Below are 55,694 nucleotides of genomic sequence, written 5' to 3' on the forward strand. Positions count from 1 at the left end.
CCCGGCAGAGCACCGCTACTTCCGGGGAGGCCACGAGATCGAAGTGAAGGATGCTTTCCGAGCCGAGATTTTCGCGGCGCCGGAACCTGCACGTGGCGGCGCACGGTCCGCCTCCGATCCGCATCGCGTCCGGACGCACGCCGACCGTCAGTTCCGGCGTCGGCGCGTTGCGAACATCGATCGGCAGCGTCCGGCCGAGCAGCTCGACGTGACCGCTGGGCCCCACATGGGCCGGAAATAGATTGATCGCCGGACTGCCAATGAACTGCGCGACCGCGGTCGTGGCGGGCCGTTCATAGACCTCGGCGGGGGTGCCGAGCTGGAGTATGTTGCCGTGATCCATCACGGCAAGGCGATCGGACATCGTCATCGCCTCGATCTGGTCGTGTGTCACGTAGATCATCGTGGCGCCGAGACGCGCGTGCAGCTCGGTCAGCTCGCCACGCATGTGCACACGCAGCTTGGCGTCGAGGTTCGACAATGGCTCGTCCATCAGGAAAGCCTGCGGATGACGCACCATTGCGCGGCCGAGCGCGACGCGCTGCCGTTGCCCGCCCGAAAGCTGTCCGGGGCGGCGGTGAAAGAAGGATTCGATGCGAAGCTGCTCCGCGACGGCCCGCACCTCACGCGCGATCTCGTCCATGATGCGCCTGCGGCGAGGCGACAGATGACGCATCAAGGGCAGGCGCTCGAACAGGTTGAGGCGCGTCATGGTGAGGGGCAGCGCGATGTTGTCGAACACCGACATGTGGGGATAGAGCGCGTAATTCTGGAACACCATGGCGATCCTGCGCTCGTGAGGCCGCATATGGTCGACCGACGTCCCGCCGATCGACACCGAGCCGCGGTCCTGAGGTTCGAGGCCGGCGATGATGCGCAGGAGCGTCGACTTGCCACAGCCGGAGGGGCCAACCAACGTCAGAAATTCGCCGTCCGCAATATCGAGGTCGATGTCGTTGAGGACGGATGTGTCGCCGAAAGCTTTATGGATGCCGCGCAATGTGAGGCCGGCCATCGCAGATCACGCCCCAGCTTCGCGCGGTGGATAGACTTCGTGCACGACGTCGTCGATCCAGTAATCGGTGAGGCCGGGCACCGGACGAATGCTCACGTCGATATTTTCGCCGTCGATGTCGTAGACCACCGCCCCAAGCCGGGCAGCGCCGCCCATCGGCGGCGCCAGTTTCTCACCGACCAGAAAGCCGGCTGCCGGCCCCCAAATGTAGTGCGTGCCGTTCAGCCGGATTTCGTGCCAGCGATGCAGATGTCCACTGGCCACGATCTCCACCTGGTAGCGTTGCAGCAGATCGAGGAGGGCGCGGCGCGGCTCCGGCTTGACCGACCAGTAACCGGTGTCGGCCTCGGTCGGTGACTCGATGAACAGCGGCCGGTGCGTGAACCAGGCAAGGCGACGCCCCGCAGCATCGGCCATCGCGGCCTCGAGCCATTCGGTCTGCCGCGCCTCTTCGGGGCCGCCGCCGAAGATCATCGAATTGAGGCCTATCAGGCGCCAACCGTCCACATCGCGTAGCCAGCGGTCGTCGCCGAAGTGGCGGCGAAAGCGATCGAGCCGCTCGCCATTTACCGGCTGATGCGGATTGCCGACCTCGCCGACGTCATGATTTCCCGGAACCGCCACGACAGGGACGCCGAGCGAGGCCAGTTGGGTCGCGCAATATGCTGCGTCGGTTTCCTGATCGGCTGCATCGACCGTCACGTCGCCGGTATGTATGACGAGATCTGGCTTATGCTGCGCGATCCAACGGGCAAGTGGCGCCCAGTTCGCGTCGAAGTGCTGCTTGCTCGGGCTGAGATGCGTATCGGAAATCTGAATAACTCGGACCATGACGCCTCTGCTTTGGGTCGCGTGTCATGCCGTGCGTTGGGCGCGCAGCGGTCTGTCGCTCGAATCGAATGCGCTGCCCCGCGCCGCGCGGAGTGGTCATTGTAGTCGTGAAATCTGAAGCTTCCGGCGCTCTCCCTGGCTGACGATGCCGCTTAAGCGGCTTGTGTCATTTCAATCAACTATACATATGACCTGTCATTGTGACAAATGTAATTCACTACAAGACAAGCGGATCATGCGCGGACGTGAGCAACCGGGTGTGTCGTCTGACTAGGGCCGGAAATTTCGGTCTGCGCGGTCGCGATTGAATGGGCTCAGCGTCTGCGCAACCTGGATTCACATTGCCGACCGAATATGATCGAAGCCGATATCTCCCAGCTGAGTGCTCGAGGCCCTTTGCTGCGTGTCCTATGAGTGGCGTGTGCCCTCTCGCTGAGCGTTTGCGTGACGCGTGCACCGGGACTCCGAAGACGCGATTTCCACTTCCAATTCGTGCATATATGGTTCTAGAAGAGCCAGGTGGCGGAAGCCTCGTCACACCAGATTTCTCATCGGTCCAATCACATCAAGGGCCGGGCAGAGACGGAATATCTCAGTAGAATGAACGGGTTAGATCGGAAGTTTTCCATAGCTCCGATGATGGATTGGAGCGACCGGCACTGCCGGGTGTTCCACCGCCACCTGACGCGGCGGGCGCTGCTCTATACGGAAATGGTGACGACGGGCGCTGTGATTCATGGCGACCGTGAGCGGCTGCTCGGGTTCGATGCGAGCGAGCATCCGGTGGCGCTTCAGCTTGGCGGCTCGGATCCGCGCGAACTGGCGCAAGCTGCGCGGATCGGCGAGACGTTCGGCTACGACGAGATCAACCTCAATGTCGGCTGCCCGTCGGACCGCGTGAAGGATGGCCGCTTCGGCGCCTGCCTCATGGCGGAGCCGGAACTCGTGGCGAGGTGCGTCGAGGCGATGAAACGCGCTGTCGCGGTTCCCGTCACGGTGAAGTGCCGCATCGGCATCGACGACCAGGATCCGGAAGTCGCCCTTGATGCGCTTGCGCGCGCGGTGGTCGCCTCCGGCTGCGACGCACTGATCGTGCATGCCCGCAAGGCCTGGCTCAACGGGTTGTCTCCGAAGGAGAACCGCGACATCCCGCCGCTCGACTATGAGCGCGTCTATCGGCTCAAGCGCGCAATGCCTGACGTGCCTGTCATCATCAACGGCGGCATTCGAGGCCTCGACGAAGCGAGAGCGCATCTCGAACATGTCGATGGCGTGATGCTCGGCCGCGCCGCCTATCAGGACCCGTGGCGGCTGCTCGGCGTCGATCACGAAATCTTCGGCGAGGCGACGTCGCACGCGACCATGCAGGGCGCGCTCGAGGCGATGATGCCCTATATCGAGCAGCAGCTTGCGCGCGGCACGCGGCTGCATGCGATCACACGGCATTTCGTCGGCGCATTCCATGCCGTGCCCGGCGCGCGTGCCTTCCGCCGACATCTGGCCGAGCAGGGGGTGAAAGCAGGCGCCGGTCCCGAGGTGCTGCGCGATGCGATCGCGCGCGTCGGTGCGCGTGCTCCTGCGGAGGAAGCCGCGGCCTAGCCGCATTCCTGCGGGCCGATGCGATGTTTCAGAGGCCGATGAGTTGACGCACCACCGCTTGACGGACGGCCGGACCGACTCTGGCGGATTGCGCGATGTTGCCCTTCTGCCGGTGTTTTGCCCGACGTGTCACCAATATCCTTGCCCCGACGCATCCAATAACTCCGGGGAGGCGCCCATCGTTGTCCCGCGTAAGTCCTTGATCGGACAAGCATCGGCTACTGTGCATGGGGTTGTTTTCGCGTTTTCTGTTCGCCGCACCAACCGGCATCACGCACCGCGCAGGGATTAGGTCACGGCCCGTGTGAAGCGAGGTCGTTGGCGCCTGCGCGACGGTTCTTGCGGATGGTCTAGTCGAGCGCCGTACGCGAGCGGCGATGGCTGCTCTGAAGCTCGGGATAGCCGGTCAGCATCAGCTTGTCGGCGCGAACCCCCCAGCTCTCCAGGCGGTCGAGGAAGCTCATGCCAAGCAGATTGGTCTTCATCTGCCCGCGCTGGACGACGAGGGCCGGCACCGATTTTTCGACGAGATGGCCGACGGAGAGACGGTCGAGCGTGAGGCGGGCTGCCTTGGTATGGCCGCCCGCGGTTTCGAGGTCGACATCGTATTCGAGCATCTCGAGCGGCAGCCCGATGGCTTTCGCGGTTTCCCAGGTCAGCACCACCGAGGTTGCGCCGGTATCGATCACCATCGGCGCGGCGATGCCGTTGATCTTCGCACGCAGCGCGAATTCGCCGCCCTGGCCGCGCGGGATCTGCACGGCAGGCGCGGGCGTTGCCGTCTGCGCGCGAAAGATGTGGGAGACCTTGTGGCTGGCACGCGCGATCTGATCGGGATCGCCATAGGCGACGACCGCGCCTGCCGTGCCGGCAAGCATGACGAGAACGAGCAGGAAGCGGATCATCGCACGCCTCCGCAGGCGGGCAGGCCGGTCAGGTGCGTTTCGGCGACGCCGCGATCGGCGCCAGTCCGGCTTCCGTCATGCGTGCGGGCAACAGCGCCATGACCGCGAGCCGGTCCGCGCTTTCCATGGCGTGCCAGCGCGCGATCTCGGGCAAGGTCCGGCCGCAGCCGAAGCACAGCTTGGTCCTGGGATCGATCATGCAGACGGCGACGCACGGCGTTTCTTTGCTCATTCGGACATTGTGGGGGATTGTCGGGCATGTCTGCAAGCATCTGGTTTAAGAGCCCGTGCCTGCGCTCATGATCGGCTTGTGGCGCGGCCGGCGCTTCTCCTCGGGCAGTACGGAACTCTCGGGCTGGAGCGGCGGGGAATCATCCGACAGCGGCGCCAGCGCGCTCATCACGCGCTCCGGCGGGAAGGTGACGATCACCTCGGTGCCGATGCGCAACTTCGATTTCAGCGTGAACGTGCCGCCATGGAGGTCGATCAGATTCTTGGCGATCGGCAGGCCGAGACCGGCGCCCTGTTCGGCGGACTTGATCGAGTTGGAGCCCTGGCCGAACGAGGCGAGCACGACCGGGATCTCGTCCTCGGGAATGCCGGACCCGGAATCCCGCACCGAGAGATATTGTCCGCCCGAGGCGGTCCATCCGGCCTTGAGCCAGATCTCGCCGCCTTGCGGGGTGAACTTGATCGAGTTGGAGAGCAGGTTGAGCACGACCTGGCGGATCGCTCGCTCGTCGGCCCACAGCCGCGGCATGGCCTGCTCGAACACTTCGTGGATGGTGATGCCGCGGCTGGAGGCGCGCAGCTTCATCAGGTGATGGCAGTCGGCGACGATGCCGACCAGCGACACCGCTTCCTCGTTGAGCTCGTAGCGGCCGGCCTCGATCCGCGACAAGTCGAGGATCTCGTTGATGAGGTTGAGCAGGTGCACGCCGGAATTATGGATGTCCGCCGAGTACTCCTTGTAGACCGGCACGGCATGGGCGCCAAAAATCTCGCTCTTCATCACCTCGGAGAAGCCGAGGATGGCATTCAGCGGCGTGCGCAGCTCGTGGCTCATCTGCGCAAGGAAGCGCGACTTGGCGACGTTGGCGGATTCGGCGCGGTGGCGCGCCTCGTCCGAGATCGCCTTGGCCTGTTCGAGCTCGCCGATCAGCGCGTCCTTCTCGGCGCGCGCTTCCAGCGTGGCGAAGGTGGAGGAGTGCAGGCGGTGCGCCAGCAGCACGAAATAGCCTTCGGCGGCGAGCGCAAGCGCGGCCAGAATGTAATTGTCCAGCGAGCCGGTCATCACGAAGCTCAGCGCCATGGCGACGGCGACCGGTGCGGTGGCGGCGAGGGCTGCGATCGGCAGATTGGCGGCGAGCATACTCGACACTGCGATCACCAGCAGCATCAGGAACATCATCAGCGTTTCCGTGACCATGTCGAGCACGGGATGGATCAGGATCGCCATCCAGCACAGGCCATAGAGCAGGTCGAGCACGACGAAGCGCGTCCGCCAGGCGCGCGTCGCCGCGGGCGAGGCGGGCTCGGTCAGGAAGCGCCGGCAACTGCGGGTCATGGCGCTGTGGATGCAGAGCATGCCGGCGGTCCAGGCCGCGGCCGGGATCGGCTGCATCCACAGGCCGAACAGCACGCCGGTCGCGACCACCAGCAGCATCACGACATAGGAAGCCGACAGCCGCGTCTGAGCGTATTGACGCAGCATCTCGGCGTCGAAGGCCGGCCGGGTTCCGCTGGTCGACGTTAACTTGTCCCGCGCCTCGCGCACCCGCTGCGCCGCAGCCCTTCGGCTGCTCGCCGATGGAGCGCTCACCGGCTCGGCCGGAAGCTGCACAACCTCAGGCTTTTCAGCGGGGTTACTCATCAAGCAACAACGATTCCTGCCCACGCCGGACGCGGGCCTTCTGCATTGTCTATCTCTGGCAAGAAATCCTTAAGAGGTGACTTAAGGAGCTAAAGAATTACGTTAACCCGGTGTTAATTTTGGATCTCGCCTGCGCCGTCAATGCAGCGCCGCGTACTGCGCGATGTAGACCATCGCGCCCGCCAGATACCCCACCAGCGCGGGCCCTGCGATGCGGCGGGCGTACCAGAAGAATTCGATCTTCTCGAGTCCCATGGCGGCAACGCCCGCGGCCGAACCGATGATCAGGATCGAGCCGCCGGTGCCGGCGCAATAGGCGATGAACTCCCAGAGGAAGCTGTCGGGCGGATGTTGCACCAGACTGTACATGCCCATCGTGGCCGCGACGAGCGGTACGTTGTCGATGATGGCGCTCAAGAGGCCGAGCAGGATGACGATGATGTCGAGACGACCGACCGTGGCGTCGAGCCATTTGGCGAGCAGCTCGAGGACGCGGGCGTGCTCCAGGCACGCGACGGCCATGAGGATACCGACGAAGAACACAATGGAACTCATGTCGATGCGCGCCAGCGCGTGGACGAGGGTGAGGGGACGGCGCGCATCCTCGTCCTTGTGGCGGTGAACGATCTCGCCGACCAGCCAGAGGATGCCCAGCCCGAAAAGAATACCCATGAAAGGCGCAAGGTGCGTCACGGCCTTGAAAACCGGAACGGCAACCAGGGTGCCGAGGCCGAGGTAGAACATCAAGTTGCGCTCGAACACCTCGACCCTGAGGACCTGTGCTTGGCCTTGCAGCGGAGGGACGATCTCCTTTCCCTTGAGCGAATAGCCGATGATGAGCAGCGGTATCAGCAAGTTGAGCAGTGAGGGCAGGAACACCGACTTCATGATGTTGACGGGAGAGATCTGCCCTCCGATCCAGAGCATCGTCGTGGTGACGTCGCCGATCACCGTCCAGGCGCCGCCGGCATTGGCCGCGATGACGATGATGGAGGCGAACAGCAGGCGATCGCTCTTGTTGCCGATCAGCTTCTGGATCAGCGAGATCATCACGATGGTGGTGGTGAGATTATCGAGGATCGCGCTCAGGAAGAACGTCACGAAGCCGATGATCCACATCAGCGTGGTCTGCTTCGTGGTGCGGATGACCGAGGTGATGACTTCGAAGCCGTTATGGGCGTCGATCACCTCGACGATCGTCATGGCACCGATCAGGAAGAAGACGATCTGCGCGGTCGAGGCGACGGATTCGTCGAGCTGGTGGTTGACGAGCGAGGGGTCGCCGACGGACAGCGCGTAGATGGTCCAGAGCAGGCCGGCTCCCAGGAGAGCCGAAGCGCTTTTGTTGACGCCGAGCGGGTGTTCGAGCGCGATGGCAGCATACGCAACGATGAAAACGGCGGCTATCACGCTCAGCAAGTCAATTCCCCCCGGAATCCGTTCTTCGGCTCAATGCGAGCCTCGTCGCGACGGGCGCCGCGTCGAGACCCGCGAGGGCCGCAGCTGCCCCGGCTGCGGCCGTCAATGCGTTCCTCAGCGTTGCAGGCGCGCGAGCAGGCTCGACGTATCCCAGCGCTTGCCGCCCATCTTCTCGACCTCGGAATAGAACTGATCGACCAGCGCGGTGACCGGCAGGTTGGCGCCGTTGCGGCGGGCTTCAGCCAGCGAGATCGAGAGGTCCTTGCGCATCCATTCGACCGCGAAGCCGAAATCGTACTTGTCCTCGTTCATGGTCTTGTAGCGATTTTCCATCTGCCAGGACTGCGCCGCGCCCTTGGAGATGGTCTCGATCACTGCGGCGACGTCGAGGCCGCTCTTCTTGGCGAAGTGGATCCCCTCGGAGAGACCCTGCACCAGACCGGCGATGCAGATCTGGTTGACCATCTTCGTCAGCTGGCCGCTGCCGGCGGGCCCGAGCAGTTTGCACATCCGCGCATAGGCGCCTGTGATGATCGGCTCGGCGCCGGAATAGGCGTCCTGCGCGCCGCCGCACATCACCGTCAGAACGCCGTTCTCGGCGCCGGCCTGGCCGCCGGAGACCGGGCCGTCGATGAACTTGAAGCCGGCCTTGGTCGCGGCCGCATCCAGCTCACGTGCGACTTCGGCGGAGGCGGTGGTGTGGTCGACGAAGGTCGCACCCTTCTTCATGCCGGCGAAGGCGCCATCGGGGCCGATCGTGACCGCGCGCAGATCATTGTCGTTGCCGACGCAGCACATCACGAAATCCTGACCTTCGGCGGCCGCCTTCGGGGTCGGTGCGGTCTTGCCGCCAAACTTGTCCGCCCATTCCTTCGCCTTGGCCGCGGTGCGGTTGTAGACGGTGACCTCATGGCCCCCTTTTTTCACGAGGTGGCCGGCCATGGGGTAGCCCATGACGCCGAGACCGAGGAAAGCGACTTTAGCCATGTGTGGTACCTTGTCCGTAGCTTGAGTTTTACGGTTGCAGCCGGGCGAGGGCGCCAGGGCGGCGTCCTCGAGGTTCCGCCGCGAGGGCGGATCGGAGGCGCACCATAAACCGTTAAGGGCGGAGGGCAACGGCTTCGTTTGGCGGTCCCCTGTGCTAGGATGGCGGACCTAAGGACTTCAAAAAAGGGAGCGAAAGCATGGGCGGCGTGAGCGTTGGCGTCCTCGATCATTTCAACATCCGGACCCGGAATCTGGCCGAGACCGTCCGCTTCTACGAGGATGTGCTGGGCCTGGAAAAAGGCGCCCGGCCGAATTTCGCCTTCCCCGGCGCCTGGATGTACAGCGAGGGCAAGGCGGTGGTGCACCTCGTCGATATTTCTGCGACGGCCGAGCCACAAAAGCCGGATTCCGGCGTTGTCCATCATGTCGCCTTCGCCAGTCGCGGCTTCGCCGGCATGAAGCAGCGGCTGGCATCCAAGGACATGAAGTTCGAGTCCCGCCAGGTGCCCGGCGGCGACCTGTGGCAGATCTTCGTCAACGACCCCAACGGGGTCATGATCGAGCTGAATTACGAGGCCGCCAGGGAGCAGGGGGCGGCGCCTGCCGAGAAGGCTGACGATATCGGCAGGCAGTAGCCTTTTGGGCGTTTCCGCTCTAATGGGGCATCCTAAAGTCTCGAGCATGACTTTGCCGGAAAGCCGCGCCACGCTTGGCGCTGGTGCCGTCCTCCAGGTCCGGATCATGCTCCGTTCAGGAGATGCGCTTTGAGCGTGACGCAGCAACAGGTTCTCGACAGCCTCGCCCGGATCAAATCCCCCCGCGGGGTCGCGCTCACCAATGCCAATGTGCTGAGCCCGATCAGCGCGTCCGACGGCAAGGTGTTCTTCTCGATCAATGTCGATGCCGCCGAGGCGAGGGCCTGGGAGTCCATCCGGGCCGAAGCAGAGGCCGCTGTGCGCACCATTCCCGGCGTCACCACCGTCATGGTGGCGCTGACCGCCGAGCGCAAGCCGGGCTCCGCGCCGCCGCCACCCCCGCAGCCCAGCCGCGGCGCGCCGGGCGTGCAGCCCGTCCATGCCCACAAGCCGCCGCCGCAGGGTGGCGCCCAATCGCCCATGGCGCGGCAGTCGGAAATTCCAGGCGTTGCCGCCGTGATCGCGGTCGCCTCCGGCAAGGGCGGCGTCGGCAAGTCGACCACCGCGCTGAACTTGGCGCTGGGCCTGCGCGACCTCGGCCTCAGGGTCGGGCTGCTCGATGCCGACATCTACGGCCCCTCGGTGCCGCGGCTGACCGGCCTGCACGACAAGCCGGAGCTGAACGACGAGCGAAAAATGATTCCGCTTCGGCGCTTCGGTCTCGCCATCATGTCGATCGGCTTCCTGGTCGAGGAAGAGACCGCGATGATCTGGCGCGGTCCCATGGTGATGTCGGCGGTGACGCAGATGCTGCGCGACGTCGAATGGGGCAAGCTCGACGTGCTGGTCGTCGACATGCCGCCGGGCACCGGCGATGCCCAGCTCACGCTGGCGCAGAACGTGCCGCTGAAGGGCGCCGTGATCGTCTCGACCCCGCAGGATCTGTCCCTGATCGACGCGCGGCGGGGGCTTGCCATGTTCAAGAAGGTCAACGTGCCCATGCTCGGCATCGTCGAGAACATGAGCTACTTCCAGTGCCCGCATTGCGGCACGCGGTCGGACATTTTCGGCCATGGCGGGGCACGGCACGAGGCCGAGAAGCTCGAGGTACCCTTCCTCGGCGAGATCCCGCTGCACATGGCGATTCGGGCCAGCTCGGATGCCGGCAATCCCGTCGTCGACAGCGAGCCGGACGGTCCTCATGCGGCGATCTACCGCGCCATTGCAGGGCAGGTGCGCGACCAGCTCAAGGGCGTCATCGCGGCCGCCTGAGCCGGCCGCCCCGCGGCCCGCCTTCTCGTCCTTTTGGGGGACATGCGACTTTCGTAGAGCCCCGTCATGCCATTGTCGCGTTCCGCAAGCGGGGCTTCCGTGGTAAAGGCCCACGGCAGTCAAGCCCCTTCGGTTCGACGCGGCCCTAACGCGTCGCCGGAATGAGCGGCGGCAAGAAGAGAAGTTAAGGGGAAACGCCCCAGCAAGGAGAGACCTGAAGATGAAGCGTCGTGATTTTCTGAAAGTGTCGGCAGCAGGCGCGGCGGCAACCGCTGTGGCCTCGCCGGCGATCGCGCAGTCCTCGCCCGAGGTGAAGTGGCGCTTGACTTCGAGCTTCCCGAAGTCGCTCGATACCATCTATGGCGGTGCCGAGCAGCTGGCGAAGTACGTCGCCGAGATGACCGACAACAAATTCCAGATCCAGGTGTTCGCCGCCGGTGAACTCGTTCCCGGCCTGCAGGCGCTCGATGCGACCTCCAGCGGCACCGTCGAGATGTGCCACACGGTGTCCTATTACTACGTCGGCAAGGATCCGACCTTCGCGATCTTCGCCTCGGTGCCGTTCGGCCTCAATGCGCGCCAGCAGAATTCGTGGCTCTATCAGGGCGGCGGCAACGAGCTCGCCAACGAGTTCTTCAAGAAGTCGAACGTCGTCGGCTTCCCGTGCGGCAATACCGGCACCCAGATGGGCGGCTGGTTCCGCAAGGAGATCAAGACCGTTGCCGACCTCTCCGGCCTGAAGATGCGCATCGGCGGCATTGCCGGCCAGGTGCTCCAGAAGGTCGGCGTGGTGCCGCAGCAGCTCGCCGGCGGCGACATCTATCCGGCGCTGGAGAAGGGCACCATCGACGCCGCCGAGTGGGTCGGGCCTTACGATGACGAGAAGCTCGGCTTCGCCAAGGTCGCCAAGTACTACTACTACCCGGGCTTCTGGGAAGGTGGTCCGACCGTCCATGCCTTCACCAACCTGGAGAAGTGGAATGCGCTGCCGAAGAACTACCAGGCGATCCTCACCAACGCGACGGCCAACGCCAACGCCTGGATGGCCGCACGCTACGACATGCAGAACCCGGCGGCGCTGAAGCGCCTGGTTGCCGGCGGCACCCAGCTTCGTCCCTTCACCAACGAGGTGCTGGAAGCCTGCCTCAAGGCGACCAACGAGCTCTGGGCGGAGATCTCGGCCAAGAACCCCGACTTCAAAAAGTCGATCGACGCCATGCAGGCCTACCGCTCCGACGAATATCTGTGGTGGCAGGTGGCCGAATATACCTACGACAGCTTCATGATCCGCTCGCGCACGCGCGGCTGATCGCCTAGGCCTAAAGTCGCAAGACCGGAAAGCCCGGCCTCCAGTGGAGGCCGGGCTTTTTCTTTGCCGCAGTGCGATCGGGATGGAATTAGGCGGCGGCTTGCGTCATGGTGGTGCCAAGCCTCGGCAAGAAGGCCCACAATCACTGGTACATCAGGGCAGGAAATCATGAAGAGAAGAGACTTCATCAAGGTCACAGGACTTGGCGCGGCCGGCGCCGCCACGCTCGCGGCTCCCGCGATCGCGCAGTCGATGCCGGAAATCAAATGGCGCATGCCGACGAGCTGGCCGAAGTCGCTCGACACGCTGTTTGGCGGCGCCGAGATGATGTGCAAGATGGTCGCCGAGGCGACCGACAACAAATTCCAGATCCAGATCTTCGCGGCCGGCGAGATCGTGCCGGGCCTCCAGGTGCTCGACGCCGTCCAGAACGGTACCTGCGAAATCGGTCATACCGCGTCCTACTATTATTTCGGCAAGGATCCGACCTTCACCTTCGGTTCGGCCGTGCCGTTCGGCCCCAACATGCGCATCAACCAGGCCTGGTACATGCAGGGCGGCGGGCGCGATGTCCTCAACGAGTTCTACAAGAGCTACAACGTCACCTCGCTGCTCGCGGGCAACACCGGCTGCCAGATGGGCGGCTGGTTCAGGAAGGAGGTCAACACGCCCGACGATCTCAAGGGCATGAAATTCCGCATCGGCGGCTTCACCGGTCGCGTGCTCCAGAAGCTCGCCGTGGTGCCGCAGCAGCTCGCCGGCGGCGACATCTATCCCGCGCTGGAGAAGGGCACCATCGATGCGGCCGAATGGGTCGGCCCCTATGACGACGAGAAGCTCGGCTTCTACAAGATCGCGCCGCACTACTACTATCCCGGTTGGTGGGAAGGCGGGCCGATGCTGCTGGCCTTCGTCAACCTCGACAAGTGGAACGCGCTGCCGAAATATTACCAGAGCGTGCTGGAGCAGGCCGGCCACTACGCCAACAACTACATGATGGCGCGCTACGACACCGCCAATCCGCTGGCGCTGAAGAAGCTGCTCGCGGGCGGCACCAAGCTGCACGCCTTCTCGCCGTCGATCATGGATGCCTGCTACAAGGCCGCCAAGGAGCTGCATGCCGAAGTCGGCGCGACCAACGCCAATTTCAAGAAGGTGCACGACTCCCTCGCCAAGTTCACGAGCGACGGCTACGCCTGGTTCCAGGTCGCAGAGGTCGGCTACGACATCTTCATGGCGCGGCGCTCGCAGAGCTGAGTTCATCACCGGTTGGGTGCAGCGCCCCGGAGCGAAAGCTCCGGGGCGTTTTCTTGCGTCCTGGCCGGAGCCCGACTCAAAATTGAAAAACAACCCCATGCACAGTAGCCAGCGGCTTGAAGCAGTGGCAAAATGTAAAAATCGAATAAACCGAAATATAGCCGGCAGCCATTGGACGTGACGATGAGTTTCGATCCCGAGTCCGTTCAAAGCGCGCTGCTCAAGGCGTGGTCGCGGTCGACCGCGAGCCAATGGACGGCTGACAATCCGGCCGCAGGACAATGCAACGTCACGTCGCTGCTCGTTCATGAACTCTTCGGCGGCGACCTGCTGAAGACGCCACTGCCGGCCGGCGACCATTTTTACAATCGGATCGAAGGCAAGAGGTACGACTTCACGGCGAGCCAGTTCGACCGGCCGATCGCTTATGCGGACTTGCCTGCAGATGGGGCCGACGCGTTGCTGGGAGCAACGAGCGATCAATTAGCCGAACTCAGGGCAGCATTTCAGCAGAGCCATACCAAGTCAGGCTAGCGCCACCAGGTGGAAGACGAATGCGAGTCTGACAACGTGCATGCGTTGCCTTCCGTTGAGATTTGCCGGAGGTGTCTGTTCGGAGCGTTCAATCCATAAGGCGGTTCTTCGCTGCGCTCTCTCCATCCTTCACGCTGAAGCGCCATTGCTTACACGAACCTGACAAGCGCGCCCTTCTCTGATGCCTGCTCACCAGCGGTGCGCCGGGAGAGACCATCGCGTTCGGACGCGAGAGATTTCGTGTCATTCAACGCCCACGCGCTGCGTAGTTTTTCGGTGTTCCTTTTACGGAACGGTCGAGTTATCGGAATCCGGCAATCGGGCTGAAGTCGCGGCGTGTCATCACGCCGGTCGCGCTTCACGGTACGGTATACCGGACTCAACCAGTCCCGACGGGAATACAGCATTCACCGAATACGGCGGTTCTCGATCGTTGATCGAGATGCAAGGGCGGCCGTTTCCCGTGGGACTTCTCAAATGAAACTGGCAATTGAAATTCTACAGCTCCTGGTCCAGTCGGCCGACAGCTGGCTTTTTGAAGGGAGCCTTGCGGGGCTGAGCGATCGGGAATGGATGGCCTTGCGCTTTCTCGCCCGCGCTAACAGGTTCTCGCGGACGCCCACGGCTCTTGCCAGCTTTCTGGGCACGACCCGCAGCGTCGCATCGCAGATCGCCGCCGTGCTCGAGAGCAAGGGGTTGATGGTTCGCAAGCCATCTGCAGAAGACAAGCGCTCGATTGCACTCTGCATCACGGGCGAAGGCGAGAAGTTCCTCGAGCGCGATCCAATTAACGTCCTTCGAGATCAGCTCGTGACACTTGAGCTCCCCGATCGATCTCAGCTGCGCGATACGCTTCGCCGCGTCCTCGATGGGCTCGATGTTGCCAAGCGCCGTCACAACGCCGACGTCTGCGGCAGATGCATGTTCCTGATCGAGAGCGGAGAGGGGAAGGATCGTCACTTCAAGTGCCGCCTGTTCCGGAAATCCTTAGCTCCAAAGGATACGACCCTGCTTTGCGCCTATTTCGAGGGACGAGGCTAGGATAGCTGCTACGAACGTCCGCAGGCCCCTACCTTTGGGTCACCTTTGGGGGCACACCTGGTCGGCTTACACAAACCTGACAAACGACTGGTTCGGCCGGACGCTTTTTCGCTGGCCGAGGCGTCCGGAATGATGGAAGACAGCGAAGATGCCGCGCCAGGCGCGCGGTGACCTGAGTATCCGGCGGATATGCGATGCGCCTTCTGATCGTCGAGGACAATGCCGAGCTGTCGCGCCTCGTCGCTGGCGGGCTGGCGGCGGCTGGCTATCAGAGCGACATCGTCGGCAGCGCGGCCGAGGCGCGCGAGGCGGTGAGCAGCGTCAGCTATGCCGCGATGATCCTCGATCTCGGGCTGCCCGACGGCGACGGCCTGTCGGTGCTGCGCGAGTTGCGCGTCAAGATGGAACCGCTCCCCGTGCTGGTGCTGACCGCACGCGGCGGCCTGCAGGACCGCGTCAGCGGCCTGCGCAGCGGCGCCGACGACTATCTCGCCAAGCCGTTCGCGATGGAGGAACTGGTGGCGCGGCTGGAGGCGATCCTGCGCCGGCCGGGCCAGCTGCTCGGCCGCTCGCTCAGTCTCGCCAACCTCGTCTACGACACCGAGAGCCGCCAGATCTTCGTCGACGACCAGCCGCGGATCATCTCCGCGCGCGAGACCTCGGTGCTGGAGATTTTGCTGCGCCGGCAGGGGCGGGTGGTGCCGAAGAAGAACGTCGAGGACCACATCTTCGGGCTGGACGGCGAGGTCGCCTCCAACGCGGTCGAGGTCTATGTCTCGCGGCTGCGCAAGCAGCTCGCCGAACACGGCGCCAAGGTCGTGATCCATACGATCCGCGGCGTCGGCTATCTCATGGACGTGGAGAAATAGCGTGGCCCAGCCCGGATCCAACGTCGGATCCTATGCCGGGTCCTATGGCAGGTCTCCGACGTTCAAATCGCTGATCTGGCGCATCGTGTTCCTGCACATCCTGGCGGTCGCGGTGGTCGCGATCTTCCTGCCGCTGGTGCTGTTCTGGCTGCTCAATTCCGAGATCGACCAGCTGCATCGCGATGCCATGCGCGCCCAAGCCGAGGTGCTGGCGGAGCGCATCGTTGTTCAGCCGGGCGGCCTGCTGACGTTCAATCTGCCGGACAGTCTCAAGGGCCTCTATTCTGAAGCGTATGGCCGCTATCAGTACGACATTCGCGATGCCGAGGGCCGGCTGCTGTTCTCCTCGCATCGGCGCTCTGCCGCCACCGCGGCACCGCGCTCGTCGGAGAGCATTTCCGGCGCCGCCGTCACCCGCGACCTCGACGGCAAGACGGTGCGCATCCAGGTCGCCGAGGACCTTGCGCACCGTGACGTCATCATCGACGACATCGTGTCGAATTTCTTCCGGCGCGTGGGATGGATCACCATCCCGATTCTGCTGGTCCTGCTCGCCACCGACATCATCATCTTCCGCCGCGCGATCGCGCCGCTGTGGAAGGCCTCCGAGGAAGCCAGCAATATCGGGCCGGCGCGCACCGACATCCGCCTGCCGACGGAGCAGATCCCGCGCGAGATCTTGCCGCTCGTCACCGCCGTCAACCAGGCGCTCGACCGCCTCGAAGGCGGCTTTCGGGTGCAGCGGCAGTTCACGGCGGATGCCGCGCATCAATTGCGCACGCCGCTCGCGATCCTGCGCACGCGGATCGAGACGCTCGACGATCGTGCGGCACGGCAGGCGCTGCATGCCGACATCGAAACCATGAGCCGCCTCGTCGCGCAATTGCTGGAGATCGCCGAGCTCGACACCCTGGTGCTCGATCCCGGCGAGACTGCGGATTTGCGCGCTGTCTGCGCCGAAGTGGTCGCCTCGATCGCCCCGTTCGCGATCGCGCAGCACAAGGACATCGCGCTCCGGGGTACCGACGCGCCTGTCAGGATCCACGGCAATTCGGAGATGCTGCAGCGCGCTGTCTTCAACCTCGCGGAAAACGCCATCAAGTTCACGGCAAAGGACACCACCGTCGATGTCGAGGTGCGCGAGGACGGTTCGGTGCGCGTGCGCGATAGCGGCCCGGGGATCGCGGAGGCCGAGCGCGAGCTGATCTTCCAGCGCTTCTGGCGCGCCGACCGCCGCCGCAGCGACGGCGCGGGACTGGGGCTTTCCATCGTGCGCGCGGTGGCGGACGACCACGCCGCCACGGTCGCGGTGGAGAACCTTCCGGGGGGCGGGGCCGAGTTCACGCTGCGGTTTCGGCTGGCGGAGGAGGCTGCTTCTTTCCCCTCTCCCCTCATGTCCGCCGAAGCCTTGGCGAAGGCGGATGTGGGAGAGGATGGCTCGCCGCGATAAGCGGCGAGACGGGTGAGGGGTTCTCTCCACGAGTCCCACTCTCAATCGCGCGCGTGGAGAGAACCCCTCATCCGGCACCGTAGCCGACGCTGCGCGTCGGCGTATGCTTAAGACGGCGGCCGTAGGCCGCCTATGCCGCCTTCTCCCACATCCGCCTTCGCCAAGGCTCGGCGGACATGAGGGGAGAAGGAAGAAAGCGCGCCCCTATTTCAGCTTGCCCGTGGACAGGTCCATGATCATGCGTGTGGCGAGATACAGCCGCGGCACGATGCTGCCCACCTGCACATATTCGGCGTCGTTGGAGTGCGCACCGAAGCCCGACAGGCCCATGCCCTCCACCACGGCTCCGCTGGTCTTCAGCGCGGCAAATGCCGCGTCGGTGCCGCCGCCGGTCGCCTTCTCGTCGACCTTGAGGGATAGGCCGATCTCCCCATAGATCGTCTTGCCGTAGGCGGCCACGCGGCGCGAGGCCTCATTCGCCTCTAACGGCGGGCGACGCACCTCGAACTTGAGGGCGACCTTGGAGTCCGGCAGCAGGCGATTCTTGATCTTGTCCTGCAGCGCCTTCTCCAACTCGTCGAAGTCGGACACCTTGAGCGCACGCGCATCGGCCTGGGCGGTGGCGTCGGCAGGGATCACGTTGCGGTTGGTGCCGGATTTGGAGACCGTCCAGTTCAGCTTCAGGCCCTGCTCCGGCTTCGACAGGTCCTTCATCTGCAGAACCTGGTGCGAGAGCTCGTACAGCGCATTCACGCCGCCCTCGGGCCTTGCGCCGGCATGTGACGACTTGCCTTGCACGCTGAGATAGGCCGAGCCGATGCCGCTGGTGGCGAGGCGCAGCGTGCCGTCCATTCCGCCGCCTTCGAACGAGAATACCGCGTCCTGATCCGAGGCGAATTTGGTGATGGTGCTGCGCCAGCCCGGCGAGGAGATCTCCTCGTCGCCGTTCGTGAGCACTGTGAGCGTGCCGTAATCCCTGAAGCTCAGCTTTTGCAGTAGCGCCACGGTATGGAGGATGAGCGCGACGCCCTGCTTGTCGTCGGCGATGCCGAGGCCGTAAGCCTTGTCGCCGTCGATGCGGAACGGCTGATCCTTCAGCATGCCCTTCAGGTACACCGTGTCCATATGGGCGATCAGCATGATCTTTTTAGTTCCCGTACCCTTGAATGTGGCGTGCACGGCTGGTCCGATCTTCTCGGGCGTGTCGTCGAGGCGATAGATGTCAGTGGTTTGCAGGATCTCCACCGTGCCGCCGAGCTGCTTGAGCTGACCGGCAACGCGCTCGGCGATCTGGTTCAGGCCTTCGATGTCCTTGCTGCCGGATTCGATGGCGACGAGATCGCGCAGCGTGTCGAGCAGCGGCTGCTGCTCCTTTTGCGCCAGCCCATGAACATCGGCAATCGGCTCGGCCCGCACCATCGTTGCGGCACAGGTCAGCCAGAGTGAGGCGATCAACGGGCCAAGGACCGAGGGAGCAGGGTGCAATCGGGGCATGAGCGGCCATCCATAGGCTGAGGATGGCCCGGTATGCCTCCGTTTCCGGTGCTTGTCACGCGCGCCGTCGCGCGTCATGCGCCGCTTGAGCGGAGCACGACGGCGAGGGGCGTCCGCCGCTACTTCGACGGCGGTCCGAGATCCAGCGGCGGCAGCTCGATCTGCGGCACCTCGATCTTGATGGTGCTGGGATCGATGTTGGTCTGCACGCCCTTGTAGTGCATGACCATCGACGGGAACGCGATCACCAGGCCGACCATGATCATCTGGATGACGACGAATGGCACCGCGCCCCAATAGATCTGGCCCGTGGTGACCGGTTCCATCCGCTTGCCGGTGACGCGATCGGTGTATCGCTCCTTCGGCGCGACCGAGCGGAGATAGAACAGCGCAAAGCCGAACGGCGGATGCATGAACGAGGTCTGCATGTTGACGCCGAGAATGACGCCGAACCAGATCAGGTCGATGCCGAGGTGCTCGGCGGCAGGTCCGAGCAGCGGGATCACGATGAAGGCCAGCTCGAAGAAGTCGAGGAAGAAGGCCAGCACGAACACGAAGACGTTGACGAAGATCAGGAAGCCGACCTGGCCGCCGGGCAGCGAGGTGAGCAGATGCTCGACCCAGACGTGCCCGTTGACGCCGTAAAAGGTCAGCGAGAACACGCGGGCGCCGACCAGGATGAACACGACGAAGGCCGACAGCTTGGCGGTCGATTCCGTGGCCTGCCGGATCAGGTCCCAGCTCAGCCGCCGCTTCGCGGCACCAAGGATGAGGGCGCCGGCGGCACCCATCGCGCCGCCTTCGGTCGGGGTCGCGATGCCGATGAAGATCGTGCCGAGCACCAGGAAGATCAGGAACAGCGGCGGCACCATGACGAAGGTGGTCTGCTGCGCCATCTTCGACAGGAAGCGGAAGCCGGTGAGCTTGTCGATGACCCAGTTCACCACGGCGACGACGAAGGCGAAGATGATGCCGCAGAACATGCTGAGCACGACGTAATCGGCGCCATGCACGGTCGAATTGCGCATCATGAACCAGCCGAACACGCAGCTCGCGAGGAACAGCATACCGAGCGAGACCAGGCCGCGGCTGCCACTCTCCTCGCGGAAGCCGATGGCTTCCTTCGGCAGGCCCGGGGTGGCCTTCGGGAAGAACATGCTGACGAGGAATGCGTAACCGGCGTAGAGGCCGGCGAGCACGAGACCGGGGATGAAGGCGCCTTCGTACATGTCGCCGACGGACTTGCCGAGCTGGTCGGCCATCACGATCAGAACGAGCGAGGGCGGAATGATCTGCGCGAGCGTGCCGGACGCGGCGATGACGCCGGCGGCCACGCGGCGGTCATAGCCATAGCGCAGCATGATTGGCAGCGAGATCAGACCCATCGAGATCACGGAGGCGGCGACCACGCCCGTCGTTGCGGCGAGCAGCGCGCCGACGAAGATCACGGCATAGGCAAGGCCGCCGCGGATGGTTCCGAACAATTGGCCGATGGTATCGAGCAGGTCCTCGGCCATGCCAGAACGTTCCAGCACAAGCCCCATGAAGGTGAAGAAGGGAATGGCGAGCAGCGTGTCGTTGTTCATCACGCCGTAGACGCGCTCCGGAAGAGCCTGGAGGAAGTCCGGGCGGAACTCGCCGAGCTCGATGCCGACGATGGCGTAGAACAGGCCGACGGCACCGAGCGAGAAGGCCGCGGGGTAGCCAAGCAAGAGCATGACGACCAGCGACGCGAACATGATGGGCGCCATATTGGCGATGATAAACGCGGTCATGATTTCCCCTAAACCGTCGCCAACGGCTACTTCTTCTCGATCGCTTCGACGAGATGCTCGACTTCCGCCTCCAGCGCCGACACCTGGGATTCATGCGGGTCCGGAATCATTCCGCGCATGACGGCAATTCGCTTGATCAGCTCGGAGATGGCTTGAACGAGCAGGAATGCGAATCCGATCATGATCAGGGATTTGGCGGGCCATTGCGGCAGACCGCCGGCGTTGCCGGATTGCTCGTTGATATGGAATGAGCGCTGGAAGAACGGCACGCCGGTGATGATCATGACGATGCACAGCGGGATGAGGAAGAACAGGTGACCGACCACGTCGATGAGGTTGCGGACCGTCTTCGGCAGCGTGTTGTTCACGATGTCGATGCGGATATGCTCGTTGTCGAGCAGCGTCCAGGGCGAGCACAGCAGGAACACGATACTGAACAGCACCCATTGCAGCTCGAGCCACGAATTGGAGGACGTGTCGAACGTCTTGCGGACGATCGCATTGACCGCCGAGATGATGACGGCGGCCACGATCAGCCACGCCAGGCGTTTGCCCGTCCAGCGTGTGAACGCGTCAATCCTTTGGCTCAGCTTCAGGAGCGCTTGCAACGATAGGTCCTCCCCGATGGTGTGCCCCGGCCGTCTTGACTGCGCCGAAGCGGGCGCGTGGCTTGTCTCGCCGCGCAGGCATGAGGCTGCCGCACCAAACCAGCGGCCGTGCCGCCAGTCAATCGGAAGTTTGTTGATAGTTAAGGGGAATAAGGCCGGAGTTGTACGGAGTTAGCCGCCGGTGACGCTCATGTGCCTGGAGACGCTGGGGCGATCGTGGCGGCGGTCGATGATGAAATCGTGGCCCTTGGGCTTCAGTCCGATGGCGCGGTCGATCGCATCCGCAAGCAGCATGTCGTCATCGGATGCACGCAGAGGTTTGCGTAGATCGGAGGCATCCTCGTGGCCGAGACAGGTGTGCAGCGTTCCCGTGCAGGTAATACGAACCCGGTTGCAGGATTCACAGAAATTATGGGTCATCGGTGTGATGAAGCCGAGCTTGCCGCCGGTCTCGGCGATGCTGACATAGCGGGCTGGGCCACCGGTGCTCTCCGCTAAATCCGTCAGCGTGAATTGCTGGGCGAGGCGCGCGCGCACCAGCGACAGCGGCAGGTACTGGTCGATCCGTCCCGAGCCGATCTCGCCCATCGGCATGACCTCGATCAGCGTCAGGCCCATGCCCTTGCCGTGGGCCCAGCGCATCAGGTCGGGAAGCTCGTCCTCGTTGAGGTTCTTCAGCGCCACCGCGTTGATCTTCACGGCAAGTCCTGCGGCGCGCGCGGCCTCGATGCCTTCCAGCACCTTGTCGATCTCGCCCCAGCGGGTGATCTCGCGAAACTTCTTGGGATCGAGCGTATCGAGGGAGACGTTGATGCGGCGCACGCCACAATCGGCGAGCTCGCTTGCGTGTTTCGCCAGCTGGGTGCCGTTGGTGGTCAGCGTCAGCTCGTTCAGGGCGCCGCTCGACAGATGCCGCGACAGCGAGCGGACCAGCGTCATCACGTTGCGCCGGACCAGCGGCTCGCCACCGGTGAGCCGCAGCTTCTTGACGCCCTTGGCGATGAAGGCCGAGCAGAGCCGGTCGAGTTCCTCCAGCGTCAACAGGTTCGCTTTGGGCAGGAACGTCATGTCTTCCGACATGCAGTAGAAGCAGCGCAGGTCGCAGCGATCGGTGACGGAAACGCGCAAATAGCTGATGGTCCGCCCGAACGGATCGGTCATCGGGGTGGACAGCGCGGCGGATCCGTTCATGCGAGAGGCCTTGTCACTAACGGCGACGGGTGCACCTTGGCTTCAGCGGTGCTCGGCACCCAATCTAAGCATCGGACGCGACGAGGACAATCGGGTGGTATACGTAGATCAACGCCTGCCGGAGCAGCCACCAAGACTTGCCGCTCGCAATAGGCTGGCTCCGGCTAGCGCAACCGTGATGACACGACGCTTGAGCCATCCACTTCGTCTGCGACAAACCGCCACATAACCCCGGGCCGGACCTTAGGAGCGTCGTCTGGGGCAGGCAACCGGCGGGCTGCGCATAGATAATGGATGGTTAGGTGCGGGGTCTCGCGGAATACCGTAGAGATATCAGTATCTTGGTTTCGTCATGCCGTCATCAGGCTGCTGGCGGCGGCTGGCAGGTCACGCATGTGATGGATCAGCCGGTCCGGCTTCAGCTCGGCGATCGGCACGTCGGTATAGCCAAAACTGACGCCGATCACCGGCACCCCGGCCCGGCGGGCCACCCCGACATCGGTTCCGGCATCGCCGACCATGATGCTGGCTTTGACCGCACCGCCGGCGCGCGCCACCGTTTCACGAAAGATGGTCGGGTCGGGCTTCTGGACGCCAAAGGTGTCCGCGCCGCAGATTGCCGCGAAGCGGCGACTGAGGTCGAGCTCGTCCAGCAGCCGCTTCGACAGCCATTCCAGCTTGTTGGTGCAGACGGCGAGGCGATGGCCTTGCGCGGAAAAATGGTCCAGCGCGGCCTCGAGCCCCTCGAAGGGGCGGGATTCGACGGCGATGTGATCGGCGTAATAGGCGATGAAATCCGCGGTCATCCGGTCCATGTCGGCGGGGGTGACGGTGCGGCCCTCGGCCTCCAGCCCCCGCTCGATCAGCTTACGGGCGCCGGCGCCGATCATGTTGCGGGCCGAGGCCATCGGCACGGGCGGCAGCCCTTCGCGGTCGAGCACGTGGTTCAGCGCGGTGATCAGGTCGGGCGCCGTATCCACAAGCGTGCCGTCGAGATCGAAGACGATGGTGTGAGGGGAGGTCATGGTCCAAGCGCTACCGGCCCGGTCAGGTCAGTGCAAGGGGCGGCGCCATAAGTTCAGCTTATAGCCTGGTTCCCAGACCCTGTTCTCCGGCGGAAAACGAGGCTACATAGGCCGCCGAAAGCGGCCACGATCGGCGGCATGTTCGAGACTTCAGAGGCGGGCGCAAACGTGAATATGGACCAGTTGAAGCGACAGGCCGCGGCGCGCGCGCTCGAGGAGGTGCGGGACGGCATGCAGCTCGGGCTCGGCACCGGCTCGACCGCCAAGCATTTCGTCGAGCTGCTCGGCGAGCGCGTCGCCGCCGGGCTCAAGGTGATCGGCGTGCCGACCTCCGAGGCGACTCGCCTCGATGCTGTGCGGTGCGGCGTGCCGCTGACCACGCTCGACGAGATCGACCATCTCGACATCACCATCGACGGCGCCGACGAAATCGATCCCGCGCTCAACCTGATCAAGGGCGGCGGCGGCGCGCTGCTGCGCGAGAAGATCGTGGCGGCGGCCTCGGATCGCATGATCGTGATTGCAGATGACACCAAATGGGTGCCGACGCTCGGCCGCTTTCCGCTGCCGGTCGAGGTCATCCCGTTCGGGCTCGGCGCGACGCGCCGGGCGATCGAGAAGGCATTTGCCGAATGCGGCGTTTCCGGGCAAATGGCGGTCCGCAAGGCCAAGGAAGGCCACGTTTTCGTCACCGACGGCGGCCACTGGATCGTCGATGCCCAGCTCGGACAGATCGGGGATCCTGCCGGCCTCGCCAGCGCGTTGAGCGCGATTCCCGGCGTGGTCGAGCATGGGTTGTTTATCGGCTTGGCCAGCTCGGCTGTTCTGGCGGGCGGCGAGGGAATTCGCGTGATTGAACGGCGTAAGCCGAAAGGAGACTAGGAATGAAGAGCGTTTTGAGATTTTTGCCGGCTGCGACCCTCGCTGTGGGACTGGCCCTCTCGGTCGTCCCGGCCGCCGCGCAGCAGGCTGCGCCCAAGGCTGGCGCCGCACCCGCCCAGCCCAAGGCCTCGCCTGCGGCGATCGCGGCGGCGAGGGAGATCCTGCAGATCAAGAACGCCACCGCGATGTACGCGGGCGCAGTGCCCGGTCTGGTCGAGAAGACCAAGATTGCGCTGACCCAGCAGAACCTCAACTACCAGAAGGACCTCAACGAGGTCGCCCCGATCGTCGCCCAGCAGCTGCAAGGCCGCCAGAACGAGATCGGCGAAGGCATGGCGCAGATCTACGCCAGCGAGTTCACCGAGCAGGAGCTGAAGGATCTCGTCACCTTCTACAAGTCGCCGCTGGGCAAGAAGCTGATCGATGCCGAGCCGCGCGCCATCGGCCTGTCCATGGCCTTCATGAATTCCTGGGCCCAGAACTTCGCCGAGACCGTGATGGGAGCCTTCCGCGCCGAGATGCGCAAGCGTGGCAAGGAGATCTGACAGACACTATCTGATCAGGACTTCCTGACAGGGGGCGGAGTGGACAATGGCTGAATTCGACGTCGACCTCTTCGTCATCGGTGGCGGCTCGGGCGGCGTGCGTGCCGCCCGCATCGCGGCGGGCTACGGCGCCCGCGTGACGATCGCGGAAGAGTACCGCATGGGCGGGACCTGCGTGATCCGCGGCTGCGTGCCGAAGAAGCTGTTCGTGATCGGCTCGCATTTTCGCCACGAGCTCGAGGACGCCGCAGGTTTCGGCTGGACCGTTCCGCCCGCAACGTTCGACTGGCCGACGCTGATCGCCAACAAGGACAAGGAGATCGCGCGGCTGGAGGCGGCCTATACCGCCAATGTCGAGAAGTCAGGCGCGCAGATCGTCAAGAGCCGCGCGGTGATCGAGGACAAGCACACCGTGCGTCTGCTCGAAAACGACCGCAAGATCACCGCAAGATACATCCTGATCGCCACCGGCGGCGCGCCCAACCACGGCGCATCGATTCCCGGCATCGAGCACGTGATCTCCTCCAACGAGGCGTTCCACCTTGCGAGGCTGCCGAAGCGGATCGTGATCCAGGGCGGCGGCTACATCGCGCTGGAATTCGCCGGCATCTTCGCCGGCTTCGGCTCCGACGTCACCGTGATCTATCGCGGCGACAACATCCTCCGCGGTTTTGACGAGGATGTCCGGACCCACGTTCGTGCCGAGATGGAGAAGCAGGGCATCACCATTCTCACCGGCTGCACGGTGAGCAAGGTCGACCGCCACGGCGATGAATTCACCACGCATCTGTCGAACGGATCGAGCATCGCCTCGGAGCAGGTGATGTTCGCCATCGGCCGCCATCCGGCTGTCGCCAATCTCGGGCTGGAGAACGCCGGCGTCGCCATTAATCCTGCGAACGGCGGCATCGCGGTCGACCATTTCTCCAGGAGCTCGGTCGACAGCATCTATGCGATCGGCGACGTCACCCATCGCTTCAATCTGACGCCGGTGGCGATCCGCGAAGGCCACGCCTTCGCCGACACCGTGTTCGGCAAGCGCGAGGTGAAGGTCGACCACGCCAACATCCCGACCGCCGTGTTCTCGCAGCCGGAGGTCGGCACCGTTGGTCTCACCGAGACTGAAGCGCGCGCGCAGTTCAGTCACGTCGACATCTACAAGACCTCGTTCCGCCCGATCAAGGCGACGATGTCCGGCCGCGACACCCGCGTGCTGATGAAGCTCGTCGTCGACGGCTCGACCGATCGCGTGCTCGGCTGCCACATCGTCGGCGATGCCGCCGCCGAGATCACGCAAGCCGTCGCGATCGCGGTGAAGATGAAGGCGACCAAGGCCGATTTCGACGCGACCATCGCGCTGCATCCGACCGCGGCCGAAGAGCTCGTCACCATGCGCACCCCGACCGCGCGCCACGTGCGCCAGGCCGCGGAGTAGGGCGTCTCCTAAGCGTAGAGATATCCGACAGGCTTGCCTTCGGTGCGGAGCGGACGAATGTCCTTCTGCGTGATGATCTGGCCGGCGAGACCGTCGATCTCGTCGCGTTGCGTCGGCGTCCAGCCGCGGAGGTCGTCGATACCCTTGAGAAGGCCGAGTCGGAGCACCTGCGTGTTCTCGCCGACCGCAATGAGGCTGATCGCGCTCTTGCCTGCGGTCACGACGTCGCCGGCCGCGAGCTCGAAGGTCTCGCCTGCCTTGTTCCTGAATTCGGCCGTGCCGCGAATGACGCGATAGATCACGACCTCGCCCTTGGCGAACGAGGCGGCGTCCGCGGATGCCGATGTGCTCTTCGGCAGAAGCGACCGGCCGCGCGGATCGGTTGCGATGATGTGGCCGGTGACGAGCTGGCCGCTCGGCGCCTCGATGCCGATATCGCGCACGTAAACGGACAGCGCCGATTTGATCGAGCCGTCGCCAAGCGGCTTGAACAGTGCATCCAGCGCCAGGGGATCCTGAAGCCAGAAGCCGGCATTGGCCGGGCGATCGTGCAACGGATGGCTCCAGGCCACGCGCGGCGTTTCGGCTTCGTTGATCTGATCGGGACCGACGATGGTGGGATTCGGAAAGGTGGTGGGATCGGTGATGAAGGCTTCGAGGAATTTGCCCGAATAGCCCATCGAGACCGGATCCGGCACCACCGTCTGCGGCGTCTTCAAATTCTCTTCGGTCGATAGGCCCGACCAGGTGTAGAACAGCTGGCGATGCACGATCGCGCTTTGCAGCATCACCGCGCCGGGGCCGACATTGTAGAAGCGCCCGTCATAGTCGAAGGTGAAAGCGCCCGAGGTGACCAGCACGAGCTGAAAGCCGCCGGGCGGCAGATGCAGATGGAAGTCGGTGGGACCGGTGTCGGGACGGTAGATCGGCAGATTGGTCGCGACTTCGTGGAGCAGGAAGGTTTCGTTGTTGGCGTGAAAGCCTTCATTGGCGCGATTGTAGAGCGCTTGCGGGCGATACGTCGCCTCGAACTTCGCATTCCGATCGCGATCGATCGCGATGAAGTCCTGCGTGTTGAGGCGGAGCGGCGCGCCATTCGGATGGGTGAGGCCGGTCGTCTTGAGATCGCCCGCAGGATGCACGTTCATGACGTTCTCCGCTCTGCGCCGTTGCTTCGCTTGCACCGTCATTGCGAATTTTGGGCCAGTTGGTTTGCGAAGCAGCAAGCGGGCCTGGCGCCGCGATGCCGGCGTGCCCGTTCAGGAAAAATCCGGTGGCTGCACGGGAGGTTAGATCGACAGCTTGTTCTGCTGGTCGGACGCGTGCTGGGGATACGCGCTTCCGGCGCAGTGAGGGGCCTGTCTAATTTGTCGGCAAGGCGGGAGTGCGCGTGCAGCGGCGGCGGTGCCGGATCGGTCCGATGGCGCCTTCGGGATTTAGCGAAAACGTCGCGACCGGGCGGGGCGGCGATTGACAGAGTGTTCACGTTTTGTTCTTATGCTGCGACCGAGATGGAGGCAGCCATGGACAACCGTATCAACGAAATTCGCAGAACCATCAGAGCGCTCCGCGTCAGCATGCGCGAAGCCGAAGCGATCATGCATGAGCAGATCAACCGCGACGAGGATTGCAGCTTCGTGGCGCAGGAAGTCATCAAGATGCGCTCGGTCATGAGCCTGCTCGCGAAGGAGCGGATCGCGCTCGGCGATCACGAGCCGATCGTCGTGAACAATTTCTTCATCCCGCGGCGCCGGCCGACGCGAAAGCCGGTCACGGCTCTTTCGCCGACCGCGGATTCCGTGTTCCGTCCGCGCGTGGTGGCGCGGGTTTGACGCAGAGGGCGGCTCAATCAAAGGCGTGAGGCGCGGCCCGATCCGGCTTGCCGGCCGGGCTGTCAGCCCACTTTGCCATCTCCATGGTCCGGGCGTCGACGCCCTCGCACCAGAAGCAGCTTGGCCGCGCGCGGCCGTTCTCGGACAGGATCGGGACCAGGCTGTGGCCGCAACCGGCGCACCAGGCGATGTCAGTCATGCATTCCCCCACGGCGTAGCAAATTCAGAAATGACGTTCTCGTCCGGGAAGCTTGCGCGGGCGCTATGACGGCGCTGGAGCGCTGCGCCCGATCGGCGCGCTGGTTCCTGAGATCGTCGATGTAGCGATCCATCGTGACACGGCTGCGATGTCGTCGCCGTTTTCGCGATAGGCGCGAAGCTGGAATTCGGCCGAGCTGCCGCGGTCCACAATGACCCGGCAATGCTCGATCTCGGCGGCGCAGCCCAGTGCGTCGGCGTCCTCGGTGATGTCGTCGATGATTCGGGAGAGCATCTCCGAGATCGTGACCGGTCCGTCTCTGGAGGCGAAGATGCAATCGGTGCCGTAGCGCTGGGCGCGCCATTTATTCTCCACCGCAATTGCGCGTTCGACCGCGGTGACCCCCTTGGACAGATCCGGTCGCAGATAGAGGCGGCGCGTCAGGCAGCGATAGAGCGAGGCGATGGCGACGGCATCGTCGACGAAGGTGCAGGTGTCGGGCGCCCGAAGCTCGAGGGTTGGGTGCCGCATCGAGGGGCGCATCGCCCACCAGATGTGGCTCTCGTCGGGAATGACGCCGGAGCGCTGCAGCGCGCCGACATAGTCGTCGTAATCCTGCCTGCTCTCGAACAGTTCGGGCAGGCCGGTGCGCGGCAGCTCGGAATAGGCGGCGAGACGGTAGCCCTTCAGTCCGGTCTTGTGCGAATTCCAGAACGGGGAGGACGCGGACAGCGCGATGAACAGCGGCAGATGCGGCAGCATAGCCCGCATCACCGCCATGCGCTTCTCGGGATCGGGCAGCTGGACGTGCACATGCATGCCGCACATCATGTTGCGATGGCCGATGCTGCGCAGATCCTCGATCATCTCCTCATAGCGCGGTTTCGGGCTTGGCTGCGACATGCGCCAGACCGCGGTCGGGTGCGTGCCGCAGGCCATGATCACGAAACCATATTGCGCGGCGACGTTCGCGACTTCGCGCCGCAGGAAGCGAAGCTCTTCGCGGGCGTCGTTGACGTCGACGTGAACGTTGGTGGCGACCTCGAGCTGGGATTGCAGCATCTCCCGCATGGCCTGGCCGCCGGTCGACCAATTCGCCGATTCGAACAGCTCGTTCGGAGTTTGAATGGCGACCTCGAAGCTGCGGCGGTCCGCCAGGAAGTACTCCTCCTCGATGCCGAAGGAATATTCAGCCGCCTTGGCCCCGCCGCCGGCAGAGCGAATGACCAGGTGCTGCCTGTCACCCGAGGAATCGAGGCGCAGCAGTTTCAAAACGTCCGAAGTAGATGTCATTGGCCACCCGGCAAAGGCATTACCTGCGGGCGATAATCCGTCTGACGGGGGCGGGTTCCGCGTCGCACTCACCGGAAATTGCAACGTCGAACGGAACAATCTTCACGTTTTCGGACGCGCGCGCGATCAGCGCGTGATTTGGCGGCACTTCGGACCAATCCGATTCCTTGTCGAAGGGTTCGGACACGACGATGACCTGGCCGCCGTCCTCCCGGTAATACAGCGTGTTTGCGGCGTCGTTGACCGCAACGCGAAACGCATAGAGATCCCGGCCGTTCGCGATCGCACTGGTGAAGCGCAGCCGTTCGCGCAGCTGCCCCTCGTTGACGAGGCCGACGAGGGCGTGCAGCACGCGCCGCGTCGCTTGAAGCGGATCGCTGTCGAGCCCGGCACCCATCATCGCCAGGAACACAGCCTCCGAATCGGTCGTGCCCAGCCGCGATGGATAATAGGCATCGGGGATCAGCGCCTCGACCTTGCGCCGCAGCCGATTCCAGCTCCCGACGAACCCGTTGTGCATGAACATCCAGTGGCCGCAGGCAAAGGGATGGCAATTCTGTCGCGTCACCGCCGTGCCGGTGGCGGCGCGCACATGGGCAAAGAACAAATGCGAGCGCAGATGCCGGCAGAGATAGCGCAGGTTTTCGTCCGACCAGGCCGGGCGGGTCTCGCGGTAAAGGCCGGGCTCCGGATGCTCGCCGTACCAGCCGAGACCAAAGCCATCGCCATTCGAGCCCGCCGTGGATTGCAGCGAGCGGATGCTCTGCGCGACCAGCGAATGTTCGGGCTCGGTGACGTAAGGCTCAAACGAGGTGGTCTCGCCCCGGTATGCGATCCAGCGGCACATGGGAGTTCCTTGCGGCTTCCTGTCAGACAATGCGTGCTGAGTTGCACCAACACACCCGCCGAGGCGATGTTCCCGGCGCCGAGGGCTTGCCCCGGACGCAGTGCAGCGCCTCTTGGCGGCGCACTGCTGAGCCGGGGCCCATAAGGTTGGGTGCGCCATCTGGGTCCCGGCTCTGCGCAGCAGCGCTACGCGTTGCATCGCGTCCGGGACACGGAGCGCGACGTGCTTAACGAAGGTGCACGACCGCGGAACCGATGCGGCGGCTGGTCGCAGTCATCTCGCCTTGATTCCGACGGACCCACCTTTATCTCTGACACGAACAAGAATCCGGGCCCCTCTGGCGAGGACGCCGACGTTCGTCGGCAAACCTCGTGATGTCGGATGACCTGTCCCGCGCGAATGCGATGGATCGGCCGATCGTCGGGCCTCTGTACTCTCTCTCCGACCATTCGTCCCCATCGCAGCTCCGTGCGGCCATTTCGCAACATTGAGGAGCAACGATGACTGACGCCAAGCATTCAAATCCGATCGAAATCGAAATCACGGAACCGTCCAGCCTGAACGAGCAGGCCGCGGTTGCGCTGGTGATCGTGGGCGCGCTGGTTGCGGTTGCCGACCGGCGCGTTTCGCCGGTCGAGCGCGACGAGGTGATCCGTTTCATCAAGGATCGCAAGCTGGCGCCGCACATCTCGGACGAACGGCTCTATGCGATGTTCGATGAGCTCGCCGAACGGCTCGAGGAACCGGATTTTGCCAATGTCGTGATCGACACGCTGCGGCCGGTTTCGAACTTGCCGCTGTCGTCCCATTTGATTGAGCTGTCGGAGCGGGTGGCTGCGGCGGATGAGGACGTCCATCCCCACGAAGTGCAGGCGATAAAATTGTTGCGCTTGCTGACGCTGGTGCTGCCGCGCGCGAAGCCGGTCACGTCGGGTCAAGGGCGCACCGAACGGCAGATGGCCACAGAGGAGTAAGCATGAGCGCAGCATCGCACGAGCGTACGAGTGAAGCCGCAGGTCCCGCCAGCGAAATGGCCGGCGGCGACCCGCGCCTCGAAAAGCTCGTCGATCGGCTGCCGCCGCGCATGGGTGACACCGTCACCTATCTGCTCAAGCCGTCGAACCGCTGGGTCAGAATTCCATCGGGCGCGCTCCTCATTGTGGGCGGTGTGCTTTCCTTCCTTCCGATCCTCGGCGTCTGGATGCTGCCGCTCGGTCTCGCGCTGCTTGCCGAGGACGTGCCTGCGTTGCGCTCCTCACGTTCGAAGGTCCTGGATTGGGTCGAGCGGAAGAAGCCGCATTGGCTCGATCCATCCGCATCGAAAAATGATCAATCATGACTGAATTCATCACGCCCGAAGCGCTCACTGCGCTGCTTCAAGTCGTCCTGATCGACCTCGTTCTCGCCGGCGACAATGCCGTCGTCATCGGCCTCGCCGCAGCGGGACTTCCGGCCAAACAGCGCCGCCGCGCCATCATCGTCGGTATCGCCGCCGCCACGGTACTGCGCATCGTCTTCGCCGGCGTCGCGACCCAGCTGCTGCAGGTCATCGGCCTGTTGCTTGCCGGCGGCGTGCTGCTGCTCTGGGTTTGCTGGAAGATGTGGCGCGAGCTGCGCGAGCAGTCGCATGGGGGGCAGCTGGCGTTCAGCCATGGCGGCGGCGCGGACGGTGCGACCGTGCAGCGAAAGACCTTCGGTCAGGCTGCGGTGCAGATCGTCGCCGCCGACGTCTCGATGTCGCTCGACAACGTGCTCGCGGTCGCGGGCGCCGCGCGCGAGCATCCCTACATTCTCGTCTTCGGGCTGTTGCTGTCGGTGGCGATGATGGGTGTTGCCGCCGATCTGCTTGGTCGCGTGCTCCAGAAGCATCGCTGGGTCGCCTATGTCGGCCTCGCCATCATCATTTACGTCGCCTTCGAGATGATCTATCGGGGCTCGCTCGAGCTCGCGCCTGTCATCGCGAGTCTCTGAGGCGACAACTCTTTCCGCAATCCGGAGTAATTCATGACGTCCGAACCCAAAGCACCTTCGGCGCAAGGCGAGCCGCCGCGCCTAGGCCTGTTTGCGCAGCTCATCTTTGGCTCCCGTTGGCTGCAAGTGCCGCTCTATGTCGGCCTGATCGTCGCGCAGGCCGTCTATGTGCTGCTGTTTCTGAAGGAGCTCTGGCATCTGGTCGCGCACTCGTTCGACGCCAGCGAGCAGCAGATCATGCTGGTCGTGCTCGGGCTGATCGACGTCGTCATGATCTCGAACCTCCTGATCATGGTGATCGTCGGCGGCTACGAGACCTTCGTGTCCCGCCTGAACCTGACCGGTCATCCCGACGAGCCGGAATGGCTGAGCCATGTCAATGCCAGCGTGCTCAAGATCAAGCTCGCGATGGCGATCATCGGCATCTCCTCGATCTCGTTGCTCAGGACCTTCATCGAGGCCGGCAATCTCGGCACCACGCGCAGCAATTTCACCGAGACCGGCGTGATGTGGCAGGTGCTGATCCACATGACCTTCATCGTCTCGGCGATCGGCATCGCCTGGGTCGACCGCCTCAGCGACAACGGCCATCGCAAGGAGGCCGGCCACGGCTGACGAACCTGGCCGCCTGACAACCTCCCGAGCGGCCAATCCTGAGCCCGCCTGATCGTCCGATCCGGCGGGCTCCTTTTTCAATCGATAAAATTGTCTGCAAACGGCTCAGCAGCAGCAAACCCTGCGGACAAGAAGCTTGGCGCCTTAAACCAGGCCTTTGGAACCGATCTGCATCCTGCGCGCAAAAGGGCAGGGCTATCGGCATGTCAATTCTAAGGGAGATCGTCGCATCGGTCGCGGGAGTCTACGCGCTCCTGCTCGTCTGTGACGCATTGTTCGGGGTCGGCGAGGCGCGCTTCGACGACGCCTATTATCGCGCCAGCTTCTACGCACCGCGGCCGAAGGAGTTTCGGTTTGCGACCGACACGCCGCCGGCGGTCCGCGTCAGCGACGCGTTCTCGCAGTTCGCGCCGGGCGAGGCCAAGCCCAACAGGCGCTATTCGTCCCTGACGACGATTATCCGTTAGGGCCTGTACTCATTAATCGGCTGTCCGCCTGACGTCCGGTTTACCGCCAGCCAGGGCGCTGGCAGTTCAACCGCTAATGAGCTTGTCGAATCCGACCAGTAGCCAGAAACCGACAGCGCGACCCGAGCTAGATGGGCCATGACTGGAAACTGCTGGCAACGTAATCAATGAATATTGAGCTTTTCCAGAGGCAATTGCAGTTCCGCCGCTCTCTCGGCACGATCCCTCTTGCGGAACTCGTTCTCTTTGCGTTCGAACTTGATCATCTCTTGCTGAGCTGCTTCGAGCAGGCGATTTCGCTTAGCGTCGTCGTATTGCGTATTGTCGGTCATGATCAGGTCCTCTCGCGGCCTTACTCCTAAGCAAATCGGGCGACAGCGCCAAGGTTCGATGCCTGAAAATTACGGATTTATGACGGCGCGAGAGCAGGGCAGCAGTTAAAAGAGGCGCGGCCGGGCTTGAAATATGCGTCCCGGCGGCGCCCTATTCTCTAACTGAGCACTGAAATCTCAGTTGACGCCAATGTGCAACGAACATGCCACAGGCTCGTGACATCATCTTGCTCCTGCATCACGGTCGTGGCCCTTTCTGCGCCAACTAGTGCCTAAGGCACGCCTTCAGAAACTCGATAGGTGAAACACCTTTCCTGCCGCGTATGTGCCGTTTCACATCTTTTACGTGAAGCAACGCTAAGATCCCCGGTGAACGCCTTTTACAAATGTCGGTAATTTTCAGCAGTTGCAGCTCTTGGAGCTCGTAATGAATAGTCGTGGTCGGATTTGCGACCGTATGATCATTTTGAATCAACGGGTGTGGTTGCTCAACTCTCAACTTGCAGAACTTCGGAACCTCCGCGCTCGGGTATTGAAGACCTGCGAGAGAAGCAGCCGCAAACGATCGAAAGTCCGACTTATTTGGGCCAAGCGGCGGTAAATTTGTAGTTGTAGTGTCCGCTTTGGGTCACGAAGAGTAGATCAAGGTGGCGACTTCCGCTTTACGGCGGTGAGCCGACCATTATGGGTACGCCCTAATTCGAGGCGGGCGCCGGCGGTCCCATGGCCTTCACCTCAGAGGCTTCCTCGTCGGTGAAGACGCGGCTGCGCGCCGGGAATCGCACGCCTTTCAGCGTTTCCACGGAAACGCTCGAGCCGCGGTCGCACGATATTTACAAGGCCTTGTGTTGCCCGACGGGCAAAACACGCGAGCCCTGGGTCAACGCGCTGGGGCAAAAATATTCCACTTTACCGAAATTCGGAAATCGCGTATGTGTCGCTGCATCCCGGCCCAACGAAGAGGGGCGTATCGCGATCGTCACGAACGCGGGCCGGGTTGCGGTGGACGTGGGTCACATCGGCGCTGAGGGTTTTGCAGGGCGGGCAACCGTGAGCGAGACCGTCGCGCACACGACCGGTGTGATCCGCGTACGGCAAAATCGTGTGGTCCTGGCGCCCGGGGTCTGTGCGCCAAGTCTTGCGGTGATGTGGCGGTCCAACCGGGCACGCGCATCAGTCATCCACAAGGCGACGGGGGCAATAGTGCAACGCTCCCCGGGGAGAGTACGACATAAGCCGTAAAGCCACTGCGCAGGGAAGGCCGGGATGCTCCGGTTGCCCTGTTACCCGCTATGCATGAAGCACACGCAATCTGCTCTTCGCATGGCGGTCGATGGGAGCCAACCGGCTCCCGGCCTTCCCTGCGCCCTCTTTCATGAGAGGGTAAGGCACTGGTCAAAGCTCGGGCGAGAAAAGCCGCGAGAACGCGAAGCTGTGTCTCAGTCCCCCTGGATCCATTCGGCGACGCCGCGCCACAGCGTGTCGCGATGCTCGGGGCGGAAAAAGCCGAAATGGCCTATTCCCTTGGCGCCGACGTCGGACGGCTTCACGGTCAACACCTCCGGCTTGATCGCGGTGAACCCGCTCGCGAGCAGTTCGACCGCCGGCCGCGTCGCCCACGGATCGTCGGAGAAGCACAGCGCCCGCAGCTCGCCCTTGAACTTCGCAAAATTCTCCAGCGCCGGCAGTTTGGAATCGAAGAGATAGCGGGGGCTCGAGACCCAATTGGCCCATTGCAGGAAGACCCCCTTGGGCAAATCCTCCCCGACGCCGGCCCAGCCCGGGGCGTAGCCTAGCGTGTGGGCGAGCGGTACGCCGATGAGGTTCATGAAGGCGAAGACGCGGTATTTCTCCGGCGAGGTCATCAGCCGCCACGTCGCGGCCTGCGAGGCCACGAACGCGGCGCGCGAGATTTCGCTGTTGTTGGCGATCAGCCCCAGCGCCTGGCCGCCGAAGGAATGGCCGACATAGGCCAGCGGCAGGGTGTTGTACCGCTCCCGCATCCAGCTGACCGCGGCGGTGACGTCGAGCGCGGCCCAATCCGACATCGAGGCCTTGAAGCCGACCAGCGATTTCGGCTGGTTGTAGCCGACCATCGCCGGCAGCCGGGAATCGCCGATGCCGCGATAGTCGTAAGTGAGGACCGCGCAGCCGCGATGGGCGAGATAGGAGGCAAAGCCCCGATAAATCTTGCGCGGCACGGCGGTCGCCGAATTGATCAGGACGGCATGGCGCTTGGTGCTGCGCGGCAAGAACAGGGTGCCGGCCAGGGCATACCCGTCGGTCGCCGGGAAGTTGATCTCGTCGATGAAAACGTCGTCCAGTGCCGCGTCCATGGGCGCAAGGTATCCTGCCAGTTTGCCTCGCCCTCCCAGCAAATGCGAATTTGGCTTTCCCCGCAAGGGCTTGCAGTGCCGACTGGATTTACAACTGGCGGGGCGGGGCCAGCCTGTGTATAAGGCGGCCCTCGCAACCCCTAGATCAGGTTGTGCTTTTTGCTTCACGGAGAGATTGCGATGTCCGAGCGGTGGACGCCCGAGTCCTGGCGCAGCAAGCCGGTGCTACAGGTGCCCGACTATCCCGACGCCAAGGCCCTGGCCGACGTGGAGGCGCAGCTTGCGACCTTTCCGCCGCTGGTGTTCGCGGGCGAGGCGCGCAACCTGAAGAAGGCGCTGGCCCGCGTTGCGGCCGGCGAGGCCTTCCTGCTCCAAGGCGGCGACTGCGCCGAGAGCTTTGCCGAGCACGGCGCCAACAACATCCGCGATTTCTTCCGCGTGCTGCTGCAGATGGCGGTGGTGCTGACCTACGCCGGCGCGGTGCCGGTGGTGAAGGTTGGCCGCGTCGCCGGCCAGTTTGCAAAGCCGCGGTCGTCGCCGACCGAGAAGCTCAATGGCGTCGAGTTGCCGAGCTATCGTGGCGACATCGTCAACGACATCGCCTTCACCAAGGAAGCGCGCGTGCCGGATCCGCAGCGCCAGCTGATGGCCTATCGCCAGTCCGCGGCGACGCTGAACCTGCTCCGCGCCTTCGCCACCGGCGGCTACGCCAATCTCGGCAGCGTGCATCAGTGGATGCTCGGCTTCCTCAAGGATTCACCGCAGTCCCGCCGCTACAAGGAGCTGGCCGACCGCATCTCGGACGCGCTCAACTTCATGCGCGCCTGCGGTCTCGATCTCGAGGCCCATCCCGAGCTGCGCGCCACCGATTTCTACACCAGCCACGAGGCGCTGCTGCTCGGCTACGAGCAGGCCATGACCCGCGTCGATTCCACCACTGGCGACTGGTATGCGACCTCGGGCCACATGATCTGGATCGGCGACCGCACCCGCCAGCTCGATCACGGCCATATCGAATATTTCCGCGGCATCAAGAATCCGATCGGGCTGAAATGCGGCCCGTCGCTCAAGTCCGACGAGCTTTTGAAGCTGATCGACGTGCTCAATCCCGACAACGAGCCGGGACGGCTGACGCTGATCGGCCGCTTCGGCTCGGATAAGGTCGGCGAGCATCTGCCGAACATGATCCGCGCCGTGAAGCGCGAGGGCAAAGTGGTGGTCTGGTCGTGCGATCCCATGCACGGCAACACCATCACCTCGACCTCGGGCTACAAGACGCGCCCGTTCGACCGCGTCCTGTCGGAGGTGAAGTCTTTCTTCACGATCCATGCCGCCGAAGGCACCCATGCCGGCGGCGTGCATCTGGAGATGACCGGGCAGGACGTCACCGAGTGTATCGGCGGCGCCCGGGCGATCACGGACGAGGACCTCAACGACCGCTATCACACGGTCTGCGATCCCCGCCTCAATGCCGAGCAATCCATCGACATGGCTTTCCTGATCGCCGAGCTCCTCAAGCAGGAACGCGCGGGCAAGGCCACGCCGATGCCGGCCGCAGCGGGACTCTAGGATCTTGCTGCGGATCTGGAAGGCCACGATCAATTCCCGTAACGGTCTGGCCTTTGCGTTCCGATCGGAGCAGGCCGTCCGCGAGGAGATTTTTGCGCTCCTGGTGTCGCTGCCGCTGGCCTGGTTGGTCGGCGCGACCGCGATGCGCGCGGTCGAGCTGGTCTGTTCGGTTGCGTTCGTGCTGACAGTCGAGCTGCTCAACACCGCGATCGAAAAGCTGGCCGACCGGCTGACGATGGATCACGATAAGCAGATCGGGCGGGTCAAGGACATGGGCTCGGCGGCCGTCGGCGTCGCGCTGCTGATGGCAGGCGCGTTCTGGATCATCGCCATCATCGAGCGACTGGGATTTATCTGATCGGAGCGCGGCGGCCATGACCGAACGTCTCAAAGCATTCGCGGTCACGCTCGCCCAGCTCAATCCGACCCTGGGCGATATCGAGGGCAACGCCGCCAAGGCGCGCAATGCGCGCGCGAGAGCCATCGCCGACGGCGCTGATCTCGTGCTGTTTCCGGAATTGTTCATCGCCGGCTATCCGCCGGAAGACCTCGTGCAGAAGCCGGCCTTCCAGGCGGCCTGCCGCGCTGCGATCGAGGCACTGGCCCGCGAGACCGCCGATGGCGGGCCGGCCATGCTGGTCGGCACGCCCTGGGTCGAGGACGGCAAGCTCTACAATGCCTGCGCGCTGCTCGACGGCGGGCGCATCGCTGGCTTGCGTTTCAAATGCAATCTGCCGAATTACGGCGTGTTCGACGAGAAGCGGCTGTTTTCGCGCGGCCCCGCTGCGGGCCCGGTGACGGTGCGCGGCGTGCGGATTGGCGTGCCGATCTGCGAGGACATCTGGCTGGAGGAATCCGAGGACTACGAGAACGTGGTCGAGACGCTGGCCGAGACCGGCGCCGAGATCATCCTGGTGCCGAACGGCTCGCCTTACGCCCGCGACAAGAACGACGTGCGCCTGTCGGTCGCGGTCGCCCGCGTCACCGAGAGCGGCCTGCCGCTGGTTTATCTCAACCAGATCGGCGGTCAGGACGAACTCGTGTTCGACGGCGCGTCCTTCGCGCTCAACGGCGATCTCTCGCTTGCGGCGCAATTGCCGTCGTTCGACGAGAGCATCGTCACGCTGCGCTTTGTGAGAAATGGCGACGACTGGCGCTGCACGGGCCCGATCGCCGAGCCACCCGAGGGCGACAACGCCGATTACGCCGCCTGCGTGCTGGGCCTGCGCGACTACGTCGGCAAGAACGGTTTTCCCGGCGTGCTGCTCGGCATTTCCGGCGGTATCGACTCGGCCCTCTGCGCGGCGATCGCGGTCGATGCGCTCGGCGCCGATCAGGTGCATGGCGTGATGCTGCCGTATCGCTACACTGCAGCACACTCGATCGCCGATGCGGGCGAGCTCGCCGGCCATCTCGGCATCCGCTATGAGGTGCTGCCGATCGCGGAGGCCGTGACCGGCTTCGAGACCATCCTCTCAGGCCTCTTCAAGAATCTGCCGCCCGATATCACCGAGGAAAACCTCCAGGCCCGCAGCCGCGGCACGCTCTTGATGGCGATCTCCAACAAGACCGGGTTGATGGTGGTGACGACAGGCAACAAGTCGGAAATGTCGGTCGGCTACGCCACGCTCTATGGCGACATGAACGGCGGCTTCAACCCGATCAAGGACATCTACAAGACGCAGGTGTTTCGGCTGGCGAGCCTGCGCAACGGCTGGAAGCCCGATGACGCGCTCGGGCCGGCGGGCGAGGTGATCCCGCCCGACATCATCACACGGCCGCCGAGCGCGGAACTGCGCGAGAACCAGACCGACCAGGATTCGCTGCCGCCCTATGAGCTGCTCGATGCCATCCTGGAGCGTCTTGTCGAGCGCGAGCAGCCGCTGGATCAGATCATCGCGGCCGGTTTCGATCGCGAAACGGTCACCCGCATCGACCATCTGCTCAACGTCGCCGAATACAAGCGCCGCCAGGCCGCGCCCGGCGTGAAGGTGACGCCGAGGAATTTCGGCCGCGACCGCCGCTATCCCATCACCAACCGCTTTCGCGACAAGGGCGAGGGGCTGCCCGCCGTCGACGAGACGCTGGTCTCGCGCGGCAGCAAGGCGTCGATCGACGCGTTCGAGGGGTGAAGCTTTCGGTGTGAGGACGATAGCGCCCCATGGTTCGCTGTCATCATCCGCGACGGCGGATGATCCAGTACTCCGCGGCGGATATTGAGACGACCGACTTCGGCCATAGCGCGTCAATAGGGATGGCCCCGCGCTGGTGTCGAGCAGGTGAGGCATGGCAGACGAGTTCATCCTAGATATTGAGGATCTCCGTGAGGTCGCTGCCTACGCGGCGGAAAATGCCGCGGACGTGCTGGAGATATTCGAGCAATCGTATCCCGCAGATTCCCGTCCGCGCGATGCGCTCGAAACCGCCCGGACGTTCGCAAGAGGAGGCAAGCGGGTGAAGGCCTTGCGCGATGCTGCCTGGGCCGCGCTGAAGGCAGCAAGGGAAGCCGAAAATGCAGCAGCCAGCCAAGCTGCGCGCGCCGCGATGTGTGCCTCATCCGCGGCCTATCTCCATCCCTTGGCTCGATCGACTCAGGTCAGGCACATTCTCGGCGCGCCCGCCCATGCAGCCCGGGCCACTGAACTTGCAGCGGGCGATGCTGCAGATGTTGGTGCCGACTATGTTGAGCGCGCCGTCCGGCGCGCGACGCCTGGGCTCGTCGAGGTTCTGCGCCGCTACCCGCTCGCACCGTCCGGTGGAGGGCGGGTTGGCGAACTGCTGCGCGCAATCGACCGCAGGCTTCGCAGCGAGCTGGCGTAACCAGATGCCCACCTCGCAAAGTAGTGGCGGTAGAACTCAGATTTGCCGCTACGATGGGGTTGCGAAAAACAGCACCCGCAGGAAGTGCGTGTATTCGGATTCGAGCACCATGATCGACACAAAGACCAACACCGCGATCGGCGGCAGCAGGATGGCATAGGCCAGCGCCAGTCGCTCCCAGGCCATGTGCATGAAGACGGCGACGATCAGGCCGGCCTTCAACATCATGAACAGCAGGATCAGCGACCACCTCAGATAGCCATGCAGGCCAAAATAGTCGACGAGGTAGGAGCACGTGCTGAGGACGAACAACCAGCCCCAGACCACCAAGTAGAGCTTGATCGGGTGCTGTTGACCGCTGGCGTGAACGGCTCCCGTTGCGACTGCGCCATGAGCCGGAGCGTGGAGCTGTCCTTCCATGTGTACCGCCGCGTTTGTCATGCGCCGACCTCACCAAAGATAGAAGAATGCAAAGATGAACACCCACACGAGATCGACGAAGTGCCAGTACAGGCCCATGATCTCGACGATCTCGTAATACCCCTTGCGGCTGGTGAAGAAGCCACGCCTCTCGACGTCGAAGTCGCCGCGCAAGACCTTCCGCGCAATGGCGATCAGGAAGATCACGCCAATCGTCACGTGGGTGCCGTGGAAGCCCGTGATCATGAAGAAGCTCGCGCCGAACTGCGGTGCGCCCCACGGATTGCCCCAGGGCCGGACGCCCTCCATGATCAGCTTGGTCCATTCGAAGGCCTGCATGCCGACGAAGGTTGCGCCGAACGCCGCTGTGGCCAGCATCAAGGCTGCGGTTCTGACGCGATCGCGGCGGTAGCCGAAATTGACGGCCATCGCCATCGTTCCGCTGCTGCTGATCAGCACGAAGGTCATGATGGCGATCAGGATCAGGGGGATGTGGTTGCCGCCGATATTGAGGGCGAAGACTTCGCTGGGATTCGGCCAGGGCACGGTCGTCGACATGCGCGCCGTCATGTAGGAAAGCAGGAAGCAACTGAAGATGAAGGTGTCGCTGAGGAGGAAGATCCACATCATGGCCTTGCCCCAGGACACGTTCTTGAAGGCGCGCTGATCGGACGCCCAGTCGGCGGCGATGCCGCGCCAGCCCTCAAGCCGCGCAGTCGAATGGCCCGGATTTGTCAGCACGGTCTCTGCCATCTGGTCTCGCCTCCCTAGCTCAGCAATCGGCGACAGATGTTGACGAAATCGTCGGTCCAGCCCGTGAGAAGCCCGAGCAGCACAAGCCAGACCAGCAGCAGGAAATGCCAGTAGATGGCGCACAGCTCCACGCTCAAGCGCATGTCGGCGATCCCGGCGCCGCGCCACATCTTGGTCGAGGTTCGGCCCAAAGCCACCAGACCACCGGTCAGATGCAGCCCGTGCACTGCGGTCAACAGGTAGAAGAAGGAGTTCGCCGGATTGGACGCCACGAAATATCCGGCCGCGCCGAGCTGTTGCCATGCCAGAAGCTGTCCGCCGAGGAAGATCACGGCAGCTGCGCCGCCCGCGAGCAGGCCGATCATGACGCCTTCAGCGTCGTCTCGGTGCGCGGCCACGTAGGACCATTGCAGCGCGACGCTGCTCAGGATCAGGACGCCCGTGTTGAACCACAGCAGCCGCGGCACGGGCAGCGTCCGCCAGTCCGCCACGTCCATGCGCATCGAGTAGGCGCTGATGAAGAGGACGAACAATGCGCTCGCGACGGCGAGAAACACCCCAAGTCCGACCTTCGCTGCCGGCCAGGTCATGGCATCGCCGCCGGGGAAGTCACCAGCCGGGCCTTCCTCCAGCCAGGGCTTGGCCGTCAGCCGCTGCTGCGACAGCCACCACCCGGCGATCACCGCAAGCACAGCCAGGAAAAGGATGATGGCGCTCACGAAGCAGCTCCCTGAATGAGCTGCGTCGCGTGCGGCGGCTGGTTCTGCGGAATGAAGTCCTCCGCGGCGCCAGGCACACTGTAATCATAGGCCCAGCGGTACACGACCGGGAGCTCCTTGCCCCAGTTGCCGTGCCCCGGAGGCGTCTCCGGCGTCTGCCATTCCAGCGTCGTCGCCCGCCACGGATTGCCGCCTGAGGCCTCACCTTTGAACAGGCTCCAGGCAAGATTGAACAGGAACACCATCTGGCTGAAGCCGACGGTCAAGGCCACCACGGAGATGAAGGCGTTCAGTGAATGGGCCGAGGACGGGATAAACGACGTTTCTCCGAGTTCGAAATACCGGCGCGGAACCCCGAGCAGTCCAAGATAGTGCATCGGGAAGAAGATCAGGTAGGCGCCGAGGAAAGTGACCCAGAAGTGAAACTTGCCGAGTGCGTCATTGTACATTCGCCCCGTGACCTTGGGGTACCAGTGATAGATCGCGCCGAGCACGACCATGATCGGCGCCACGCCCATCACCATGTGGAAATGCGCGACCACGAACATGGTATCCGAGAGAGGCACGTCGACGACGACGTTGCCGAGGAAGAGGCCGGTGAGCCCGCCGTTCACGAAGGTGATGATGAAGCCGAGGGCGAACAGCATCGGCACCCTGAGATGAATGTCGCCGCGCCACAGGGTCAGCACCCAGTTGTAGACCTTGATCGCAGTGGGGATGGCGATGATGAGCGTCGTGGTGGCGAAGAAGTACCCGAATTGCGGGAACATGCCGCTCACATACATGTGGTGCGCCCATACGATGAAGCTGAGCGCGCCGATGGCCACGATCGCCCAGACCATCATGCGGTAACCGAAGATGTTCTTGCGTGCATGCGTGCTGATCAGATCGGAAACGATGCCGAAGGCGGGCAGGGCAACGATGTAGACCTCGGGGTGGCCGAAGAACCAGAACAGGTGCTGGAAGAGCAGCGGGCTGCCCCCGCCATATTTCGACAGCTGGCCCATCTCGACGAGGGAGGGCATGAAGAAACTGGTTCCCAGCAGGCGGTCGAGCAGCAGCATGACCGAGGCAACGAAAAGTGCAGGGAATGCCAGCAACGCCATCACGGTTGCCGTGAAAATGCCCCACACCGTCAGGGGCAGGCGCATCAACGTCATGCCGCGGGTGCGTGCCTGGAGCACCGTCACCACGTAATTCAGCCCGCCCATAGTGAAGCCGATGATGAACAGGATCAGGGACGACATCATGAGAATGATGCCCCAATCCTGCCCGGGCGTTCCGGAGAGGATTGCTTGCGGCGGGTACAGCGTCCAGCCGGCGCCGGTCGGGCCGCCGGGCACGAAGAATGTCGAGGCCAGCACGAGGACTGCGAGCAGGTAGACCCAATAGCTCAGCATGTTCACATAGGGGAAGACCATGTCCCGGGCGCCGACCATCAGCGGGATCAGGTAGTTGCCGAAGCCGCCCAGGAACAATGCGGTGAGCAGGTAGATCACCATGATCATGCCGTGCATGGTGATGAACTGGAGGTACTGGTTGGCATCGATGAAGGAGAAGGTGCCGGGGAATCCCAGTTGCAGTCGCATCAGCCACGAGAGCACCAGGGCCACCAGCCCGATGGCCGAGGCCGTCAGCGAGTACTGAATGGCGATCACCTTGGCGTCCTGCGAGAAGACATACCGTGTCCACCAGCTCCTCGGATGATAGAGCTCGACATCAGGTACTTCGGCAGGCGGAGTGCCTGCGATCCCTTCGTATGGAATATCGACCATAGAAAACCTCCTCGGTCGTTTCCATCGGGGGCGACGAGTTGGTCTCACGCACCCGATCCATCTTCGCGGCGGCGCTTGCTACTTGCCGCCGGATTGATATGTCGCCTTCACGACGGTGCTTGCAGGCGGCAATCCTGCAAACGTTTTCTGTTGCTCCAGCCAGGCGTGATATTCACGCTCTTCGTCGACGATGACCTTGGCCCGCATCTGATAGTGAGCCGCGCCACAAAGCTCCGCACAGAGAACGTCGAACGTTCCGGTTCGGATCGGCGTGATCCAGAAATAAGTCACCATGCCTGGAACCATGTCCATCTTGGCCCGGAATTCGGGCACGTAGAAATCGTGCAGGACATCAACCGAGCGGAGCAGAACCTTGACCGGCTTTCCCAGTTGAAGGTGCAGGTCGCCGTTCTCGATCACGACGTCGTCCTGCGCATGCGGATCATCGCGATTGAGCCCCATCGGATTTTCGGACGCGATGTTGCGGACATCGGATGTGCCCAACCGCCCATCCTTGCCCGGAAGGCGGAAGCTCCATTGCCATTGCTGGCCCATCACCTCGACCTCGGTGGCATCCGCAGGGACCGTCACGAACTGGTGCCAGACCACGAGTCCAGGGGCGAGCATCGCCGCGACGCCGATTCCGGTTCCCACGCTCAGCCACCATTCGAGCTTTTTGTTTTCAGGATTGTAGTCAGCCCGTCTTCCCTCCTTGTGGTGAAAGCGGAAGACGCAATAGGCCATGAAGGCGATGACCGCGACGAAAACGAAGCCCGTGATCCAGAACGTGATGTTGATGGTGTGATCGATATAGGCCCAGTTCGTGGCGATCGGCGTCCACCACCATGGGCTGTAGAGGTGAAACAGCACCGAGCCGATCGCGACCAGAAGCAGTATCAGTGCGACAGCCATCCTGATCCATCCTTGCCATCGAAGGCTACGGATACGAATCCAGGGCGGAGCTCATGTCTGTCGCGATGGCTGGCCTTTTTCGGTTGGCACTTATTGCCATCGCCGGCCTCTTGCCTCGCCCATTCCACTGGCCGCGAAATCAAGAGAATATTCGCGACCATCAACTCTAAGGGCGTCTGCGTCTAAAATGATACCAGCCCAACCCGGCGTCAATAGCGCAATGTAGGTGCCCCGACGTGGTTGATCGCCGTGCTGGCAAAGCCGACAGAGCATCAGGCGCGCAGGTTGGGTCTGGGTGATGCAACGCACAAATCCGTGCCAGTGCACAATTCACCCAACCGTGAGTGCAGCCTTGCGCCGCAAGCGCTAAACTTTGCGAGGCAGGTCGCGACGGGTTCCGTCCGGCCAGGCTCGCTCGTTGAACCTGGGTTGCCGTACTCGACCCATCGCGTTTCCTGCTCATCAGGCGGACACGCGTGGCTGGAAAGCGCGTGTTATCGAAACCGCGATTTTCAGCACGGGAGGGTCCGTTCATGGCCACTCTGTACTCCCACGACATCATCAGGCGGCACGTATTCGGCGAAGCGGCCTCTTATCCCGTTCGCAAGATCAGCCTGTCCGATCTGACCGAGGCCCTGCGCCTGGGTTGGGAGGATTTCCAGGCGATGCCGAGTCACGCGATCGTCGTATGCGTGATTTATCCCGTTCTCGGTCTCGTCCTGTTCAGGATGGTTCTCGGCTATTCGGTGCTGCCGCTACTATTTCCACTGGCCGCCGGCTTTGCCCTGATTGGCCCGTTTGCCGCGATCGGTCTCTACGAACTCAGCCGGCGTCGTGAGCGCGGCGAGGAGGTCGATGCATGGGATGCGGTCAAGGTGCTGCGCGCACCGTCGTTGGGCGCCATGGTAGAACTCGGCGTGCTCCTGCTGGTCCTGTTCGGGGCCTGGATCGGTGTCGCGAACGCAATCTATGTCTCAATCTTCGGTCATGCGGCGGCCGCAAGCATTCCCGACTTCGCAACGCGCGTGCTGACGACACCGGAAGGCTGGTCGCTCATCATCGTCGGTTGCGGTGTCGGCTTCCTGTTTGCGGTTGTGGCTTTGTGCGTCAGCGTCGTGTCGTTTCCGTTGATGCTCGACCGGCATGCGACTGCGATCGACGCGATCCGCACCTCGCTCCGAGCAGTAGCGGCGAACCCGGTTGCGATGGCCGGATGGGGCGTCATCGTCGCGGTGCTGCTCGTGATCGGCTCGTTACCGCTCTTCGTCGGTCTCGCTGTCGTTCTGCCGGTGCTTGGCCATGCCACCTGGCACCTCTATCGGCGGGTGGTCGAGCCGAATCCGAATCCACCGGACGCGCCGCCGCCGCCCAGGAAGGGAAGGCGCTACGCGGCGGACTTTCCGGCCAATCTCTTCCCGTGGAGCCGCGAGGGTGAGTGAGACGGGCGATCGCGCCCCATTGATTGTTGGCATCATCCGCGAAAGCGGATGATCCAATACTCCGCGGCGCTGCCGGTGCGCGCCAACTGTCAACACGGAGTACTGGATGCCCCGCTTGCCGCCTACGCTGAAGCTTCGGCGAGCCAAGACCTCAAACCCCCGCGAAGCCTTGGCGTAGCCGGGTCGCGGGGCATGACAGTTGAGCAAAAGGTGATTTACTTTTGCTGCTGCGGCAGGAAGGTCGGCCCGACCGACCGGATCGGCTTGTTCTCGGAGCTCGCAGGGGGGGCGGTATCTGCCGGCGGCGTCGCGGCCGGTGCATTCGCCGTCGTCGGCGCGGGAGCTGCGCCCTTCTTGGCATTCGCAGCCGTGCCCTTGTTGAGCCGCTGCTGCTGCATCTTCTTGGCGCTCTCCTCGGTGACGATGATGTCGCCCTGCTGCTCGGCCGCCGCCTTGTCATCGGCCGATTTCAACGCGTCCGCCCAGGTCTGTCCCGCGGCCTTGCAGGAGCAGGACGGGTTGAACTCGCTGCGGAATTTGAAAGCGGTCGGCAGCGCCGTGTAGGGCTGGCCACTGACCGAGACCGCGGAGTTCATGTCTTCGCCGGGATTGCGATGGGTGTAGAGCACGGCTTCCGCGGCCGGGCAGAGTGCCTTGCAGGTCTTCTCGTCGTCGGGGAAGCGCGCCGGCACCGTCGCAAACGAGACCGGGAAATAGGCGCCGTCGCAGGTGCGCACGCACACGGTACGATAGGTGCCGGATTGCGGCCCGAGATCGGAGGGCGGCACGCTTTGCGGATTGCCCGCGTTGTTGCCGCCGAACAGATTGCTGAGGAAGTTGCCGCCGCCTTGCGACTGCACGGCGTTGGCATATTGCGGGCCGCAATTGTTCTGCGCCAGCGCAACCAGCACCGAGCGGCGCTGACTGTCGCGTTCCGCGCTGAAGCCGCCACCGCCGCGCAAACGCTCGAGATTGCCGGTGATCTGGTCCAGATTGGCGCGCATCTGCTGGATCTGGGTGTTGACCGGTCCGCATTGGGCCGACTGGCCGTTGAACAGCGAGAAGAAGCCGGAGGAATCGCAGCCCATGCGCTTGGCCTGCATGGTGACGCGGTCCAACTCGGCCTGCTGCTTGGCCTGGGAATCCTGGTAGCGGCGGATTTGATCTTCGCGCGCGGGGTCACCACCGCCGCCGCGGTCCAGCGCCGCGAGCTGGCCTTCCAACCGCACGCACATCGGATTGGGCCCAAGTCCGTTCTGACCGGGTTGAGGCGGCGGTCCGGGCGGACCGGCCTGCGCGAGGGCGCCGGTGACGAGCACGGCCGTGCTCAAGAGCACGGTGCAGGCAAGAAGCAAGCGAGCACGAGAGAGGGACAAGAATTCAGGCATATCCGCCATTCTAGCGAGGTCATGGCCCAATGTGACTTGGACTGAAGCGACTTGGACTGAAGCGACTTGGACGCCGAAGCGATTTGGGCGCCGAAGCGCGCCCTCCCAATAGCCGCTTCCTGCGGCATCGTCACGTCGTTTTGGGGGCCAATGGACCGGGCCTAAGCTGCGCCAGCTCCGAGCGAATTCAGCGCTGGCAAGTGATTGCGACATATTCGTCGCAATGGCCATGGGAGCAGTTTGCGCCGGATTTGGGGACAGAGCCGGTAATTTCCTCGGGATCGACCCGGCGATAGCTTGATGCCTGGGCAAAATCTCGTGACTGGCAGTAGGTGCGGGCGACGGAGGCGCCGCACTTCTCGCCCTTGGCCAGGCACTGATCGACGCCGTAGCCGTCAGCCCGGTTGGCGATGATGAAGACGCGGGTCTCGGCGCGGGCACCGGATGCCGCGAGGATCGAGGCGCTGAAAATGAGCGCGAGCAAGGATCGCATGAAAATACCGGGAGGCAAAAAAGGGAACAATCTGGTTCCAGAATGGGCTCAAATAGTTAAGGATCACGAACCATCCCGGCGGGCTGTGCGCTTTGCGGACATAAAACGGCATTTCCGCGGCTCCCTTGACGCGGGGCCGCCTCATAGCCCATATGTGGCCGCATGAACGGTCTCCTCGCCATTTGCGCCATTTGCCGCGAGATTACGAGCTAGCGATTCGCTGGCTGGAGCCGTCTTTTCTCAAAAACATTGAGATCCCTGGACGCCCGGCCAACAGCCGACGGGTATCCATATGGAATTGCGCCTTTACGATACGCTGACGAAAGAAAAACGCATCTTCGCGCCGCTCGATGCGAAAGACGTCCGCATGTATGTCTGCGGACCGACCGTCTACGACTTCGCCCATATCGGCAATGCACGGCCGGTGATCGTGTTCGACGTGCTGTTTCGGCTGCTGCGCCATCTCTATGGCGAGGCGCACGTCAAATATGTCCGTAACATCACCGACGTCGACGACAAGATCAACGACCGCGCCGCGCGCGATTTCCCGGGCCTGCCGCTGAACGAGGCCATTCGCAAGGTCACCGAGCAGACCGGCAAGCAGTTTCACGCCGATGTCGACGCGCTCGGCGCGCTTCGGCCGAGCGTCGAGCCGCGCGCGACCGAGCATATCGGCGAGATGCGCGAGATCATCGAGCGGCTGATCAAGGGCGGCTTTGCCTATGCCGCCGAGGACCACGTGCTGTTCTCGCCGCAGGCGATGAACGCAGCAAATTCCTCGCTGCCCCGCTACGGTGCGCTGTCGAAGCGATCGCTCGACGAGATGATCGCCGGCGCCCGCGTCGATGTCGCGCCTTACAAGCGCGATGCCACCGACTTCGTGCTGTGGAAGCCGTCCAAGCCCGGCGAGCCGTCATGGCCGTCGCCGGCCGGCATCAAGGCCGAGGGGCGCCCGGGCTGGCACATCGAGTGCTCGGCGATGGCGTGGAAGCATCTCGGCGAGCATTTTGACATCCATGGCGGCGGTATCGATCTCGTGTTTCCGCATCATGAGAACGAGGTCGCGCAAACCTGCTGCGCCTTCCATCAGCAGCGCATGGCGAATTATTGGATGCACAACGGCTTCCTGCAGGTCGAAAGCGAGAAGATGTCGAAGAGCCTCGGCAACTTCGTGACCATTCACGAACTTCTGGCGACCAAGAAGTTCGGGGGCCAAAGCTGGGATGGTGACGTACTTCGCCTGGCGATGTTCAAGACGCCTTATGCCGACCCCATCGACTGGACCGTCGAAAGCTTGGTCGACGCCTCCAACGTGTTGGAGGCTTGGTGGAGAGCGGGCACCCAAAGCACCCCTAGCGATGTTCCTGCGCCCGAGGTGATTGCAGCTCTGGCTAATGATTTGGATACAGCGCGGGTGGTTACTGTTCTCCATGAACTAAGGAAGCAGGGACGGTTGGCGGAGCTGCATGCTTCCCTTCTGTTTCTCGGTTTTCCGCAGAGACGGTATCATTCCGGCGTCATCGATGTTTCTGGCGATGTTGCAGTCCACGGAAATCATTTTAGCGAGCTAAGCGAAGAGGCAGTCCTTTTGCTGCGCGCGCGCGCAGAAGCCCGTGCGGCGAAAAACTGGACTGAATCGGATCGACTCCGTGAAGAGTTGGCCAAGCTCGGAATAGTCGTCAAAGATTCCAAGAACGGCACCACCTGGGAGGTCGCGCGATGAAACGGCCCGACACGCCTTTCCCGCGGCACTGGCTCTATTACATCGCGCTGAAGATCGCGCTGCTCGCGGGCGCCGTGGCGCTGGTTCTCAAGCTCTATGGGATGTGGTGAGGACGATGGGACAGACTTTGCCAAAGCCCGGCTTGCGGCCGTTCCTGCCGGCGGACGTGCCAATTCTTGCTGCCATCTTCACCGCCAGCATCGAGGAGCTGACTGGCGACGACTATAGCGAGGCGCAGCAGCAGGCCTGGATGGAGGTGGCGGACAGCGAAGAGTTCGGCAAGCAGCTCGCGTCCGACCTGACGCTGATCGCGACGCTCGATGGCTCGCCGGTTGGCTTTGCCTCGCTGCGCGGCAATGACCACATCCGCATGCTCTATGTGCATCCGGCCGCCAGCGGGCAGGGCATCGCCACCATGCTGGTCGATGCGCTGGAAAAGCTTGCCGGCGGCCGCGGCGCGCAAAGCCTCAACGTCGATGCCAGCGACACCGCGCAGGGCTTTTTCGCCAAGCGCGGCTACACTGCCCAGCAGCGCAATAGCGTCACCATCAATGACGAATGGCTTGCCAACACCACCATGAAGAAGACGCTCGGAGCGGGGCAATGAGCAAAGAGCGCCTTTATCTGTTCGACACCACGCTGCGCGACGGCGCGCAGACCAACGGCGTCGATTTCACGCTGACCGACAAGCAGGTCATCGCCGTGATGCTCGATGACCTCGGCATCGATTATGTCGAAGGCGGCTATCCCGGCGCCAATCCGCTCGACACCGAGTTCTTCGGCAGCAAGCCCAAGCTCGCCCATGCGCGCTTCACGGCGTTCGGCATGACGCGACGGGCCGGGCGCTCGGTCTCGAACGATCCGGGTGTGGCCGGGCTTTTGGCAGCGAAGGCCGACGCGATCTGCTTCGTCGCGAAGGCATCCGCCTATCAGGTGCGCGTCGCGCTCGAGACGACGAAGGAGGAAAACCTCGCCTCGATCCGCGACAGCGTCGCGGCCGCGAAGGCCGCCGGTCGCGAGGTCATGCTCGATTGCGAGCATTTCTTCGACGGCTACAAGGAAGATGCGAGCTTCGCGCTCGCCTGCGCCAAGGCCGCCTTCGAGGCCGGCGCGCGCTGGGTGGTGCTGTGCGACACCAATGGCGGCACCATGCCGCACGAGGTCGAGGCCATCGTCACCGAAGTTACTAAGCACGTCCCCGGCGACCACGTCGGCATCCACGCCCATAACGACACCGAGCAGGCGGTGGCCAATTCACTCGCCGCGGTGCGTGCCGGCGCGCGGCAGATCCAGGGCACGCTGAATGGCCTTGGCGAGCGCTGCGGCAACGCCAATCTCTGCTCGCTGATCCCCACGCTGAAGCTGAAGCCGGAGTTTTCGGACGCCTTCGAGATCGGCGTCACGGCCGAGAAGCTGGCAACTCTGGTCAAGGTCTCGCGCACGCTCGACGACATGCTCAACCGGGTGCCGAACCGGCATGCTCCTTACGTCGGCGAGAGCGCCTTCGTCACCAAGACCGGCATCCATGCGTCCGCGGTGCTGAAGGACCCGCAGACATACGAGCACGTGCTGCCGGAGACGGTCGGCAACCACCGCAAGGTCCTGGTCTCGGACCAGGCCGGACGTTCCAACGTCATCGCCGAGCTCGACCGCGCCGGCATTCCCTACGAGAAGAGCGATCCGAAGCTGACGCGTCTCGTCGAGGAGTTGAAGGAGCGCGAGGCGGCCGGCTACGCCTATGAATCCGCCAACGCCTCGTTCGAACTGCTGGCGCGCCGTACGCTCGGCAAGGTACCGCATTATTTCGAGGTCGAGCAGTTCGACGTCAATGTCGAGCAGCGCTACAATTCGCACGGCGAACGTGTCACCGTCGCTTTGGCCGTGGTGAAGGTCGACGTCGCCGGCGAGCACCTGATCTCGGCTGCCGAAGGCAACGGTCCCGTCAACGCGCTCGACGTTGCCCTGCGCAAGGACCTCGGCAAGTACCAGAAATACATCGAGGGGCTGAAGCTGATCGACTACCGCGTGCGTATCCTCAACGGCGGCACCGGCGCGGTCACGCGCGTCCTGATCGAGAGCGAGGACGAGAACGGCGACAGCTGGACCACGGTCGGCGTCTCCCCCAACATCATCGACGCCTCGTTCCAGGCGCTGATGGATTCGGTGATCTACAAGCTCGTGAAGTCGGGCGCGCCGGCGTAAGTCCCACGACGACTGTCATACCCCGCGAAGGCGGGATATCCAGTACGCCGCGGCTTCTCGGTTGCTCTCGCGCGGCTCGGAGGTGAGGAAAGGGCAGGGCATGATCGACCACATCTCCGTCGGCGTCAGCGATCTCGAGCGCGCTGCGAAATTCTACGAGGCAACGCTCGCCGCCCTCGGCCTTTCGCGCCTCGTCACGCGGCCGCGCACGGTCGGTTTCGGCAAGGCCTATCCGGAATTCTGGATCAATCTACGCGAGGCCATGCCGCCCGTAGCCCCCGAAAGCGGCGTTCACATCTGCCTGCGGGCGAAGACGACAAGCGAGGTCGATGCGTTTCACGCCGCAGCGCTGTCGGCCGGCGGCGCCTCGGACGGTGCGCCCGGCATCCGTCCGCATGATCGCGTGCGCTACTACGCGGCCTTCGTCACCGACCCCGATGGTAACCGGATCGAGGCGGTGACGTTTCCGAGCGAGTAGGACGTCAGAGCTTGCGGGCCACTTCCGGCGCGAGCTTCTTCTCGGCCTCGTCGATCTGGGCCGCGGCCGCCTTCAGCTTCGGCAGAATGTCCTCGACCCGATCGGCCTTGAGAATGTCGACCGAAAGGCCGGCGCGGATGAACTCGGTCTGGCGCATGTGCGACAGCAGCGAGAACAGCGGCTCCCAGAAATTGTCGATGTTCGCCAGCAGCACCGGCTTGGCGTGGCGACCGAGCTGTTTCCAGGTCAACTGCTCGACCAGCTCTTCCAGCGTGCCGACGCCGCCGGGCAACGCCACGAAGGCGTCGGAGCGTTCGAACATCAAGCGCTTGCGCTCGTGCATGTCAGGGGTGACGATCATCTCCTGCACGCGTGTCAGCGCGTTCTCGCGCATCCGCAGGAATTCCGGGATGATGCCGGTGACGGTGCCGCCGTGATCGAGCACGGAGGTCGCGACCGAGCCCATCAGGCCGAGCGAGCCGCCGCCATAGACGAGCCGAACGTTGTTCTCGGCGAGCGCCTTGCCGAACGCCTTGGCGCCTTCGGTGAAGCGGGGATTGGTTCCGGGGCCGGAGCCGCAATAGACACAGACGGTTTTAATAGTGCTCATTGGTGCCATGATGCATTGCAGCGAAGAGGCGTCAAGCCCAATCGGTGATTCGGATCACCCGGAAATCTACCGGTAAATGGCGGCAAACAATCGAAGATTCGCCATCTGGCGGGGTGCGCTGGCATCGGGAAGGCTCTATATGACGTGCGAAAATCGTTAATCGCAGCGACGCCCGCATCCGGCGGGCTTTCAGGCTTTTTGATGGACCAACCTCAATCGTTCGACGGCGCCGACGTTCCCGATCCTCCTCCCGGCGGCGCACCGGAGCGGGCGACGCTGATGGGCACGCTGGCGCATCTGTGGCCCTATATCTGGCCGGGCGACCGCTTCGACCTGAAGATGCGCGTGGTGTGGTCGCTTGTGCTGCTGCTCGCTGCCAAGCTGATCACGCTGACGGTGCCGTTCAGCTTCAAATGGGCGACGGATGCGCTGACCGGCGCCAACACGGCGCCGGTGCAGGCGGACAATTGGCACCTCTGGGTGATCGCCTCGCCGCTGTTGCTGACCGTGAGCTACGGCGTGATGCGCATCTTGATGGCGCTGCTGACGCAATGGCGCGACGGCATTTTCGCGCGCGTCGCCATGCATGCGGTGCGCAAGCTCGCCACCATCACCTTCGTCCACATGCACGAGCTGTCATTGCGCTTCCACCTCGAGCGCAAGACCGGCGGCCTGACGCGCGTGCTCGAGCGCGGGCGCGAGGGCATCGAGGTCATCGTGCGCATGGTGATCCTGCAGCTGATCCCGACCATCGTCGAGGTCACGCTGCTGATGGCGGTGCTGCTCTGGCAGTTCGACTGGCGTTACGTGGTCGCCACCCTGATCACGGTCACGCTCTACATGTACTACACCTACATCGCGACCGAGTGGCGGATCGGCATCCGGCGCCGGATGAACGATTCCGACACCGAGGCGAACACCAAGGCGATCGACTCGCTGCTCAACTACGAAACCGTGAAGTATTTCGGCGCCGAGGCCCGCGAGGCGCAGCGCTACGACAAGTCGGTCGCGCGCTACGAGGAGGCGAGCGTCCACACCTACACCTCGCTCGCGGTGCTCAACACCGGGCAGGCCGTGATCTTCACGCTGGGGCTGACCGCGACGATGCTGATGTGTGCGATCGGCGTGCGCAACGGCACCAACACGGTCGGGGATTTCGTGTTGGTCAACGCCATGATGATCCAGCTCTACCAGCCGCTGAACTTCATGGGCATGGTCTATCGCGAGATCAAGCAGGCGATCATCGACATCGAGAAGATGTTCGGCGTGATCGGCCGCGAGGCCGAGATCAAGGACGCGCCCGATGCAACGCCCCTCGTCATCTCCGCCGGCACCGTGCGTTTCGAGGATGTGCGCTTTGCCTATGAGCCGACCCGCCCGATCCTCAAGGGCATCAGCTTCGAGGTGCCGGCCGGCAAGACCGTTGCCATCGTCGGCCCGTCGGGCGCAGGCAAGTCGACCATCTCGCGGCTTCTGTTTCGCCTCTATGATGTCTCCGGCGGCAGGATCCTGGTCGACGGCCAGGACATCCGCTCGGTGACGCAGGATTCGCTTCGTGCCTCGATCGGCATGGTGCCTCAGGACACCGTGCTGTTCAACGACTCCATCCGCTACAACATCCGCTACGGTCGCTGGGACGCCGATGACGCTGAAGTCGAAGAGGCGGCGCAGCTGGCCCAGATCGACCATTTCATCCGCATGGCGCCGATGGGCTACGAGACCCAGGTCGGCGAGCGCGGGCTCAAACTGTCCGGCGGCGAGAAGCAGCGCGTCGCGATCGCGCGCACCGTCCTGAAGGCGCCGCCGATCCTGGTGCTGGACGAGGCGACTTCGGCGCTCGATACCCATACCGAGCACGAGATCCAGGGCGCGCTCGACCGCGTGGCGAAGAACCGCACCTCGCTGGTGATCGCGCACCGGCTTTCGACCATCGTCGGGGCTGACGAGATCATCGTGTTGGATCAGGGCCGCATTGCCGAGCGGGGGACCCATGGCCAGTTGCTCGCGCATGGCGGTCTCTATGCCAGCATGTGGAACAGGCAGCGTGAGGCCGAGGCGGCACGCGAGAAGCTGGCCAAGATGGCCGATACCAGCGAGGCACCCAACCGGGAGCCGCCGCCGGTCGATGACGCCCTGACGGCGCCTGCGGCAGCGGAGTGACCTTGTCTCCGGTCCCAACTCTGGCCTAAACAAGCCCGCGCGACGACCCCGTGCCATTAACCCCGAGCGGCAGATACCGATGTCCATTCTCGATTCGATCCAGCGTCAGATCCCGCCGATCCACAAGGAGGGCTATCCCTTCATCGGCGGCTTTGCGCTGGCAAGCCTCGTCCTGTTCTGGCTGTGGTCGCCTTTGGGGTGGATCGGCACGATCCTGACCGTGTGGTGCGCGCTGTTCTTCCGCGACCCGGTGCGCGTGACGCCGGTGCGCGAGGGGCTTGTGGTGTCGCCGGCCGACGGCCGTGTCTCGATGATCACCATGGCGCTGCCGCCGGCCGAGCTCGGGCTCGGCGACCGGCCGCTGCCGCGCATCTCGGTGTTCATGAGCGT

Annotated in this window: 55 protein-coding genes (1 of these 55 running past the window's edge); 29 read left to right on the top strand and 26 right to left on the bottom strand. The window is 63.7% G+C overall.

Going from position 1 to position 55,694, the window contains the following annotated elements; translation table 11 throughout:
- On the bottom strand, positions 1-1,015 hold a 1,015-nt coding region (locus GGD66_RS00005; protein ID WP_183256554.1), incomplete at its 3' end, for an ABC transporter ATP-binding protein.
- 6 nt (positions 1,016-1,021) lie between these two features.
- On the bottom strand, positions 1,022-1,846 hold the full coding sequence (locus GGD66_RS00010; RefSeq protein ID WP_183231563.1) for a metallophosphoesterase: 825 nt from the start codon (positions 1,844-1,846) through the stop codon (positions 1,022-1,024).
- A gap of 600 nt (positions 1,847-2,446) precedes the next feature.
- Here GGD66_RS00010 and dusA point away from each other — a divergent pair.
- Positions 2,447-3,445: a tRNA dihydrouridine(20/20a) synthase DusA gene (gene dusA, locus GGD66_RS00015; protein WP_183231564.1), complete on the top strand. Its 999-nt coding sequence runs from the start codon at positions 2,447-2,449 to the stop codon at positions 3,443-3,445.
- 350 nt (positions 3,446-3,795) lie between these two features.
- On the opposite strand, the gene GGD66_RS00020 is transcribed toward dusA, so the two are convergent.
- From GGD66_RS00020 to GGD66_RS00040, 5 genes are all read right to left on the bottom strand, one after another.
- The gene (locus tag GGD66_RS00020; protein WP_091952184.1) at positions 3,796-4,350 is read right to left on the bottom strand and encodes a TIGR02281 family clan AA aspartic protease; all 555 of its coding nucleotides are present in this window, start codon (positions 4,348-4,350) and stop codon (positions 3,796-3,798) included.
- Positions 4,351-4,378: 28 nt separating this feature from the next.
- A complete protein-coding gene (locus GGD66_RS00025; protein WP_026202286.1) occupies positions 4,379-4,582 on the bottom strand; it encodes a DUF1289 domain-containing protein in 204 nt (67 codons plus the stop codon).
- A gap of 45 nt (positions 4,583-4,627) precedes the next feature.
- Positions 4,628-6,223 (bottom strand): HAMP domain-containing sensor histidine kinase, encoded by a 1,596-nt coding sequence (locus GGD66_RS00030; RefSeq protein ID WP_026202287.1) that lies wholly within the window; start codon positions 6,221-6,223, stop codon positions 4,628-4,630.
- Positions 6,224-6,361: 138 nt separating this feature from the next.
- Positions 6,362-7,642, bottom strand: a complete 1,281-nt coding sequence (nhaD, locus tag GGD66_RS00035) for a sodium:proton antiporter NhaD (RefSeq protein ID WP_018319972.1) — start codon at positions 7,640-7,642, stop codon at positions 6,362-6,364.
- A 114-nt stretch (positions 7,643-7,756) separates the two neighbouring features.
- Positions 7,757-8,629, bottom strand: coding sequence for an NAD(P)-dependent oxidoreductase (locus GGD66_RS00040; RefSeq protein ID WP_092252359.1), 873 nt, complete (start codon positions 8,627-8,629; stop codon positions 7,757-7,759).
- Positions 8,630-8,826: 197 nt separating this feature from the next.
- Between GGD66_RS00040 and GGD66_RS00045 the strand changes: the two genes are divergently transcribed.
- The 8 genes from GGD66_RS00045 (at position 8,827) to GGD66_RS00080 (ending at position 16,996) form a co-directional block, all read left to right on the top strand.
- The gene (locus GGD66_RS00045; RefSeq protein ID WP_018319974.1) at positions 8,827-9,264 is read left to right on the top strand and encodes a VOC family protein; all 438 of its coding nucleotides are present in this window, start codon (positions 8,827-8,829) and stop codon (positions 9,262-9,264) included.
- 129 nt (positions 9,265-9,393) lie between these two features.
- Positions 9,394-10,536: an Mrp/NBP35 family ATP-binding protein gene (locus GGD66_RS00050; RefSeq protein WP_183256555.1), complete on the top strand. Its 1,143-nt coding sequence runs from the start codon at positions 9,394-9,396 to the stop codon at positions 10,534-10,536.
- A gap of 220 nt (positions 10,537-10,756) precedes the next feature.
- Entirely contained in the window at positions 10,757-11,845 is a 1,089-nt protein-coding gene (locus tag GGD66_RS00055; protein ID WP_092252363.1) for a TRAP transporter substrate-binding protein, read from the top strand.
- Positions 11,846-12,013: 168 nt separating this feature from the next.
- Positions 12,014-13,102: a TRAP transporter substrate-binding protein gene (locus GGD66_RS00060; protein WP_183256556.1), complete on the top strand. Its 1,089-nt coding sequence runs from the start codon at positions 12,014-12,016 to the stop codon at positions 13,100-13,102.
- A 183-nt stretch (positions 13,103-13,285) separates the two neighbouring features.
- Positions 13,286-13,636, top strand: a complete 351-nt coding sequence (locus tag GGD66_RS00065; protein ID WP_183256557.1) for a hypothetical protein — start codon at positions 13,286-13,288, stop codon at positions 13,634-13,636.
- A gap of 477 nt (positions 13,637-14,113) precedes the next feature.
- Positions 14,114-14,677, top strand: coding sequence for a MarR family winged helix-turn-helix transcriptional regulator (locus GGD66_RS00070; RefSeq protein ID WP_018319979.1), 564 nt, complete (start codon positions 14,114-14,116; stop codon positions 14,675-14,677).
- Positions 14,678-14,871: 194 nt separating this feature from the next.
- Positions 14,872-15,546, top strand: a complete 675-nt coding sequence (locus GGD66_RS00075; RefSeq protein ID WP_092252367.1) for a response regulator transcription factor — start codon at positions 14,872-14,874, stop codon at positions 15,544-15,546.
- A 1-nt stretch (position 15,547) separates the two neighbouring features.
- Positions 15,548-16,996: an ATP-binding protein gene (locus tag GGD66_RS00080; protein WP_183256558.1), complete on the top strand. Its 1,449-nt coding sequence runs from the start codon at positions 15,548-15,550 to the stop codon at positions 16,994-16,996.
- 204 nt (positions 16,997-17,200) lie between these two features.
- Here the strand turns inward: GGD66_RS00080 and GGD66_RS00085 are convergent, their stop codons facing one another.
- The 5 genes from GGD66_RS00085 to GGD66_RS00105 form a co-directional block, all read right to left on the bottom strand.
- Entirely contained in the window at positions 17,201-18,490 is a 1,290-nt protein-coding gene (locus GGD66_RS00085) for a M20/M25/M40 family metallo-hydrolase (protein ID WP_183256559.1), read from the bottom strand.
- Positions 18,491-18,609: 119 nt separating this feature from the next.
- Positions 18,610-20,265, bottom strand: coding sequence for a TRAP transporter large permease subunit (locus GGD66_RS00090; protein ID WP_183256560.1), 1,656 nt, complete (start codon positions 20,263-20,265; stop codon positions 18,610-18,612).
- A 26-nt stretch (positions 20,266-20,291) separates the two neighbouring features.
- Positions 20,292-20,873, bottom strand: coding sequence for a TRAP transporter small permease subunit (locus GGD66_RS00095; protein ID WP_092252375.1), 582 nt, complete (start codon positions 20,871-20,873; stop codon positions 20,292-20,294).
- Positions 20,874-21,044: 171 nt separating this feature from the next.
- Entirely contained in the window at positions 21,045-22,064 is a 1,020-nt protein-coding gene (gene moaA, locus GGD66_RS00100) for a GTP 3',8-cyclase MoaA (RefSeq protein WP_183256561.1), read from the bottom strand.
- Between the two features lie 350 nt (positions 22,065-22,414).
- The gene (locus GGD66_RS00105) at positions 22,415-23,089 is read right to left on the bottom strand and encodes an HAD family hydrolase (RefSeq protein WP_183256562.1); all 675 of its coding nucleotides are present in this window, start codon (positions 23,087-23,089) and stop codon (positions 22,415-22,417) included.
- A gap of 168 nt (positions 23,090-23,257) precedes the next feature.
- On the opposite strand from GGD66_RS00105, the gene rpiA reads away from it, so the two are divergent.
- The 3 genes from rpiA to gor are packed head-to-tail and all read left to right on the top strand — an operon-like array spanning position 23,258 to position 25,951.
- A complete protein-coding gene (rpiA, locus tag GGD66_RS00110) occupies positions 23,258-23,971 on the top strand; it encodes a ribose-5-phosphate isomerase RpiA (protein ID WP_092253038.1) in 714 nt (237 codons plus the stop codon).
- Between the two features lie 2 nt (positions 23,972-23,973).
- On the top strand, positions 23,974-24,516 hold the full coding sequence (locus GGD66_RS00115; protein ID WP_092252385.1) for a DUF2059 domain-containing protein: 543 nt from the start codon (positions 23,974-23,976) through the stop codon (positions 24,514-24,516).
- Positions 24,517-24,562: 46 nt separating this feature from the next.
- Positions 24,563-25,951: a glutathione-disulfide reductase gene (gene gor / locus GGD66_RS00120; RefSeq protein WP_183256563.1), complete on the top strand. Its 1,389-nt coding sequence runs from the start codon at positions 24,563-24,565 to the stop codon at positions 25,949-25,951.
- An 8-nt stretch (positions 25,952-25,959) separates the two neighbouring features.
- Here gor and GGD66_RS00125 read toward each other — a convergent pair whose 3' ends face one another.
- Positions 25,960-27,099: a hypothetical protein gene (locus GGD66_RS00125; protein ID WP_183256564.1), complete on the bottom strand. Its 1,140-nt coding sequence runs from the start codon at positions 27,097-27,099 to the stop codon at positions 25,960-25,962.
- A 375-nt stretch (positions 27,100-27,474) separates the two neighbouring features.
- Here GGD66_RS00125 and GGD66_RS00130 point away from each other — a divergent pair, with 375 nt between their 5' ends.
- Complete coding sequence (locus GGD66_RS00130; protein WP_246788748.1) at positions 27,475-27,783, top strand: hypothetical protein; 309 nt, start codon at positions 27,475-27,477, stop codon at positions 27,781-27,783.
- A gap of 13 nt (positions 27,784-27,796) precedes the next feature.
- Here the strand turns inward: GGD66_RS00130 and GGD66_RS00135 are convergent, their stop codons facing one another.
- From GGD66_RS00135 to GGD66_RS00145, 3 genes are all read right to left on the bottom strand, one after another.
- A complete protein-coding gene (locus tag GGD66_RS00135; protein ID WP_018319991.1) occupies positions 27,797-27,982 on the bottom strand; it encodes a hypothetical protein in 186 nt (61 codons plus the stop codon).
- A gap of 63 nt (positions 27,983-28,045) precedes the next feature.
- Positions 28,046-29,275, bottom strand: a complete 1,230-nt coding sequence (locus tag GGD66_RS00140) for a carboxylate-amine ligase (protein ID WP_183256565.1) — start codon at positions 29,273-29,275, stop codon at positions 28,046-28,048.
- Between the two features lie 19 nt (positions 29,276-29,294).
- The gene (locus GGD66_RS00145) at positions 29,295-30,122 is read right to left on the bottom strand and encodes a class II glutamine amidotransferase (protein ID WP_092252391.1); all 828 of its coding nucleotides are present in this window, start codon (positions 30,120-30,122) and stop codon (positions 29,295-29,297) included.
- Between the two features lie 500 nt (positions 30,123-30,622).
- Here GGD66_RS00145 and GGD66_RS00150 point away from each other — a divergent pair, with 500 nt between their 5' ends.
- The 5 genes from GGD66_RS00150 to GGD66_RS00170 all read left to right on the top strand — a co-directional run bounded on the left by GGD66_RS00150 (position 30,623) and on the right by GGD66_RS00170 (position 33,175).
- Entirely contained in the window at positions 30,623-31,096 is a 474-nt protein-coding gene (locus GGD66_RS00150; protein ID WP_179730982.1) for a tellurite resistance TerB family protein, read from the top strand.
- Between the two features lie 2 nt (positions 31,097-31,098).
- The gene (locus tag GGD66_RS00155; RefSeq protein ID WP_092252395.1) at positions 31,099-31,461 is read left to right on the top strand and encodes a hypothetical protein; all 363 of its coding nucleotides are present in this window, start codon (positions 31,099-31,101) and stop codon (positions 31,459-31,461) included.
- Positions 31,458-32,093 carry a TerC family protein gene (locus GGD66_RS00160; protein WP_018319996.1) on the top strand — a complete coding sequence of 212 codons (636 nt, stop codon included), beginning with the start codon at positions 31,458-31,460 and terminating at the stop codon, positions 32,091-32,093. The genes GGD66_RS00155 and GGD66_RS00160 overlap by 4 nt, the downstream gene beginning before the upstream one ends.
- Positions 32,094-32,126: 33 nt before the next feature.
- The gene (locus GGD66_RS00165) at positions 32,127-32,708 is read left to right on the top strand and encodes a TIGR00645 family protein (protein WP_018319997.1); all 582 of its coding nucleotides are present in this window, start codon (positions 32,127-32,129) and stop codon (positions 32,706-32,708) included.
- A 203-nt stretch (positions 32,709-32,911) separates the two neighbouring features.
- On the top strand, positions 32,912-33,175 hold the full coding sequence (locus GGD66_RS00170; protein WP_026202291.1) for a hypothetical protein: 264 nt from the start codon (positions 32,912-32,914) through the stop codon (positions 33,173-33,175).
- 164 nt (positions 33,176-33,339) lie between these two features.
- Here the strand turns inward: GGD66_RS00170 and GGD66_RS00175 are convergent, their stop codons facing one another.
- Both GGD66_RS00175 and GGD66_RS00180 read right to left on the bottom strand, forming a co-directional pair.
- The gene (locus GGD66_RS00175) at positions 33,340-33,507 is read right to left on the bottom strand and encodes a hypothetical protein (RefSeq protein ID WP_018319998.1); all 168 of its coding nucleotides are present in this window, start codon (positions 33,505-33,507) and stop codon (positions 33,340-33,342) included.
- Positions 33,508-34,946: 1,439 nt separating this feature from the next.
- Positions 34,947-35,843 carry an alpha/beta fold hydrolase gene (locus GGD66_RS00180; protein ID WP_183256566.1) on the bottom strand — a complete coding sequence of 299 codons (897 nt, stop codon included), beginning with the start codon at positions 35,841-35,843 and terminating at the stop codon, positions 34,947-34,949.
- 180 nt (positions 35,844-36,023) lie between these two features.
- Between GGD66_RS00180 and GGD66_RS00185 the strand changes: the two genes are divergently transcribed.
- The 4 genes from GGD66_RS00185 (at position 36,024) to GGD66_RS00200 (ending at position 40,232) form a co-directional block, all read left to right on the top strand.
- Complete coding sequence (locus GGD66_RS00185) at positions 36,024-37,412, top strand: class II 3-deoxy-7-phosphoheptulonate synthase (RefSeq protein ID WP_183256567.1); 1,389 nt, start codon at positions 36,024-36,026, stop codon at positions 37,410-37,412.
- 4 nt (positions 37,413-37,416) lie between these two features.
- On the top strand, positions 37,417-37,770 hold the full coding sequence (locus tag GGD66_RS00190; RefSeq protein WP_018320918.1) for a diacylglycerol kinase: 354 nt from the start codon (positions 37,417-37,419) through the stop codon (positions 37,768-37,770).
- Between the two features lie 16 nt (positions 37,771-37,786).
- Positions 37,787-39,544 (top strand): NAD+ synthase, encoded by a 1,758-nt coding sequence (locus GGD66_RS00195; RefSeq protein ID WP_092252407.1) that lies wholly within the window; start codon positions 37,787-37,789, stop codon positions 39,542-39,544.
- Between the two features lie 154 nt (positions 39,545-39,698).
- Entirely contained in the window at positions 39,699-40,232 is a 534-nt protein-coding gene (locus GGD66_RS00200; protein WP_183256568.1) for a putative immunity protein, read from the top strand.
- 48 nt (positions 40,233-40,280) lie between these two features.
- Here the strand turns inward: GGD66_RS00200 and GGD66_RS00205 are convergent, their stop codons facing one another.
- The 5 genes from GGD66_RS00205 to GGD66_RS00225 all read right to left on the bottom strand — a co-directional run bounded on the left by GGD66_RS00205 (position 40,281) and on the right by GGD66_RS00225 (position 44,811).
- Positions 40,281-40,673, bottom strand: a complete 393-nt coding sequence (locus GGD66_RS00205; protein WP_165637155.1) for a cytochrome C oxidase subunit IV family protein — start codon at positions 40,671-40,673, stop codon at positions 40,281-40,283.
- A 9-nt stretch (positions 40,674-40,682) separates the two neighbouring features.
- Complete coding sequence (locus tag GGD66_RS00210) at positions 40,683-41,405, bottom strand: heme-copper oxidase subunit III family protein (protein WP_092252412.1); 723 nt, start codon at positions 41,403-41,405, stop codon at positions 40,683-40,685.
- A 14-nt stretch (positions 41,406-41,419) separates the two neighbouring features.
- Positions 41,420-42,124 (bottom strand): cytochrome c oxidase subunit 3, encoded by a 705-nt coding sequence (locus GGD66_RS00215; protein WP_018320922.1) that lies wholly within the window; start codon positions 42,122-42,124, stop codon positions 41,420-41,422.
- A complete protein-coding gene (locus GGD66_RS00220; protein ID WP_183256569.1) occupies positions 42,121-43,899 on the bottom strand; it encodes a cbb3-type cytochrome c oxidase subunit I in 1,779 nt (592 codons plus the stop codon). Before GGD66_RS00220 ends, GGD66_RS00215 begins: the two co-directional genes overlap by 4 nt.
- A 78-nt stretch (positions 43,900-43,977) precedes the next feature.
- A complete protein-coding gene (locus GGD66_RS00225) occupies positions 43,978-44,811 on the bottom strand; it encodes a cytochrome c oxidase subunit II (protein ID WP_018320924.1) in 834 nt (277 codons plus the stop codon).
- A gap of 533 nt (positions 44,812-45,344) precedes the next feature.
- Here GGD66_RS00225 and GGD66_RS00230 point away from each other — a divergent pair.
- On the top strand, positions 45,345-46,250 hold the full coding sequence (locus GGD66_RS00230) for a DUF2189 domain-containing protein (protein ID WP_179731431.1): 906 nt from the start codon (positions 45,345-45,347) through the stop codon (positions 46,248-46,250).
- A gap of 215 nt (positions 46,251-46,465) precedes the next feature.
- Here GGD66_RS00230 and GGD66_RS00235 read toward each other — a convergent pair whose 3' ends face one another.
- Complete coding sequence (locus GGD66_RS00235) at positions 46,466-47,647, bottom strand: DUF2865 domain-containing protein (protein WP_183256570.1); 1,182 nt, start codon at positions 47,645-47,647, stop codon at positions 46,466-46,468.
- 178 nt (positions 47,648-47,825) lie between these two features.
- Positions 47,826-48,131: a hypothetical protein gene (locus tag GGD66_RS00240; RefSeq protein WP_183256571.1), complete on the bottom strand. Its 306-nt coding sequence runs from the start codon at positions 48,129-48,131 to the stop codon at positions 47,826-47,828.
- A gap of 292 nt (positions 48,132-48,423) precedes the next feature.
- Here GGD66_RS00240 and cysS point away from each other — a divergent pair, with 292 nt between their 5' ends.
- The 4 genes from cysS (at position 48,424) to GGD66_RS00260 (ending at position 52,534) form a co-directional block, all read left to right on the top strand.
- Positions 48,424-49,854, top strand: a complete 1,431-nt coding sequence (cysS, locus tag GGD66_RS00245; protein ID WP_183256572.1) for a cysteine--tRNA ligase — start codon at positions 48,424-48,426, stop codon at positions 49,852-49,854.
- Positions 49,855-49,969: 115 nt separating this feature from the next.
- Positions 49,970-50,461, top strand: a complete 492-nt coding sequence (locus GGD66_RS00250) for a GNAT family N-acetyltransferase (protein ID WP_183256573.1) — start codon at positions 49,970-49,972, stop codon at positions 50,459-50,461.
- Positions 50,458-52,056: a citramalate synthase gene (cimA, locus tag GGD66_RS00255; protein ID WP_183256574.1), complete on the top strand. Its 1,599-nt coding sequence runs from the start codon at positions 50,458-50,460 to the stop codon at positions 52,054-52,056. Before GGD66_RS00250 ends, cimA begins: the two co-directional genes overlap by 4 nt.
- Positions 52,057-52,156: 100 nt before the next feature.
- Positions 52,157-52,534 carry a VOC family protein gene (locus GGD66_RS00260; protein ID WP_183256575.1) on the top strand — a complete coding sequence of 126 codons (378 nt, stop codon included), beginning with the start codon at positions 52,157-52,159 and terminating at the stop codon, positions 52,532-52,534.
- Between the two features lie 4 nt (positions 52,535-52,538).
- On the opposite strand, the gene GGD66_RS00265 is transcribed toward GGD66_RS00260, so the two are convergent.
- Positions 52,539-53,144: a TIGR00730 family Rossman fold protein gene (locus GGD66_RS00265; protein ID WP_026202462.1), complete on the bottom strand. Its 606-nt coding sequence runs from the start codon at positions 53,142-53,144 to the stop codon at positions 52,539-52,541.
- Between the two features lie 201 nt (positions 53,145-53,345).
- On the opposite strand from GGD66_RS00265, the gene GGD66_RS00270 reads away from it, so the two are divergent.
- Both GGD66_RS00270 and GGD66_RS00275 read left to right on the top strand, forming a co-directional pair.
- A complete protein-coding gene (locus GGD66_RS00270; protein ID WP_183256576.1) occupies positions 53,346-55,304 on the top strand; it encodes an ABC transporter ATP-binding protein/permease in 1,959 nt (652 codons plus the stop codon).
- A 55-nt stretch (positions 55,305-55,359) separates the two neighbouring features.
- Positions 55,360-55,694, top strand: the 5' portion of a protein-coding gene (locus tag GGD66_RS00275; protein ID WP_256375108.1) for a phosphatidylserine decarboxylase. It continues 388 nt past the right edge of the window; only the first 335 of its 723 coding nucleotides appear in the window; it begins with the start codon at positions 55,360-55,362; the stop codon falls past the right edge of the window.

Source organism: Bradyrhizobium sp. CIR48 (genome assembly GCF_014198315.1).
GTDB lineage: Bacteria > Pseudomonadota > Alphaproteobacteria > Rhizobiales > Xanthobacteraceae > Bradyrhizobium.

What these genes read in the sequence shown, in the direction of transcription:
- GGD66_RS00105 (WP_183256562.1), bottom strand. Translation starts at nt 23,089, where the DNA reads ATGACCTCCCCTCACACCATCGTCTTCGATCTCGACGGCACGCTTGTG.
- GGD66_RS00195 (WP_092252407.1), top strand. Translation starts at nt 37,787, where the DNA reads ATGACCGAACGTCTCAAAGCATTCGCGGTCACGCTCGCCCAGCTCAAT.
- GGD66_RS00115 (WP_092252385.1), top strand. Translation starts at nt 23,974, where the DNA reads ATGAAGAGCGTTTTGAGATTTTTGCCGGCTGCGACCCTCGCTGTGGGA.
- GGD66_RS00055 (WP_092252363.1), top strand. Translation starts at nt 10,757, where the DNA reads ATGAAGCGTCGTGATTTTCTGAAAGTGTCGGCAGCAGGCGCGGCGGCA.
- GGD66_RS00150 (WP_179730982.1), top strand. Translation starts at nt 30,623, where the DNA reads ATGACTGACGCCAAGCATTCAAATCCGATCGAAATCGAAATCACGGAA.
- GGD66_RS00060 (WP_183256556.1), top strand. Translation starts at nt 12,014, where the DNA reads ATGAAGAGAAGAGACTTCATCAAGGTCACAGGACTTGGCGCGGCCGGC.
- GGD66_RS00075 (WP_092252367.1), top strand. Translation starts at nt 14,872, where the DNA reads ATGCGCCTTCTGATCGTCGAGGACAATGCCGAGCTGTCGCGCCTCGTC.
- GGD66_RS00045 (WP_018319974.1), top strand. Translation starts at nt 8,827, where the DNA reads ATGGGCGGCGTGAGCGTTGGCGTCCTCGATCATTTCAACATCCGGACC.
- GGD66_RS00235 (WP_183256570.1), bottom strand. Translation starts at nt 47,647, where the DNA reads ATGGCGGATATGCCTGAATTCTTGTCCCTCTCTCGTGCTCGCTTGCTT.
- cysS (WP_183256572.1), top strand. Translation starts at nt 48,424, where the DNA reads ATGGAATTGCGCCTTTACGATACGCTGACGAAAGAAAAACGCATCTTC.
- GGD66_RS00240 (WP_183256571.1), bottom strand. Translation starts at nt 48,131, where the DNA reads ATGCGATCCTTGCTCGCGCTCATTTTCAGCGCCTCGATCCTCGCGGCA.
- GGD66_RS00085 (WP_183256559.1), bottom strand. Translation starts at nt 18,490, where the DNA reads ATGCCCCGATTGCACCCTGCTCCCTCGGTCCTTGGCCCGTTGATCGCC.
- GGD66_RS00135 (WP_018319991.1), bottom strand. Translation starts at nt 27,982, where the DNA reads ATGACTGACATCGCCTGGTGCGCCGGTTGCGGCCACAGCCTGGTCCCG.
- GGD66_RS00265 (WP_026202462.1), bottom strand. Translation starts at nt 53,144, where the DNA reads ATGAGCACTATTAAAACCGTCTGTGTCTATTGCGGCTCCGGCCCCGGA.
- GGD66_RS00180 (WP_183256566.1), bottom strand. Translation starts at nt 35,843, where the DNA reads ATGGACGCGGCACTGGACGACGTTTTCATCGACGAGATCAACTTCCCG.
- GGD66_RS00225 (WP_018320924.1), bottom strand. Translation starts at nt 44,811, where the DNA reads ATGGCTGTCGCACTGATACTGCTTCTGGTCGCGATCGGCTCGGTGCTG.
- GGD66_RS00130 (WP_246788748.1), top strand. Translation starts at nt 27,475, where the DNA reads ATGGACAACCGTATCAACGAAATTCGCAGAACCATCAGAGCGCTCCGC.
- GGD66_RS00205 (WP_165637155.1), bottom strand. Translation starts at nt 40,673, where the DNA reads ATGACAAACGCGGCGGTACACATGGAAGGACAGCTCCACGCTCCGGCT.
- GGD66_RS00200 (WP_183256568.1), top strand. Translation starts at nt 39,699, where the DNA reads ATGGCAGACGAGTTCATCCTAGATATTGAGGATCTCCGTGAGGTCGCT.
- GGD66_RS00170 (WP_026202291.1), top strand. Translation starts at nt 32,912, where the DNA reads ATGTCAATTCTAAGGGAGATCGTCGCATCGGTCGCGGGAGTCTACGCG.
- gor (WP_183256563.1), top strand. Translation starts at nt 24,563, where the DNA reads ATGGCTGAATTCGACGTCGACCTCTTCGTCATCGGTGGCGGCTCGGGC.
- GGD66_RS00250 (WP_183256573.1), top strand. Translation starts at nt 49,970, where the DNA reads ATGGGACAGACTTTGCCAAAGCCCGGCTTGCGGCCGTTCCTGCCGGCG.
- GGD66_RS00040 (WP_092252359.1), bottom strand. Translation starts at nt 8,629, where the DNA reads ATGGCTAAAGTCGCTTTCCTCGGTCTCGGCGTCATGGGCTACCCCATG.
- GGD66_RS00065 (WP_183256557.1), top strand. Translation starts at nt 13,286, where the DNA reads ATGAGTTTCGATCCCGAGTCCGTTCAAAGCGCGCTGCTCAAGGCGTGG.
- GGD66_RS00230 (WP_179731431.1), top strand. Translation starts at nt 45,345, where the DNA reads ATGGCCACTCTGTACTCCCACGACATCATCAGGCGGCACGTATTCGGC.
- GGD66_RS00010 (WP_183231563.1), bottom strand. Translation starts at nt 1,846, where the DNA reads ATGGTCCGAGTTATTCAGATTTCCGATACGCATCTCAGCCCGAGCAAG.
- GGD66_RS00160 (WP_018319996.1), top strand. Translation starts at nt 31,458, where the DNA reads ATGACTGAATTCATCACGCCCGAAGCGCTCACTGCGCTGCTTCAAGTC.
- GGD66_RS00220 (WP_183256569.1), bottom strand. Translation starts at nt 43,899, where the DNA reads ATGGTCGATATTCCATACGAAGGGATCGCAGGCACTCCGCCTGCCGAA.
- GGD66_RS00175 (WP_018319998.1), bottom strand. Translation starts at nt 33,507, where the DNA reads ATGACCGACAATACGCAATACGACGACGCTAAGCGAAATCGCCTGCTC.
- cimA (WP_183256574.1), top strand. Translation starts at nt 50,458, where the DNA reads ATGAGCAAAGAGCGCCTTTATCTGTTCGACACCACGCTGCGCGACGGC.
- GGD66_RS00260 (WP_183256575.1), top strand. Translation starts at nt 52,157, where the DNA reads ATGATCGACCACATCTCCGTCGGCGTCAGCGATCTCGAGCGCGCTGCG.
- GGD66_RS00070 (WP_018319979.1), top strand. Translation starts at nt 14,114, where the DNA reads ATGAAACTGGCAATTGAAATTCTACAGCTCCTGGTCCAGTCGGCCGAC.
- dusA (WP_183231564.1), top strand. Translation starts at nt 2,447, where the DNA reads ATGAACGGGTTAGATCGGAAGTTTTCCATAGCTCCGATGATGGATTGG.
- moaA (WP_183256561.1), bottom strand. Translation starts at nt 22,064, where the DNA reads ATGAACGGATCCGCCGCGCTGTCCACCCCGATGACCGATCCGTTCGGG.
- GGD66_RS00125 (WP_183256564.1), bottom strand. Translation starts at nt 27,099, where the DNA reads ATGAACGTGCATCCTGCGGGCGATCTCAAGACGACCGGCCTCACCCAT.
- GGD66_RS00090 (WP_183256560.1), bottom strand. Translation starts at nt 20,265, where the DNA reads ATGACCGCGTTTATCATCGCCAATATGGCGCCCATCATGTTCGCGTCG.
- GGD66_RS00025 (WP_026202286.1), bottom strand. Translation starts at nt 4,582, where the DNA reads ATGAGCAAAGAAACGCCGTGCGTCGCCGTCTGCATGATCGATCCCAGG.
- GGD66_RS00210 (WP_092252412.1), bottom strand. Translation starts at nt 41,405, where the DNA reads ATGGCAGAGACCGTGCTGACAAATCCGGGCCATTCGACTGCGCGGCTT.
- GGD66_RS00165 (WP_018319997.1), top strand. Translation starts at nt 32,127, where the DNA reads ATGACGTCCGAACCCAAAGCACCTTCGGCGCAAGGCGAGCCGCCGCGC.
- GGD66_RS00185 (WP_183256567.1), top strand. Translation starts at nt 36,024, where the DNA reads ATGTCCGAGCGGTGGACGCCCGAGTCCTGGCGCAGCAAGCCGGTGCTA.
- GGD66_RS00030 (WP_026202287.1), bottom strand. Translation starts at nt 6,223, where the DNA reads ATGAGTAACCCCGCTGAAAAGCCTGAGGTTGTGCAGCTTCCGGCCGAG.
- GGD66_RS00270 (WP_183256576.1), top strand. Translation starts at nt 53,346, where the DNA reads ATGGACCAACCTCAATCGTTCGACGGCGCCGACGTTCCCGATCCTCCT.
- GGD66_RS00155 (WP_092252395.1), top strand. Translation starts at nt 31,099, where the DNA reads ATGAGCGCAGCATCGCACGAGCGTACGAGTGAAGCCGCAGGTCCCGCC.
- GGD66_RS00145 (WP_092252391.1), bottom strand. Translation starts at nt 30,122, where the DNA reads ATGTGCCGCTGGATCGCATACCGGGGCGAGACCACCTCGTTTGAGCCT.
- GGD66_RS00140 (WP_183256565.1), bottom strand. Translation starts at nt 29,275, where the DNA reads ATGACATCTACTTCGGACGTTTTGAAACTGCTGCGCCTCGATTCCTCG.
- GGD66_RS00020 (WP_091952184.1), bottom strand. Translation starts at nt 4,350, where the DNA reads ATGATCCGCTTCCTGCTCGTTCTCGTCATGCTTGCCGGCACGGCAGGC.